This is a genomic window from Thalassospiraceae bacterium LMO-JJ14 (assembly GCA_021555105.2).
Classification (GTDB): Bacteria; Pseudomonadota; Alphaproteobacteria; order Rhodospirillales; family Casp-alpha2; genus UBA4479.
Map to the genome: position 1 here is coordinate 3,067,325 of CP134604.1, position 57,671 is coordinate 3,124,995.

The 57,671-nt window shown below is 55.0% G+C and carries 52 protein-coding genes (1 of these 52 cut by a window edge); 35 read left to right on the forward strand and 17 right to left on the reverse strand.

What is annotated here, in order from left to right:
- Nucleotides 1-35: 35 nt before the first annotated feature.
- The 4 genes from flgF to flgH all read left to right on the forward strand — a co-directional run bounded on the left by flgF (nt 36) and on the right by flgH (nt 3,467).
- Nucleotides 36-776, forward strand: coding sequence for a flagellar basal-body rod protein FlgF (flgF, locus tag L2D14_14530; GenBank protein ID WNJ99076.1), 741 nt, complete (start codon nt 36-38; stop codon nt 774-776).
- Nucleotides 777-840: 64 nt separating this feature from the next.
- Nucleotides 841-1,626: a flagellar basal-body rod protein FlgG gene (gene flgG / locus L2D14_14535; protein WNJ99077.1), complete on the forward strand. Its 786-nt coding sequence runs from the start codon at nt 841-843 to the stop codon at nt 1,624-1,626.
- Nucleotides 1,627-1,653: 27 nt separating this feature from the next.
- Nucleotides 1,654-2,658 (forward strand): flagellar basal body P-ring formation chaperone FlgA, encoded by a 1,005-nt coding sequence (gene flgA, locus L2D14_14540; GenBank protein WNJ99078.1) that lies wholly within the window; start codon nt 1,654-1,656, stop codon nt 2,656-2,658.
- A 44-nt stretch (nt 2,659-2,702) separates the two neighbouring features.
- Nucleotides 2,703-3,467: a flagellar basal body L-ring protein FlgH gene (gene flgH, locus L2D14_14545; protein WNJ99079.1), complete on the forward strand. Its 765-nt coding sequence runs from the start codon at nt 2,703-2,705 to the stop codon at nt 3,465-3,467.
- A 191-nt stretch (nt 3,468-3,658) separates the two neighbouring features.
- Here the strand turns inward: flgH and L2D14_14550 are convergent, their stop codons facing one another.
- From L2D14_14550 to L2D14_14560, 3 genes are all read right to left on the reverse strand, one after another.
- The gene (locus L2D14_14550) at nt 3,659-3,955 is read right to left on the reverse strand and encodes a hypothetical protein (protein WNJ99080.1); all 297 of its coding nucleotides are present in this window, start codon (nt 3,953-3,955) and stop codon (nt 3,659-3,661) included.
- A gap of 325 nt (nt 3,956-4,280) precedes the next feature.
- Nucleotides 4,281-4,697: an RNA polymerase-binding protein DksA gene (dksA, locus tag L2D14_14555; GenBank protein ID WNJ99081.1), complete on the reverse strand. Its 417-nt coding sequence runs from the start codon at nt 4,695-4,697 to the stop codon at nt 4,281-4,283.
- Nucleotides 4,698-4,861: 164 nt separating this feature from the next.
- Nucleotides 4,862-5,287, reverse strand: coding sequence for a flagellar assembly protein FliX (locus L2D14_14560; GenBank protein ID WNJ99082.1), 426 nt, complete (start codon nt 5,285-5,287; stop codon nt 4,862-4,864).
- A gap of 398 nt (nt 5,288-5,685) precedes the next feature.
- Between L2D14_14560 and L2D14_14565 the strand changes: the two genes are divergently transcribed.
- From L2D14_14565 to L2D14_14615, 11 genes are all read left to right on the forward strand, one after another.
- The gene (locus L2D14_14565; protein ID WNJ99083.1) at nt 5,686-6,753 is read left to right on the forward strand and encodes a Fe(3+) ABC transporter substrate-binding protein; all 1,068 of its coding nucleotides are present in this window, start codon (nt 5,686-5,688) and stop codon (nt 6,751-6,753) included.
- A gap of 133 nt (nt 6,754-6,886) precedes the next feature.
- A complete protein-coding gene (locus tag L2D14_14570) occupies nt 6,887-8,530 on the forward strand; it encodes an iron ABC transporter permease (protein ID WNJ99084.1) in 1,644 nt (547 codons plus the stop codon).
- 22 nt (nt 8,531-8,552) lie between these two features.
- A complete protein-coding gene (locus tag L2D14_14575) occupies nt 8,553-9,638 on the forward strand; it encodes an ABC transporter ATP-binding protein (protein ID WNJ99085.1) in 1,086 nt (361 codons plus the stop codon).
- A 201-nt stretch (nt 9,639-9,839) separates the two neighbouring features.
- On the forward strand, nt 9,840-11,411 hold the full coding sequence (locus L2D14_14580) for a flagellar hook-basal body complex protein (protein ID WNJ99086.1): 1,572 nt from the start codon (nt 9,840-9,842) through the stop codon (nt 11,409-11,411).
- Between the two features lie 373 nt (nt 11,412-11,784).
- Complete coding sequence (locus L2D14_14585; GenBank protein WNK01691.1) at nt 11,785-12,876, forward strand: flagellar basal body P-ring protein FlgI; 1,092 nt, start codon at nt 11,785-11,787, stop codon at nt 12,874-12,876.
- The gene (locus L2D14_14590; GenBank protein ID WNJ99087.1) at nt 12,876-13,202 is read left to right on the forward strand and encodes a rod-binding protein; all 327 of its coding nucleotides are present in this window, start codon (nt 12,876-12,878) and stop codon (nt 13,200-13,202) included. Before L2D14_14585 ends, L2D14_14590 begins: the two co-directional genes overlap by 1 nt.
- The gene (flgN, locus tag L2D14_14595) at nt 13,202-13,639 is read left to right on the forward strand and encodes a flagellar export chaperone FlgN (GenBank protein WNJ99088.1); all 438 of its coding nucleotides are present in this window, start codon (nt 13,202-13,204) and stop codon (nt 13,637-13,639) included. Before L2D14_14590 ends, flgN begins: the two co-directional genes overlap by 1 nt.
- Before the next feature lie 34 nt (nt 13,640-13,673).
- Nucleotides 13,674-15,875 (forward strand): flagellar hook-associated protein FlgK, encoded by a 2,202-nt coding sequence (gene flgK, locus L2D14_14600; GenBank protein ID WNJ99089.1) that lies wholly within the window; start codon nt 13,674-13,676, stop codon nt 15,873-15,875.
- A gap of 15 nt (nt 15,876-15,890) precedes the next feature.
- Nucleotides 15,891-18,026 carry a hypothetical protein gene (locus L2D14_14605; GenBank protein WNJ99090.1) on the forward strand — a complete coding sequence of 712 codons (2,136 nt, stop codon included), beginning with the start codon at nt 15,891-15,893 and terminating at the stop codon, nt 18,024-18,026.
- A 112-nt stretch (nt 18,027-18,138) separates the two neighbouring features.
- Entirely contained in the window at nt 18,139-18,603 is a 465-nt protein-coding gene (locus L2D14_14610; protein ID WNJ99091.1) for a flagellar biosynthesis regulator FlaF, read from the forward strand.
- A gap of 150 nt (nt 18,604-18,753) precedes the next feature.
- Entirely contained in the window at nt 18,754-20,712 is a 1,959-nt protein-coding gene (locus L2D14_14615) for a tetratricopeptide repeat protein (protein WNJ99092.1), read from the forward strand.
- Here L2D14_14615 and L2D14_14620 read toward each other — a convergent pair.
- Together L2D14_14620 and L2D14_14625 are read right to left on the reverse strand one after the other, a co-directional pair.
- Nucleotides 20,709-21,227, reverse strand: coding sequence for a flagellar biosynthesis repressor FlbT (locus L2D14_14620; protein ID WNJ99093.1), 519 nt, complete (start codon nt 21,225-21,227; stop codon nt 20,709-20,711). The two genes, L2D14_14615 and L2D14_14620, sit on opposite strands and share 4 nt — an antisense overlap.
- Nucleotides 21,228-21,252: 25 nt before the next feature.
- Complete coding sequence (locus L2D14_14625) at nt 21,253-22,956, reverse strand: tetratricopeptide repeat protein (protein WNJ99094.1); 1,704 nt, start codon at nt 22,954-22,956, stop codon at nt 21,253-21,255.
- Nucleotides 22,957-23,005: 49 nt separating this feature from the next.
- Here L2D14_14625 and L2D14_14630 point away from each other — a divergent pair, with 49 nt between their 5' ends.
- A complete protein-coding gene (locus tag L2D14_14630) occupies nt 23,006-24,181 on the forward strand; it encodes a glycosyltransferase family 4 protein (protein ID WNJ99095.1) in 1,176 nt (391 codons plus the stop codon).
- A gap of 29 nt (nt 24,182-24,210) precedes the next feature.
- On the opposite strand, the gene L2D14_14635 is transcribed toward L2D14_14630, so the two are convergent.
- Nucleotides 24,211-25,317, reverse strand: coding sequence for a glycosyltransferase family 9 protein (locus L2D14_14635; GenBank protein ID WNJ99096.1), 1,107 nt, complete (start codon nt 25,315-25,317; stop codon nt 24,211-24,213).
- 139 nt (nt 25,318-25,456) lie between these two features.
- A complete protein-coding gene (locus tag L2D14_14640; GenBank protein ID WNJ99097.1) occupies nt 25,457-26,281 on the reverse strand; it encodes a hypothetical protein in 825 nt (274 codons plus the stop codon).
- A 176-nt stretch (nt 26,282-26,457) separates the two neighbouring features.
- On the opposite strand from L2D14_14640, the gene L2D14_14645 reads away from it, so the two are divergent.
- The gene (locus L2D14_14645; GenBank protein ID WNJ99098.1) at nt 26,458-28,410 is read left to right on the forward strand and encodes a DUF115 domain-containing protein; all 1,953 of its coding nucleotides are present in this window, start codon (nt 26,458-26,460) and stop codon (nt 28,408-28,410) included.
- On the opposite strand, the gene L2D14_14650 is transcribed toward L2D14_14645, so the two are convergent.
- Entirely contained in the window at nt 28,407-29,792 is a 1,386-nt protein-coding gene (locus tag L2D14_14650; GenBank protein ID WNJ99099.1) for a tetratricopeptide repeat protein, read from the reverse strand. The two genes, L2D14_14645 and L2D14_14650, sit on opposite strands and share 4 nt — an antisense overlap.
- Nucleotides 29,793-29,916: 124 nt before the next feature.
- Nucleotides 29,917-31,062 carry a flagellin gene (locus L2D14_14655; GenBank protein ID WNJ99100.1) on the reverse strand — a complete coding sequence of 382 codons (1,146 nt, stop codon included), beginning with the start codon at nt 31,060-31,062 and terminating at the stop codon, nt 29,917-29,919.
- Between the two features lie 296 nt (nt 31,063-31,358).
- Between L2D14_14655 and L2D14_14660 the strand changes: the two genes are divergently transcribed.
- The 5 genes from L2D14_14660 (at nt 31,359) to L2D14_14680 (ending at nt 37,018) form a co-directional block, all read left to right on the forward strand.
- The gene (locus L2D14_14660) at nt 31,359-32,447 is read left to right on the forward strand and encodes a radical SAM protein (protein ID WNJ99101.1); all 1,089 of its coding nucleotides are present in this window, start codon (nt 31,359-31,361) and stop codon (nt 32,445-32,447) included.
- Complete coding sequence (locus tag L2D14_14665; protein ID WNJ99102.1) at nt 32,434-33,741, forward strand: hypothetical protein; 1,308 nt, start codon at nt 32,434-32,436, stop codon at nt 33,739-33,741. Before L2D14_14660 ends, L2D14_14665 begins: the two co-directional genes overlap by 14 nt.
- 33 nt (nt 33,742-33,774) lie before the next feature.
- Nucleotides 33,775-34,014, forward strand: coding sequence for an acyl carrier protein (locus tag L2D14_14670; protein ID WNJ99103.1), 240 nt, complete (start codon nt 33,775-33,777; stop codon nt 34,012-34,014).
- Nucleotides 34,015-34,228: 214 nt separating this feature from the next.
- Complete coding sequence (locus L2D14_14675; GenBank protein ID WNJ99104.1) at nt 34,229-35,908, forward strand: radical SAM protein; 1,680 nt, start codon at nt 34,229-34,231, stop codon at nt 35,906-35,908.
- A gap of 30 nt (nt 35,909-35,938) precedes the next feature.
- On the forward strand, nt 35,939-37,018 hold the full coding sequence (locus L2D14_14680; GenBank protein ID WNJ99105.1) for a hypothetical protein: 1,080 nt from the start codon (nt 35,939-35,941) through the stop codon (nt 37,016-37,018).
- Between the two features lie 13 nt (nt 37,019-37,031).
- Here the strand turns inward: L2D14_14680 and L2D14_14685 are convergent, their stop codons facing one another.
- From L2D14_14685 to L2D14_14720, 8 genes are read right to left on the reverse strand one after another with little or no spacing between them, the layout of a single operon-like run.
- The gene (locus L2D14_14685; protein ID WNJ99106.1) at nt 37,032-37,997 is read right to left on the reverse strand and encodes a transketolase C-terminal domain-containing protein; all 966 of its coding nucleotides are present in this window, start codon (nt 37,995-37,997) and stop codon (nt 37,032-37,034) included.
- Complete coding sequence (locus L2D14_14690) at nt 37,994-38,830, reverse strand: transketolase (GenBank protein WNJ99107.1); 837 nt, start codon at nt 38,828-38,830, stop codon at nt 37,994-37,996. The genes L2D14_14685 and L2D14_14690 overlap by 4 nt, the downstream gene beginning before the upstream one ends.
- Nucleotides 38,831-38,844: 14 nt before the next feature.
- Nucleotides 38,845-39,588 (reverse strand): SDR family NAD(P)-dependent oxidoreductase, encoded by a 744-nt coding sequence (locus L2D14_14695; GenBank protein ID WNJ99108.1) that lies wholly within the window; start codon nt 39,586-39,588, stop codon nt 38,845-38,847.
- Nucleotides 39,589-39,611: 23 nt separating this feature from the next.
- Complete coding sequence (locus tag L2D14_14700) at nt 39,612-40,103, reverse strand: 3-hydroxyacyl-ACP dehydratase FabZ family protein (GenBank protein WNJ99109.1); 492 nt, start codon at nt 40,101-40,103, stop codon at nt 39,612-39,614.
- A gap of 12 nt (nt 40,104-40,115) precedes the next feature.
- Nucleotides 40,116-41,315, reverse strand: a complete 1,200-nt coding sequence (locus tag L2D14_14705) for an acyl-CoA reductase (protein WNJ99110.1) — start codon at nt 41,313-41,315, stop codon at nt 40,116-40,118.
- Entirely contained in the window at nt 41,296-42,369 is a 1,074-nt protein-coding gene (locus tag L2D14_14710; GenBank protein ID WNJ99111.1) for a long-chain fatty acid--CoA ligase, read from the reverse strand. Before L2D14_14710 ends, L2D14_14705 begins: the two co-directional genes overlap by 20 nt.
- The gene (locus L2D14_14715) at nt 42,362-43,792 is read right to left on the reverse strand and encodes an AMP-binding protein (protein WNJ99112.1); all 1,431 of its coding nucleotides are present in this window, start codon (nt 43,790-43,792) and stop codon (nt 42,362-42,364) included. Before L2D14_14715 ends, L2D14_14710 begins: the two co-directional genes overlap by 8 nt.
- 36 nt (nt 43,793-43,828) lie before the next feature.
- Complete coding sequence (locus L2D14_14720) at nt 43,829-44,890, reverse strand: radical SAM protein (GenBank protein WNJ99113.1); 1,062 nt, start codon at nt 44,888-44,890, stop codon at nt 43,829-43,831.
- 255 nt (nt 44,891-45,145) lie between these two features.
- Between L2D14_14720 and L2D14_14725 the strand changes: the two genes are divergently transcribed.
- From L2D14_14725 to L2D14_14785, 13 genes are all read left to right on the forward strand, one after another.
- Nucleotides 45,146-46,261, forward strand: a complete 1,116-nt coding sequence (locus tag L2D14_14725; protein WNJ99114.1) for an N-acetylneuraminate synthase family protein — start codon at nt 45,146-45,148, stop codon at nt 46,259-46,261.
- A 10-nt stretch (nt 46,262-46,271) separates the two neighbouring features.
- Nucleotides 46,272-48,101, forward strand: a complete 1,830-nt coding sequence (gene asnB / locus L2D14_14730) for an asparagine synthase (glutamine-hydrolyzing) (GenBank protein ID WNJ99115.1) — start codon at nt 46,272-46,274, stop codon at nt 48,099-48,101.
- Nucleotides 48,098-48,817: an NTP transferase domain-containing protein gene (locus L2D14_14735; GenBank protein WNJ99116.1), complete on the forward strand. Its 720-nt coding sequence runs from the start codon at nt 48,098-48,100 to the stop codon at nt 48,815-48,817. Before asnB ends, L2D14_14735 begins: the two co-directional genes overlap by 4 nt.
- A gap of 60 nt (nt 48,818-48,877) precedes the next feature.
- Nucleotides 48,878-49,780 carry a hypothetical protein gene (locus tag L2D14_14740; protein WNJ99117.1) on the forward strand — a complete coding sequence of 301 codons (903 nt, stop codon included), beginning with the start codon at nt 48,878-48,880 and terminating at the stop codon, nt 49,778-49,780.
- 53 nt (nt 49,781-49,833) lie between these two features.
- Nucleotides 49,834-50,832 (forward strand): Gfo/Idh/MocA family oxidoreductase, encoded by a 999-nt coding sequence (locus tag L2D14_14745; GenBank protein WNJ99118.1) that lies wholly within the window; start codon nt 49,834-49,836, stop codon nt 50,830-50,832.
- Nucleotides 50,829-51,986, forward strand: coding sequence for a DegT/DnrJ/EryC1/StrS family aminotransferase (locus L2D14_14750; protein ID WNJ99119.1), 1,158 nt, complete (start codon nt 50,829-50,831; stop codon nt 51,984-51,986). The genes L2D14_14745 and L2D14_14750 overlap by 4 nt, the downstream gene beginning before the upstream one ends.
- 150 nt (nt 51,987-52,136) lie before the next feature.
- Nucleotides 52,137-53,219 (forward strand): NAD(P)-dependent oxidoreductase, encoded by a 1,083-nt coding sequence (locus L2D14_14755; GenBank protein ID WNJ99120.1) that lies wholly within the window; start codon nt 52,137-52,139, stop codon nt 53,217-53,219.
- Between the two features lie 82 nt (nt 53,220-53,301).
- Complete coding sequence (gene hisH / locus L2D14_14760; protein ID WNJ99121.1) at nt 53,302-53,913, forward strand: imidazole glycerol phosphate synthase subunit HisH; 612 nt, start codon at nt 53,302-53,304, stop codon at nt 53,911-53,913.
- Nucleotides 53,913-54,656 (forward strand): imidazole glycerol phosphate synthase cyclase subunit, encoded by a 744-nt coding sequence (locus L2D14_14765; protein ID WNK01692.1) that lies wholly within the window; start codon nt 53,913-53,915, stop codon nt 54,654-54,656. The genes hisH and L2D14_14765 overlap by 1 nt, the downstream gene beginning before the upstream one ends.
- A 33-nt stretch (nt 54,657-54,689) precedes the next feature.
- Nucleotides 54,690-55,799, forward strand: a complete 1,110-nt coding sequence (locus tag L2D14_14770) for an N-acetyl sugar amidotransferase (GenBank protein ID WNJ99122.1) — start codon at nt 54,690-54,692, stop codon at nt 55,797-55,799.
- 50 nt (nt 55,800-55,849) lie between these two features.
- The gene (locus tag L2D14_14775; protein ID WNJ99123.1) at nt 55,850-56,638 is read left to right on the forward strand and encodes a GNAT family N-acetyltransferase; all 789 of its coding nucleotides are present in this window, start codon (nt 55,850-55,852) and stop codon (nt 56,636-56,638) included.
- Complete coding sequence (locus tag L2D14_14780; protein ID WNJ99124.1) at nt 56,635-57,525, forward strand: class I SAM-dependent methyltransferase; 891 nt, start codon at nt 56,635-56,637, stop codon at nt 57,523-57,525. The genes L2D14_14775 and L2D14_14780 overlap by 4 nt, the downstream gene beginning before the upstream one ends.
- A 16-nt stretch (nt 57,526-57,541) precedes the next feature.
- Nucleotides 57,542-57,671: the 5' end (the start) of an NTP transferase domain-containing protein gene (locus L2D14_14785; GenBank protein WNJ99125.1), read on the forward strand. 569 nt of this gene lie beyond the right edge of the window; only the first 130 of its 699 coding nucleotides appear in the window; it begins with the start codon at nt 57,542-57,544; its stop codon lies beyond the right edge, outside the window.

Sequence of the window (57,671 nt, forward strand, 5' to 3'; positions counted from 1 at the left end):
CAGATGCCTAAGAACGGGAATAAGGATTGTGGACAATGGAAAATACCATGTACGTGGCGCTGTCCAGGCAGACGACTCTCCGTCGTCAACTGGATGTAGTCGCCAACAACCTCGCGAATATGAGCACACATGGCTACAAAAGCGGCCAGATGATGTTCGTCGAGCACCTGACCAAATCAAAGGGTGGCGACAGCCTGGTTACGCCGAACCTGGCTTATGTACGTGACATCGCGACAATGACCGACACCAAGCCCGGCGCGATAGAACACACGGGCAACCCCCTTGATGTCGCCATTCAAGGCGAAGGCTATTTCGTCATACAGACACCCGAAGGCGAACGCTATACCCGCAACGGGCGTTTGCAACTCGATAACACGGGCCAATTGGTCAACCAGCTTGGCCAGGCCGTGCTGGCTGATGGCGGCGCCCCGATGGTCTTTGCCCCTGAAGATACGGAAATCGTGATTTCCAAGGACGGCACCGTTTCCACGAACAATGGTGAACTGGGCAAGCTCCGGATCGTCAACTTCGACAATGACCAGATACTCGAGCGCTCTTCGGGGGCGCAGTTCTCAACGACGGAAGACAATCCGGCCAAGGACGTAACGGATGCGGCCGTGCTGCAAGGCGCCGTCGAAGGCTCGAACGTCGAGCCGATTTTGGAAATGGCCAACATGATCGAAGTTCACCGCGCCTATGACTCGGTGAAATCCTTCATCGACCGGGAAGACGAACGCCAACGCGCCATGATCAGAGATCTCGGCGCCGCTGCTTAAACCAGACAATAAAACGCCCGGCTCAAAAGCCTGGGCACCAATGAATACGGGAAAGGACGAAACAATGAGATCACTGGATATCGCATCGACGGGCATGCTGGCGCAACAGCGCAATGTCGAGGTCATTTCGAACAACCTGGCGAACATGAACACCACTGCGTACATGCGCCGACGGACGGAATTCCACGATCTGATCTACCAAGACCTCAGACGTGTCGGGTCGACTTCATCGGATGCCGGCAACGTTGTCCCGACGGGCGTTCAGCTCGGTCTCGGCGTCAAACTGGCCGCCGTCTACCGTATTCATGAACAAGGCAACCTGACGGCGACCGACAATACCTTCGATATCGCCGTACAGGGAAAAGGCTTTTTTCAGGTTTTGTTGCCGACCGGTGAAACCGCATATACCCGCGACGGCACTTTCCAGCTCAATCAGAACGGACAGGTCGTAACCCATGACGGCTATCAAATGCAGCCCAGCATCACGGTGCCGCAAACAGCCATCGATGTGACGATCAACGCGTCCGGCGAAGTACTTGCCAAAATCGAAGGCCAGGTCGCACTGCAATCCGTCGGGCAGATTCAGATCGCGACATTCCAGAACGAACCCGGCCTGCAGGCCATCGGTGACAACCTTCTGCTGGAAACCCCGGCATCGGGTTCCGCCGTGACAGGCAATCCGGCAGCCGTCGGTTTCGGCTCGTTGCTGCAGGGCTTCCTGGAAACCTCGAACGTCAATGCTGTCGAGGAAATCTCACACCTGATCTCTGCACAGCGCGCATATGAAATGAATTCGAAGGTCATTCAGACCTCCGATGAAATGATGGGCACATTGACGGCGCTCAGATAACACAGGCCAAGGATAAGGAGTGAACCCATGCGTAAACTACTTGTTCCCCTGATTGCGGTGATCGCCGCCGGCGCCATGCCGGCAGCCGCCGGCAGCAATTCGGACAACCGCAACGCGCCTGAGATGGCCATGCTGAAACAAGCCGGCTCGGCCCTGGTCGATCATGTCGTCGTCGATGCCAAGGTCATCCGGCTCGGCGATCTGTTCACCAACGCCGGCAAGAATGCAGAAGTGTCCGTGGCCTATGCACCGGATCCCGGCAAGCGCGCAGTCTTCGATGCACGCTGGCTATACCGGGTTGCACATGCCTACAAGATCAACTGGCAACCGCTCAGTGCCAGAGCCGAAGCCGTTGTCGAACGCGCCTCGATCAGCATTCCGATAGATGACATCAAATCTCAGATCCTCTACGCACTTGCCGATCAGGGCGTGACCGAGGAAATGGACATTGAGTTCGCCACCCGCTTCCAGGAATTGTTCCTGCCTGCCAGTGCCGATCCAATAGTGCGGATCGAGAACATGAACTACCAGGCCAGAACCGGCCGCTTTTCGACAATCGTAGTCGCCGGCCAGGGGGCCGCCATGGAGCGCGTGCGCATGACCGGACGGGCTTTCAGAACCGTCGAAGTCCCGGTTCTTCGCTCCCGCGTTCTGCGCGGCGATATCATCACCGAAGCAAATCTGGAATGGGTGAAGATGAAGGCTGAACGGGTGCAAAACGATGTCATCGTCGATGCATCTGACTTGATCGGGAAAACACCGAAACGCGGCATGCGCGCCGGCCAACCTCTGCGCAGCATTGATGTTACCCGCCCGGTCCTGGTCGAAAAGAACAGCCTGGTAACGATCTTTCACAAGGTCCCGAACATGATACTGACGGCGCAGGGCAAGGCACTGCAGAACGGTGCTGACGGCGATGTTGTGCAGATCAAGAACGGCCGCTCCAACCAAGTGATCGAAGCCGAGGTTGTCGGCCCGGGCAGGGTTGCCGTCCGCAGCCTGTCACAGCAAATTTCGATGAGCCTTAACTAGGTCTTCAACAGGGCCCCGGGAAAGGCCCAGCAAGGAATGAAGAGATGAAAACCGTACATACACACAAACGCAGTCTTTCGATCATCGTGGCATTGGTTGCCGTGACGGGGCTGAGTGGCTGCAATCTGGCAACCCGGATCTCAGAAGTCGGCAACGGCCCGCGACTGACGAATATCGAAAACCCGACGGCGAAGCCGGATTACCGGCCGATCAGCCTGCCGATGCCGGCGCCGCAGGTTGCAGAAGACAACCCGAGCTCGCTGTGGCGGAATGGTGCACGGGCTTTTTTCAAGGATCACAGGGCCAAGGAAATCGGTGACATCGTTACCGTCAAACTGGACCTGTCCGACAGCGCGACATTGGCCAACAAAACCGAACGGGACCGCAACGACAAGGAAGATACCAACGTCACAAGTCTACTCGGCCTTGAAAGCGAGTTCTCAAAGGTGTTGCCGCAAGGGGTCAACCCGCTGTCGGTGATGAGCTTCGATAACATTCATTCAACCTCGGGGGACGGGGATATCGAACGCTCGGAAGACATCAATGTGACGTTCGCAGCCGTGGTAACGCAAATCCTGCCGAACGGGTCGCTGGTTGTCATGGGACGTCAGGAAATCATGGTCAACGCCGAACTCCGCGAATTGCTGGTGACCGGCGTCGTCCGCCCCGAAGATATTGAAAGCGACAACACCATCAGCCACGAAAAAATCGCCGAAATGCGCGTTGCCTATGGCGGCCGCGGCACACTGAGTGGATTGCAGCAGCCGCGCTGGGGTACGCAAGTCTGGGATATCATCTTCCCGTTCTAGGTTCATCTAGGAACCTGGTAACTTACAGCCGGCGCAGAAAGCGCCGGCTTTTTTCTGTTCATCTGGACGGTGCTGGACAAGCCCCCCAGCCAGATCCGCACGAAAGTCGGATAATCAGGAAATCAGCAGGAATTCAGGCATAAAAAAAGACGCACAAAGGCGCCGGGCGGAGAATATCGTCCGTTGGAAATTCAGACAGAAACGTTCACTTTGGAGCCAATCGTGTCGCTTTTCGAAGCCTCTGGCGCTGCCTTCGCACTGCTTTCACTATTATTGGTTTCCAAGGTCTTGTCGATGTCATGAATGTCGACAACATCCTCGGTACGCTCGGCTTTGCGTTTCGTTTCTTTTACAGCTTCGGATTGCTTTTCGCTGACGCGCTCAAGGGTTTCCTCAAACTGCTTTTGCTGCACGACGGCAACCTGAAAAGCAGCAGTGGCCGCACTTGCGGCGACTATCGGCTGACCTTGTGTACTCTCGGTTCGCATTCTGCTAACATTCCTTTCGGAGCAATATTTGTTCTAAATTACTCCTCTACGTCATCATCATACACAGAACAACGCAAGTCACGCAACAAAAAAATCACGCAAAAATCGAAATATTTTTTAAGCCCATAAGCCACTGATAATATTCGAATATTTTTAGAATGCCGCAGGAAGAGCGCCGGCTTGGCGGAGAAATGATTTTCCCAACACCCACCCGGATTCAAAAAGTGCGATTCTATGCGTAGGTTTCGCGTCAAATGCCTGCTTCGACAGGCGCTATCCGCAAATCAGGAAAAAGGATCGGTGCTGTACCGAACTGAAAAGACGATCAGTCGTCGCGATGCGTCCGTTCCATCCGCTCGTGGCGCTCCTGCGCTTCGAGAGAGAGTGTGGCAATCGGCCTCGCCTCGAGACGTGCGAGAGTAATCGGTTCATCGGTTTCTTCGCAGTAACCGTAGGACCCGTCCTCAATCCGTTCCAGTGCCTGGTCGATCTTGCTGATCAGCTTGCGGGCCCTGTCACGGGTCCGAAGCTCAAGCGAACGGTCGGTTTCAATGGCCGCCCGGTCGGCAATATCAGGCTCGACGATCCCGCCTTCCTGCAGTGTCTGCAGGGTTTCATTGGATTCCTTAACCAACTCCGCACGCCATCCCAGCAGTTTTTGCCGGAAATATTCCCGCATCCGAGGGTTCATAAACGGTTCTTTGGCGGTCGGCTTGTAATCGGGAGATAACGTAACGCTCATTTGGCGAATAGCTCCTGGATCTGAGGTGGCTAAGCGCGCGGAATATAATTGCGTCAGGCACAGGCTGCAAGCACGTATTTTTCACACGCCTGAACGCCTAACTTCTTGATTTAAATGAGTGTTCAAATAGTGAATATAAATGGCAAACGAAGGCTCACCGCCAATTAGCGTGTCAGCTTGGCAATTTCCACTTCCACCCTGAGTTCAACCTCGCCAATAAGGTCGTTCAGCCTTGGGTCATCGCTGGTCGTCTTTCTCTCGCGGAGTCGCCGCGCCAGGTCCTGCAATCGATCCTTTGAGACCGAACCCGACAGAACTGAAATACGGATCTGCTCGAGCCTGTCCAAGAGATCATTCCCGTAATTCATCATCAGACCACGAGACTTATGATCCGTGGCATCTGCTGTCTGCTGCGCCGCAAGGATCGATGCGACAGGCCCGACCCCGCCGGTTGCCTGTGCCTGGCCACTCTCTTCCGCACCCGAAACATCGCGCAGTGCATCGGCGAAACCACCATCATTGCCGGTGGTTTTCTTAGCCTTACGGGTCGAAGAGACCCCTTTTGCCCCGTCGGTTTTGGTGACTTTCATCGTCTACGGTATCCCCGCGCCAAGTCCCGGCCATGTTTTCAGGCGGTTCTTGGCCCTTCAGCGGCCAATAACGGCATCAAGCCGATTCCGCTAAATGTCTAACATATTCAAAGGGTCCTTCGCGAGGAATTTCAAGGCAGCAGAAAAACCCCTATAGCCATAAAATAAATATGGCTATAGGGGGCGGGCCGGTATAGTCTTTTATTATGCAAATGAGAATGACTTGCATAAAGAGCTTGAAAAAGATAAAACAATGCCGTTAATGATAATCATTCTTAACAAGTTGCTTGGTCGAATTATCCGTTCATCTTCGACAAGCGGCATGCATTAAGAGGGACCCAATAAATCCTGCGCTCGTTCCGAGGAACCGATGCGAGGATTAAGGAGAGATCAACAAGATGACGCGTTTTTTTAAAACCATCGCCCTGAAATCCGTTGCGGCGGCAGCCATTGTGCTTTCTTCCAACGTGGCGATCCAGCCTGCATCGGCTGCAGAAGAAATCAACCTGTATTCCTATCGCCAGCCGTTTCTGATTGAACCTCTGATCAAAAGCTTCAGCGAGGAAACAGGGATTAAGGTAAACATCGTTTTCGCAAACAAGGGCATGCTTGAAAAAATCAAAGCTGCCGGCGCGAATAATCCTGCAGATGCGGTATTGACCGTCGACATCGGTCGACTTTACGCCCTCAAGCAGGCTGGTGTTCTCGATCCGGTCAAATCCGAAGAACTTAACGCCAATATACCGGCACATCTGCGTGACCCGGAAGGACTTTGGTTCGGACTGACACAGCGAGCCCGCATTGCACTTGTATCCAAGGAACGGGTCAAGGAAGGCGAACTCAAAACTTATGAAGATCTCGCCGATCCAAAATTCCGTGGCCGTATCTGCCTGCGCTCCGGCAAACATGCCTACAATATCGCCCTGATCGCCTCGATGATCGCCCATCATGGCAATGAAAAGACCAAAGTATGGCTTGAAGGTCTCAAAGCCAACCAGGCCCGCAAACCGCAAGGCAACGACCGCGCGCAAGCCAAAGCCGTTTATGAAGGACAGTGCGATATTGCCATCTCCAACACCTATTACATAGGCAAGATGCAGACCAACGATGAAAAACCGGAACAGAAAAAATGGGCGGAAGCCGTCCGCGTAACCTTCCTCAACCAGGGAGCCAGCGACCGCGGCGCGCACATGAACGTTTCGGGTGCCGGTGTACTCAAAGGCGCCAAGCATCGCGAGGCGGCCGTCAAATTCATTGAATGGCTGTCCAGGGAAAAAGCCCAGAAAATCTATGCCGAAGTGAACTTCGAATATCCGGCAAACCCTAAAGTCGAAGCATCGGCTCTTGTCAAATCTTGGGGTGAGTTCAAAACCGACAAGCTGAGCATGGAGGATATTGCGAAAAATCGCGAAAATGCCACCAAGCTTGTCGATGAAACAAACTTCGACGAAGGGCCGACGAGCTGACGCTCTTCAGATCCTTTATCGACAAAAGCAGCGGGCGCCTCCATAACAGAGGCGTCCGTTCGTCGTTTCAAGAGCCAATTAAATGATTTCCCACGCCGCACGCCCTTCCCTGCTCGGTCAGTTGCTTCCGAAAATGAGATTCAGCATCTGGACGACCGGTGCAATCATCGTCGCAGTCCTTGTCGCGGCACCGATCATTACCGTACTTGGCATTGCCCTCACGGACTCATCCGACATCTGGCATCATTTATATACCACCGTTCTCGGCCTGTATCTGGAACGCACGCTCCTTTTGATGGCCGGCGTCGGCATCGGTACACTTATCATCGGCACGGGGACCGCCTGGCTCGTGACCATGTGCCGCTTCCGTGGATCGACTTATTTTGAATGGGCGCTGCTCTTGCCACTGGCGGTCCCCGCTTATGTTCTTGCTTTCGTCGTGACCGATCAGTTGGAATACGCCGGGGCCGTGCAAACTCTGCTCAGGGAAACTTTCGGCTGGAGCCGCCCGCAGGATTACTGGTTCCCGGAAATACGCTCCATCGGCGGCGCGATTATTGTCATGACGCTGGTGCTCTATCCCTATGTCTACCTGCTGGCGCGTGCCGCATTTCTGGAACAGTCCGTCTGCGTGCTGGAAGTATCGCGAACCCTCGGCAAGACGGCGCTCGGCAGTTTCCTCCATGTCGCCATACCACTGGCCAGACCGTCCATTGTTGTCGGCGTCACCCTGGTCTTGATGGAAGTACTGAATGATTTCGGCACTGTCGACTATTTCGCCGTCAGGACTTTCACCGCCGGTATCTTCGATGTTTGGCTGAACATGAATTCCATCGGCGGCGCGGCCCAGCTTTCTTCCGTCCTGCTTATGGTCGTCCTGGTGCTGATTGTAACCGAACGGCTGGCCCGCCGTGACCGCAAATTTCACCACACATCCAGCAAGTATTCCGAACTACCGAGTTATAAACTGGGCGGCATTCGAGCCATGCTGGCCTTTGCCGCATGCGCACTGCCGGTGCTGCTCGGGTTTGTACTGCCGGCGGCGGTTCTGGCCAGCTATGCTTTCGATTTTTATGAGGAAACCCTGTCCGCCGATTATTTAAGCTTCGTCGCCAACAGCCTTATCTTGTCCTCATCAGCCGCTGTACTGGCACTCATCATCGGTCTTTTTCTGGCTTATGCTGTGCGCTTGTCGAACGGCCCGTGGGTCAAGCTGGCGGCGCGAACGGCCAGTGTCGGCTATGCCGTGCCCGGTGCCATCCTGGCCGTCGGCGTATTATGGCCAACGGGTGCTCTTGATCAGTCCCTGAGCTGGCTCGGCGGTCATTTGGGAATAAGCATCGGCGCAGTGCTGATCGGCACCATTGCGCCGGTTGTCTATGGTTATCTGGTCCGCTTTCTGGCGCTCTCCTACGGCACGGCGGAAGCCAGCCTCGGCAAAATTACGCCAAGCATGGACGGTGCTGCCAGGACCCTTGGCGCCAGTCCCGCCGGCGCCCTGCAACGGGTACACTTTCCGCTGATGCGGGGCAGTCTGCTGACGGCGTCGATCCTCGTTTTCGTCGACTGCATGAAGGAATTACCGCTGACGCTTATCCTGCGTCCGTTCAATTTCGATACGCTGGCAACCTTTGTTTACCAATACGCTTCGGATGAATTGTTGGAGGAATCTGCTCTCGGTGCGTTGACCATTGTCGGCGCGGGCATTATCCCGGTGATCCTTTTAAGTGTCACGATTGCCCGTTCACGGCCTGGATCAGGAACAGGAACAAGATAAGGTGCACCCGAACGAAGCCAAAATGAGCAGCCTGCACCTCAGAGCCATATCCCATGCCTTCGGGAACAATCAGGTGCTGTCGGGAGTCTCCGTATTCGTGGCGCCGGGTGAGCTGGTATGCCTGCTGGGTCCGAGCGGTTGCGGCAAGACCACGTTGCTTCGCCTTGCTGCCGGTCTTGAATCCTTGCAGACGGGACAGGTCGAAATCAACGACAAGATCGTCGCCGATGGTGCAGATCACCGGCAAATGCCCCCCGAACAGCGTGGCGTAGGGTTGATGTTTCAGGACTATGCCCTGTTCCCGCACCTGAATGTCCGTGAAAATATTGCCTTCGGGATCGATGCTGCGAAGGGCACGCGACGTTCAGGGTGGATCGACGAAGCGCTGGCGACGATGGGTCTTACCGACTATGCAGATGCGTATCCGCATACCCTTTCCGGCGGCCAGCAACAACGCGTTGCCCTTGTTCGCGCTCTGGCGCCGGGACCGCAAATCCTTTTGCTGGATGAACCGTTTTCCGGCCTCGATGTCACACGGCGGGCACAGATCAGGGCAGACACCCTCGAGCTAATCAAGAAATCCGGCGTCGCCACGCTGATGGTCACGCATGACCCCGAAGAAGCCATGTTCATGGCCGACCGCATTCTGGTTATGAACAATGGGCGGGTCGTGCAGGACGGATCTCCGGTCGATCTGTATTTCCAGCCCGAAGACCCTTTCGTTGCCGAATTCTTCGGCCCGGTGAACCGCTTCCGAGGCGAGGTTAAAAACGCTGCGGCGGAAACACCTGTCGGGACTTTCGATGCCAAGACATTCGCGGACGGTACAGCCATCGACATCATGATCCGGCCTGAAGGGTTTCGTCTTTCCGCCGAAAACGATACGCCGCAAGCCATGCCCGGCGATCCGGACGAATTGACCGTTGCGCCGGGTACGCTCGAAGTCGTGACCGCCCGGCCGCTTGGCCGTTCCTCTTTCGTCGTTCTCAGGCTCGCAGACGGCCAAACCGTCGAAACGCGGATCCCGGGCGTTTTTCTTCCCGCTGCCGGCACTCGCGTCCGGGTGGCCGTCAATGCCCGCCAAGTCCACATTTTCAAGGCACATTGAGGCGGCAAAGACCGGTAAAGATTGCCGGGCAGAGACATAAATTCCCCGACGACGGCTCTCGCCCCCCATGCCGCCAACAAAATATCCAGCAAAATCAATATTCTACCTAGAATCGATAGTTGGCATCCCGCTTGCTTATGATATCGCAAGGATAAGTGCGCCCGTATTGGGTGTGCCAGCAAATATAGAGAGAGCGGTTCCATGAGCGGATACGGTCTATTCCAGACGGCGACCTTGGGCATGAGATCCCAGACACACCGGCTGAACACAATCGGCTATAACATCGCCAACGTTAACACCGGCGGATTCAAGCGCACCGATACCGAATTCGAGACGATTTTAAGTGGTCCGACCTACCAACAAAGCGACCTTGGCGGTGTAAAGCCATATGCCCGGCCGACCAACGATGTTCAGGGGCTGATCACACCGACCAACCGCAATCTGGATCTTGCGATCGCCGGCGACGGATTCTATGCCGTTCAGCCGCAATTGTCGGGAACCACGGAAATCTTTTTCACACGCGACGGCTCTTTTGGCATCAACACCGTCGAAGGCCAAACCAGTACAGTCACTGCCGACGACAATTCGACAATTACCGTGTCGAACGGTTATCTGGTCGACAAGAACGGTTATTTTGTACTCGGCTCTCCGGCCAACGCGGACGGTACCTATTCATCTTCGGCAGCAGCGCCCATGCGCGTCGACCAATATGCATTCACCGGCCAGGGGCAGCCAACGACACAAGCCGCGCTCGAATTCAACCTGCCGTCGACCGCCAATTTCGGCGACACGTCCGAGACGTTCTCACTGACGACCTATGATTCGAATGCAACGGCACGAAACATATCCTTCGATTTTGTGCCGATGCTGACGGACAACCAGTGGCGTATCAATATTCGCGCCGACAATCTGACGACATCGACACTGGGGCCGGGCGCAACGGCGACGCGCTCCTCGGGGCTTGCCGCGGCGACGGGGCTGGCGTTCGATTCAGAATTCATTTTCAATGCCGCGGACAAAACGGTTCAGGTCAGCAACACTGGCACGGGAATTCCTGTCAGCGATGCCTTTTCGGACTACGTGGTCGGCGATCAGATCACATTTGCCGGTTCCGCTTCCAACAACTCAACATTCACGATCTCCAATATCACCAACAACGGTTCCACGCTGGTCCTGCAGGAAGCGGTAACGGCGGAATCCACCGGCGCCACCACCGTGACCGCCACATCGGCTTCGTCCCTGACCAGCCCCATGGTCTTCAGTAGCCTGGGGCAGTTGACTTCAACAGGTGAACTGACATTTTCCGCAACATGGGATGATGCCGCAACGTCGTCATTTACCCTAGATATCAGCTCCATGAGCCAGTTCAACGGTGATTTTACGCCTTACCGTTCATCCCAGAACGGGCTTGGCCTTGCCGATCTTACCGACCTGTCTTTCGATAACGCCGGCCATGTGGTTGGCACCTTCAGCGATGGCACGCAGCGGGCGATCTATAAAATTCCGCTGTATGATTTTGCCAACCCGAACGGGCTCGATACTGGCAACGGGATGATCTTCAAGGAAACCACGGAATCTGGTTCGGCAACCGCATTCTTTGCGGATCAATCATCGAAAGCGGAGTTCCTGGCCGGCGCAATAGAAATTTCCAATGTCGATATCGCTGCTGAATTCTCGCGCATGATCCAGACGCAGAACGCCTACAACATGAACGCGACAACCTTCAAGACCATCGACGAAATGACCACCGTCGCACGCGATCTGAAGGCTTAACCCCGCTTAAAAAACCCGGTTTCTAAACTGGTTGAGCGGCTCAGTCGGTCTTCATACGGCGTGGGCTATTGTGCGCAAACGCACAGAAACCGGGGCTTTTCAGCAGTATTCTAACATTTGAAGGACCGCGACCGGCAAAACTTACCCAGCCATTGCCGGAACGGCAGAAAGAGCCGCACAAATACGATGGCGAAATCCTATAACCAATTGAATTAATTGATTTTTATATATCCAAAATCTGGCACGCTATTCGCATAACCATATGCAAACGAGACAGCCGTAAAGACGGCAGGCGACGAAAACGGGAAAAACGATGATGAGAAATCCGCAACACAGCTTCCGCAAAGGCCTGGCCAGCGCCGCTCTACGCTGCATGGTCGCGATAGCGCTGCTCGCGCAGGCTGCCGTCCCGGCGATGGCCTCCTCCAGAATCAAGGACATCATCGATTTCGAAGGCGTGCGAGACAACCAACTCGTCGGCTATGGCCTTGTTGTCGGCCTGAACGGCACCGGTGACACACTCGCCGACGGCCACTTCACCAAACAGAGCCTGCAAGCCATGCTGAACCGCATGGGCGTCAAGCCGACCGATGCCGGCCTCGACTCCGACAACGTCGCCGCCGTCATGATTACTGCCAATCTGCCGCCGTTTGCCCGCCAGGGATCACGCATCGACATCACCGTCAGCGCGCTTGGCGATTCATCGAGTCTGCTGGGCGGCACACTCCTGGTAACACCGCTGCTGGGCGCCGATGGGGAAGTTTATGCCGTTGCCCAGGGTCAGGTCGCCGTCGGCGGCTTCCAGACGCAGGGTGATGCCGAAACGGTCACCAAGGGCGTGCCAACCTCCGGCCGCATCGCCAACGGGGCCATCGTCGAACGTGAGGTCGCGTTCAACCTGACCGGCATGAGCAAGGTCAAGTTGACCCTCAGAAACCCGGATTTCACGACGGCTCGCCGTGTTGCCCAGGCCGTCAACGCCTTCCTCGGCACCTCGGCCGCCGTACCCAGCGATCCGACCACCATCCATGTAACGGTGCCGGACAGCTATCGTGACAACGTCGTCAATCTTCTGACCGATATCGAGCAATTACGGATCGAACCCGATCAACTGGCGCGCGTCGTTATCGATGAACAGACCGGCACCATTGTCATGGGTGAGAATGTCAGAATTTCCAGTGTCGCAATCGCTCAGGGATCGCTCACCATCCGCGTTACGGAAACGCAGCAGGTCTCACAACCCGGCCCGTTCGCCGAAGTCGGCACCACGACCACCGTCGACCGCACGAATATCGAAGTCGATCAAGGCGAAGACAAACGCCTGACGGTCTTGCAACCGGGTGTCACCCTGCAGGAACTGGTCAACGGCCTCAACTCACTCGGCATCGGGCCGCGCGACATGATCACCATTCTTCAGGCGATCAAGACGGCCGGCGCGCTGCAGGCTGAAATCGAGGTGATGTAATGAGCGGTTATTCGACCCCCGATATCGGCATGCAGATCAGCGCCGCGCGCTTCGCACAAGGTGCTGCACCGGCTAGCCCCAACGCTCATAACATGCAGCGGATGCGTGAAACCGCCGAAGATTTCGAATCCGTGTTTCTCGCTGAAATGCTGCGTCCGATGTTCAGCAACATCGAAGCCGCCTCCCCGTTCGGCGGCGGCGCCGGCGAGAAAATCTACAGAGACATGCAGGTCGACGAATACGGCAAGGCACTCGCCAAGGCCGGCGGCATCGGACTGGCGGATTCGATTATGCGAGAAATGATCAAAATGCAGGAGGGCAAGTGATGGATGTTGCCAAGAGAATGACCGATCTGGTCAACGTCACAACAAGGCTGATTGACGTACTTGAACGCGAGAACGCGATCCTGCGTGATCGGCGTCACAGCGAGTTGACCCTGATCCTTGATGAAAAGGAAACCATCGCACGGGTATATCAGGCGCGGATCATGGGGCTTGAGGAAAATCCCGATGTCCTGGATGACGCCACCGATGAAGACCGTGCCCACCTTATGGAACTGGCGCGCAAGGTCGATAACCTTATGTCGCAAAACGCTCGCCTGCTCGAAGTTGCAATGACGGTCAGCAAACGCATCGTCGATCTGGTTGCCGAAGCGGTTAAGGAGGCCGTGCCGAAAAGCGGCGCTTACTCCGCTAAAGGCAATACAGTCGGCGCACCCGAAAAAGGCGGCAACATGTCGCTGTCATTAAACGAAACGCTGTAGAACGCAGTTGAACCGCCACGAAAGGCGATAACGCATGGGTACGATAACGCTCGCTCTCCGAACCGCACAAAGCGGCTTGCTGGCCAACCAGCAGGCGCTGGATGTGACATCGAGAAACATCTCGAACGTGAATACCGTGGGGTATTCGAGAAAATCCGTAACGTTCGAGAATTCCGCGATCGTCGGCGCCGGCTCGGGCGTCAACATTTCCGAAATCATGCGCTCCGTCGATGAAGGGCTATTGAAAAGCTTTCGCCTTGAAAGCTCGGATCTGAACGAGCTTGCCTCACAGAATACGTTCTGGGACCGCTTGCAGGACCTGTTCGGCACACCGGATGCCAATACCACGCTGAGTCATACCGTCAGCGACCTGACCGATGCAATTGAATCGCTGGTCGTATCCCCGAACAACGCGCTTGAACACACCGAAGTTGTTCGCCGCGCCCAGGATCTGACGGCACAACTTCAACAGATGTCGGTCTCCATTCAGGACCTCCGCCTGCAGGCGGATCAGAAGCTTTCCGACATTGCGACCGAGATCAATTCGCTGGTCAACGAGATCGACACACTGAACGACGACATCATTGCCTCGGGTTCGGTCAGCCGCGAGACCTCGGACCTCAAAGATCAGCGCGACATCAAGGTCAGCCGGTTGGCGGAACTGATCGATATTCGCTATTTCTCCCGCTCGGACGGTGACCTTGTGGTCTTCACATCAAACGGGCGTACACTGGTCGATACCGTGCCGCCTTCCATCACGCACACGCCGGCGTCTGCGGTCACACCGACAACGACACATGCAGAAGGCGATTTCGGCGGTTTCTTCATCGGGGCCAGTTCAAACCCGGCCAACGACGCAACCACCGACATCCGTTCCGGCCAGGCCAAGGGTCTGATCGAGATGCGCGATACGACGCTGCCGAACCTGCAGAGCCAGATCGATGAGTTGGCAGCGCGGCTACGCGATGTCATGAATCAGGTTCATAACCGCGGCGTGTCGTTCCCCGGCGCGCAGGAATATAACGGCACGCGGAACTTCACCGAACCGACAACACAGTCGATCAAGCTCGACCCCACCAATTCCGTCGATGATGTAACCATCGCGCTATTCAATTCGACCGGCGACCAAAGCAAAACGACCACGCTCAATACCATCATGACAGGAGCCGGGTTTTCAGCGCGCGGCAGTGGTAATGACTGGCACATCAACGATGTTGCCGCGACCATGCAAAGCTGGCTCCGCAACAATGGCGCCAGCAGTGCGACCGTTTCTGCGACGTCAGGGCAGTTTGATATTTCCCTGAACACGACGACGTTGAATCTGGCATTCCGAGACGAGACCGCGACGGCGAACGGCTCTACTGCCGGGGATGCCGAAATCGCCTATGATTCCAACGGTGACGGCGTGACAGACGAGACGATATCGGGGTTCTCCAATTTCTTCGGCCTGAATGACTTTTTCACCGATAGTCTGGTCGACAACGTATGGGAATCCGGTGTTTTGGCCAGCACCTATACCGCAACGGCCTCGACACTGACTTTCCGCGATTCCACCGGCTCCATCGGCACGCTGAATATTACAGCAGGCACCACACTGAGCGATCTTGTGACGCAGATTTCAAACGATACGACATTAAGTCAAAAGATCGTTGCTGCGGTCATCCCCGACGGTTCCGGCGTGCGCATCAGGTTCTCGCACAAGAACGGTTCAAGCATGCAAATTACGCAGGCTGCCGGAAATACATTCCTGACCGATGCCGCCGTCAATATAGCCGACGTACGCGTGGCTTCGACGCTACAGGTCCGATCCGATATCCTGACGACACCGTCAAAAATGTCAGTCGGCACCATGCAATGGGATTCCACCCGCGGCATTGCCGGCGAATATCTGATGAGCGTCGCCGACGAAACCGTCGCTGAGGCCATGGCTCAGGCGATGAATTCGACAACCTCGTTCGGGATATCCGGCGGTCTGCCGAATGTCAGCGTTTCCTTTGCCGAACGTGCAGCATCTATCGTCTCAACCAATGCTTCGCTGGCAAGCACCCATGAGCGCAATGCCGATGCCCAGCTTTCGTTGACGGAATCCATCGAATTGCAGTTCGAGTCCGAACGCGGCGTGAACCTTGACGAGGAGATGGCCAATCTGATCGTATTCGAGCAGGCGTTCGGCGCATCGGCGCGGATTATCACGACCATTCAGCGTATGTTTGATGCGCTCGAGCGGGTAATCTAGGCAGGAGGTGAAATCATGTCCCGTATTTCCAGCTACGCTTCCAATGCCACCCTGATCAACCAGATGCTGCGTACGCAGAACAGGCTTTATGAGCTTGAAGCGCAAGTCAGCACCGAGAAACGCTCACAAGACTATCTTGGCATTGCGGTCAATTCGCAACGCCTGGTCAACATGGAAAACACGAAAGCCCAGTTAGAACGCTTCATCGACAACAACAACCAGGAAGAGGTCCGCCTCAATATCCAAAGTACGGTTGTCGATGGCATACGCGACACTGTGCGGGAATTTCAGTTGTCACTGAACAACTATGCGATTTCCAACGTCAAGAACGAAGAAAAAGTCCAAGAAATTCAGGCCGCTGCATATCGTGGACTGGTGAGCTTGCAGAACCTTTTGAATACGGACGTTGCCGGCCGATTCATTTTTGCCGGAAGTCGTGTCGCAAACGAACCTGTTGAACTTGGCATCTCTTCAATATCAGGTTTTCAGTCGAAGTTTGACGGATATAACGTGAAAGTCCCGACGACACGCGATGCGGTCCTCGAAAATTTCACCTTCAGTGAGGACGAAAACAACGCCACGACCCAATTCGTCAATCCGGCGAATTTCCTGACATTTGCGCAGGATGCCGATGGGGTGACGACAACCGGCGGCAACAGCTCGATCACGGCGACATCAGCGCTTTTTTCCAACCTGACGGCAGGTTCGACAATCGAAGTCACCGATACGGCATCCAACAACGGCACCTATACGGTTTCCAGCGTCACGAACAGCGGCCGTACCGTCGAAATCGTCACTACGATGTTGACCGATGAAGCAGCCGTCGCCAATACCACAGTCAGCTATAGAAATCCGTCAAATGATTCGCAGGAAATCACCCTGACGGCGGCCGCAAATATCGGCAACCTCAGCTTTACCCGCGCGACCAACACACTGACCGCGTCGACAGCGGGCGGTCTGACCGGCATCCCCGTCGGCGCACGCATCACCGTGGCCGGCACGACCCTGAACGACGGCAGCTATACCGTCGCCAGCAACGACGGTACGAATATCACGGTGCAATCGAACAAACTGACCGATGAAGGTCTCGGCGCCGGTAATACTTTCTTTGATTTCCACACCGGCTCGCAGGTTGTGTTCACCGCCAATGGCGGCACCAACGACGATACGATCGCCATCCAGCAGAACGGCGGCGGCGGCGCCGTTCCCGATGTCTTCAACGGGCTTGCCGTTGGTGACACGGTAACCATCGCCAATACGGGCTCAAACAACACAACTTATACCGTAAATGCAATTTCCGCAGACGGTTCGACGATCACTGTCGATGAAACGGTAACCAACGAAACCGATTTCAACGCGACGTTCTCGGGATCCAACAGCTTTGCCTATACCGTCGGCACGCAGATCGATTTCAACGCTGCGACGGAAACCATCGAAATTCAGGATTCGGGCGGCACAGCCGTCCCCGGGGCATTCTCGCAACTCAAGGTCGGCCAATCGATCACGGTCAGCGGCGTGACGACCAACAACGGCACCTTCACGGTAGCCTCGATTGCCGCCGACGGATCCTCCATCACGGTTAACCAGGACATCACCGTTAACGAGACAGACAATAATGGTGCGCGTATACAATCTTTCGCCGCCGCCGGCACAATCAAGGCCACGCCATACTATTCAGGTGACAGCGTGGCCTCGACGCACCGCACGAGCGACCTCAGAAGCTACGAAAACGATCTTACCGCGATCGATCCGGCCTTTGAAAAAGCGATCCGCGGCATGATGCTTATTCTACAGGGCGCTTACGGCACATCCGGTGGACTGGACGAAAATACAGACCGCATCGGCCAGGCCAAGTACCTGATCGAGGCCTCCCTCGAATTTACGGTCAGCGGCAGCCCGCCATTCGGCACAGAAGTCGAAGGCAGCATCGAACAGGTACAGCAAGTTATCGGTTTTAATCAGGTTCTGTTGAACACACAGAATACACTTCACACCGACTTTATCGGATTTCTCGACGGTTCTATCGCGGACATAGAAAACGTCAATCCTCTGGAAGCGATTACCCGGCTTCTTGACGATTCCAGGGCGCTGGAAGCCTCATATCAGACGTTTGCCCGTATCCGTCAGCTCAGTCTGACTAACTTCCTATAATTAAATACTAAAGTAGGTTCAATCACGATCCGACAATGAACGAGTTTCCCCTGTTCCCAACAACTAAAGATGTTATGATAGCGAAGGGTCCGCAATAATGGATGGTTATGCAATGAGTTCTCAGCAAAACAAAATTAAGAGCTATGAACGCGTTCCTGCAGGCGGACAACCCGCGCAGACGGAAGCGTGGGCGCTTCTGGAAGCAGCCAATCGCATGGCAGGCGCTATCGTCAGCGGCAATCCCGCTGAAAAAGAAACCCAGGAAAAAATGAAGACGTCGCTCAGGCTGAACTGGCGTCTTTGGACGATTTTTCAGGCCGAGCTGTTGGATGAGAGCTGCACCGTTCCAGACGAAATCCGCGTCAACATGCTGACCCTTTGTCAGTTCGTCGACAAACAGACGGTAAAAGTGCTGGCCGGTCCGACCCCGGATAACATGGTGCCGCTTATCGATATCAATCGGAATATCGCCGCCGGCCTTATGAACCTGCCGGAACGCGACCCCGAAGCCAGCGCCCCTGCGCCAGAGACACCAGAAGAAGACCAGCCCAAGATTTCAATCGATACCGAAGCCTGATCCCCCAGAAATAAGTGGAGCAGCACAAGCGGAGGTTTCCCTGCCCGCTTTGTGGTATTTCGCTTATCAGAAATTTGTGCGTCGGTTATACATCATACATACTTGGTGAAACCTCAACCATCGCAACACTGGACAGGTCACAGATTAACGATGAATGACGCATCAGCCAAAGATCAATACCTTGATGATATCTATGCGATTATTGACCTAGTCAGGGCACGTGAGACCGACGATGCGCTGGGGCTGATACAAACGTGCCTGCCAAAATATCCGGATTCGCCGGAACTCCTGCTTTTGGCCAGCGTTTGCAGTTTTCACCAGGATGATATCGGCCGCGCCATCGAATTATGTGAAACCGCGCACAAGCTTGCACCTGACGGCCAGGAAATCGTTGATAGTCTGGCAGTTCTTCATGTCCTGACGGGTCAGCATAATGAAGGTCTATATTATGCCAAACTGGCAACGACGCTGGCACCGCATCCGGATATTCCCGACTTGTTGCCTTTGGAATTTTCCGACTTTTTCCGGGCCTTGAATTCATCACGGCCGTCGCCTCACTATTTGAACGGCTTGTTTGAGTTCAACTCGCAGAACTTTGAAAAAGCGTCCGACGAGTTCCAGCGCGAGTTGCGTATCAACCCCGACAACCAGGGTGCTTTGAAAAAGCTAGGTCACGTACTGATCCGGCTCGGCCGCCCCTCTGAGGCCATAAAAATACTCGAGGCCTATGCGCTAGATAACCAGGGCGACGCTGAATCTACTGCCCTTATGGCACTCGCGAATTGCTACTTGGCGAACTTCGAAGTAGCTGCGGTATTATGCCGGAAAGCACTCGACGAAGATCCGGATTCTACGGAAATCGCCATGCAGATCCTGGAATCTTCAAGATTCTTCGTTGGCGATCTTGAATCCACGCACCAGGAATTTCTCGAAAGTCTTTATGCTCGTGTCTCCAAGACGCTGAATGATGATGATGATGACATTGAAAGCGAAGGAACATACGCCGCAAACAAAGACAGGATCGATGTTGCCATCGTCTGCAACAGTCTTTTCGAGAGCAACACCGCAACGTTCTTATTGCCGCTTCTGGAAAATCACAACCAGACCCGGTTCAATATTACGACGTATCAGCAATCGCCCACCGGCGGCTCCGTCTTTAACGAGTTAAAGAGCAAATCACCGAATTGGCGGCGAATCGTAGATATCGACGACGATGTCGTTGAAATGATTATCCGCCGCACCGGCGCTGATATCGTTATCGATCTTTGCGGTTTTTCGGAAAACGGCCGCCCGTCGCTGTTCGCGCGCCTGAGCGACCTGGTCGTTATCAATATGTATCGTTATCCATATGGCCTCGACGCGCCGGGAACCAACACGGTGCTGTCCGATGCCGTCACGGCAGATGCCGATGCGGCATTGATCAACCCCGACCAGACGAGCATTCACTGCGAGGGCGGTTTATTCGCTATTAATGAACCCCGCCTGATGGGCGACGTAAAGGCGCTTCCCGCCACAAGCAACGGGTATGTCACATTCGGCGGGACGGCCGTACTGGCTCATCTGTCGCCAAGCACTGTTCAGATGTGGGCGGATATTCTGCACGCCGTACCCGGTTCCAAGCTTCACCTTGGATATGTCGAACTCGCTTCTGCGGATGTTAAGGAGCGAGCGGCAGGACTCTTTGCAGATGCAGGCCTGCAAGACCGGGTTTCGGTCTGGAACACAGATTACGATCAGCGAAAAAATCCGTCGTACTTTAACGCCGTTGATATATTCCTTGATACGTACCCTGCCTGCCGGCCGTTGGATCTGTGCCATTCACTTTGGATGGGAGTCCCGGCAATCACGAGGCAAGGCGATAAACGCAACGCGATGATGGGGGCCAGCGTCGTGAACTCGGCCGGAAAACCGGAATGGATTGCCGCATCCCATGACGAATTCGTGGCTACCGCGGCAGAGCTTGCCGCCGATATCGATGCACTTGCTCAAATTCGAGCGGGGCTGCGCGATGACGTGAAGGCGTCAAAATTTCTGGATACGGCAGGTTATGTCAGAAGCCTTGAAGAAGCCTTCGAAAAGAGCCTCTCCAATCGCCAAGCTGCCGGTTAGCTCTCTTCAGTTTTGTCAACCAAGTCGCTCTCATCGGCTTCTACATCGTTTGCCTTCTCCAGGCTGTCGTGGAAGCTCTTGAAGACCTGCGTTTCATGGCCGATGAGTTTTTGCGTCAGCTTGAGAGCATTGTAATATTTCTTATTTTCGACGTGCTCAAGAATCTTGTCACCGATTTCCTTCGCGCTCGGCGCCGCCTTCATATAATCATCCAGGAACTGCCGGAAAATCGAGACATAGTGGTCTTTCTTATCCGGGAACATATAGGCGCACTGCAAAGCGAAGTAGACACGCGCCGCAGGTGTCGCCGTTTCGGCTTCCGACAGTATTTCCTTTTCGCGCAAAATCGCAGCTTCGTTATGGATCAGCAAACTCGCATTGTTGCCGATGTTTTCAACAACAGCGCCGTTGATGATCATTTTGTCGCCGGACTTAAAATCGAGTTTTAACGGCATGGATTTCTTCCTTGTTAAGTTTCGATCGTGCAGACCGTCTGCACTGCTTTCTGCTATCACGAATATGGCTGATTGCGGCCGTCATTCAATGTTTGTAGGTAGATATCCGTTCTCGCAGTTCATGTTTAACCGTTTTGATGACCCCCGCCCAATCGCCTCGCCTGGTTTGACGAAACACCCGCATCGAGCTGTACCAGGGCGTTGTCGTTCCGGTGCGCCCCCAACGCCAGTCGGCTGCCGTGGGCAGCAAGAGCCATAACGGCTTGCCGAGTGCACCCGTAACATGCGCAACCGATGTATCGACGCAGATCACAAGATCAAGATTAGCAATTATTCCCGCTGTTATGGAAAAGTCACTAAGTTCTTGTGACAAATCCTGCACACGATCCGCAAATCCCGTTTCTAAAATTTTTGCCGCTCCCTCGCCTACCTGAAGGCTATAAAAAGAAACGTCGGCCAAATCAAATAATGCTGAAATTTCGTGAAACGGGATACTTCGGATCATATCGCGTTCATGTGCTGGATTGCCATGCCAGACAATGCCGACCGAGAATGTATCCGGCCTTGAAAACATACTGTCCGGTGCTTTCAGATACCCCGCCGCAGCGGGGATTGAATGCAATTCCGTTTTAAACAGACGCGGCAATTCCATCATCGAAATCTGGAAATCAACGTCCGGCAGTCGCTCTCCAATGGCAAAGACGCCATTCGCGCCTTCAACCGTTTGCAGTAGTTTGTGCAATGGCTTGGGGCTCTGGCAGTACACGCATGCGCCCATATTTTGCAGGGGACGCGCATAGCGGACAAACTGGATGGTGTCCCCCATCCCCTGCTCCGGGAACATCAGGATGGATTTACCGGCAAGCGGCTCACCTTGCCAAATCGGTGCCGAAGTCGGTGGTTTGGTATGTAAAAACGCCTGCGTTTTCAGGCGCCATGAATATTCATCCCACCCCCGCGGCAGGTCTCCGTCCGAAAGCCGTGCAAGGCCTAAATTAAAATGGGCTTCGGCATGTTGTGGATTAATTTCCACAGCCCTTTCAAACATTGTGGCAGCCTCGTCGAAAAGGGTCAGGCCATCGAGCGCCACTCCTTTATAGACCAGCGCCGGAACATAATCCGGGGTCTTATTGAGGATGATGTTCAGTTGCTCCAGCGCTTCTTCATGTGCCCCCATGGAATTCAGGGCATCTGCAAGGCTGCTGCGTGTAATCACATCTTCGGGATCCAGATCAAGTGAATGCTGGAACATCGTAACGGCTTCACTTTTACGTTTCAGAGCACTAAGGCATATGGCGATGTTCCTGGTCGTCCCCGCTTCGCCCGGGAACAATTCATCAATCTTCTTGTATGTCTCATAGGCGTTTTCGATCTGCTTTAATTCCATGTACGCCTTGGCCATCGTACGCAACGCACCGTGTGCACCTTGATCCAGATCCAAGGCCTTGCAGGCAGCGCTCAAGGCTTCTTTATATTGTTTCTCCGCCAGGAACATTTTTGCCAGACTATCGAAGGCGGGCACAAAATCGGGATGAGCCTCAACGGCGCGTCTGAAATGCATGATCGCTTCGCGATTCCGCCCGCTCTGGTGCGAGATGATACCCAGAAAGTGCAAAGCTTCCGGTTTGTCGGGAAATATCCTCAGAACTTCCCGGTAACAACGCTTCGCCTCGGCGATTTTACCGTCCCGGTGCAGCACCACACCATCGGCCATCAGTTCCGACACGCGGTCAATTTCCTTTTGTGACTGTCCTGGGTTATCTATCATTTGCGGTGATGCGGCCTTCATTGAAACTCACGTCGTCGGTCGACGGCTATTAGACTACAGAGCAGCCTTAATGTTAACAAAGCGAATTGGAATATCCTGGCAGCTCACCGACTTGCACGGTTGGGGCGTGTTTGGCCTGAACCTCGCCAATCAACTCATTCTGAATGGCCCGGTGCCGCCATTGCTGCTGTCCGAGCCCTATATTAAATCCATCAGTCCGGAGTTGAACCAGCGTCTTGAGCCCTTTTTTAAGGAACAGGCCACTTTGCTTGCTCAGATCGACGCGGCCAACCGACAAGCGACGTTGAATGAAGTACTTGTGCTTCACAGCCTCGGGAACTCGTTTATCCATTCCCCCATCAGCGACAAGGTCCTGGGACACAATAACATCGGATTCGTCTTCTTTGAGAGCATCCAGATGGATCCTCTCGCCATGGACCGCGCCCGGCGGTATGACAAGATCATCGCCGGATCGAGCTGGAACCGTGACGCTATACGCGACATGGGTTTCGCGAATGCGGATTTCGTATCTCAGGGCGTCGACCTTGAGCGCTTCCAGCCGCGCGAAAAGCTCGGCACCCTCGGCGATGTGTTCACGGTCTTTTCCGGCGGCAAGCTTGAGCTCCGCAAAGGGCAGGATATCGTCCTCGCGGCTTTCAAGGAATTTCATGCGCGGCATCCGGATTCCATTTTGCTGACGAACTGGCATAACCCGTGGGCAGAAACAGCCAAGAACATGCGCTTTTCACCGCATGATGTCAGCGAGCCGGATATCGACGCGAATGGCATCATCGATTTCAAGACATGGGTCGCAAAAGCCGGTTTGCCGCCCGAAGCGCACATGGATGTCGGCATCGTGCCGAATTCCCACATCCCGACGATCATGACCGAAGCCGATGTGGCGCTATTCCCCAATCGCTGCGAGGGAGGGACCAATCTCGTCGCCATGGAGACAATGGCAAGCGGCATCCCGTGTATTCTATCGGCGAACACCGGTCATCTGGACATCATAAACGCAGACAACTGTTATGCTCTGCGAAGCCAGCAGCCGTCACCTGCCGGCATTGATCCGACCGGGATCTGGGGTGAGTCCGATATAGATGAAATCCTCGAATGCCTGGAAAAGGCCTATACCGACCGCGAGGACGCCAAAGCGCGCGCAAAGGCCGGCGTAGAAACGATGCAGAAGCTGTCGTGGAAGAATCAGACGGCACTGCTTGTCGACGCCATTCAGGAATATATGTGATCCCCCACCAAGGGTCGCCGCGCCTCACCCTAGGGCAATTGTGCATCCGGACCTTGGTCTAATATGCCCTGAAGCCGCGCCTGCATATCGGCAATCGGCAGTTCATAGCTGTCCCTATGGCGCGCCCTGAACAGCCGTGTTCTCGGATACCAGGGGCTGAAATCCACATTCATCATCCAGCGCCAATCCGGCACTTTCGGCAATAACACCCAGGCCGGTGTACCGATGGCGCCGGCCAAGTGCACAACCGCCGTATCGACGCTGATGACAAGGTCCAGACAAGTGATCAGTGCGGCGCTTTCCAGCATTTTGCCATGCGCCAAATCCAACTGTGCCGTAATCTCATCGTAGCTTTTAATACTCCCCGCAAATGCCGGATCATTCGCCGCTTCGCTGCCCTGGCCGACCTGAAGGCTGATCGCATTGATACCCGACGCCAACATCGGCTGGAACGCGCTTAACGGGACGGAACGTTCCGCATCGCGGGCGTGTGCCGGGTTCCCCTGCCAGACGAAGCCGACATTGAGTTGCCCGCCACTCAGCCGCGCGCGCCATTTCTCAACCAAGGCTTCGTCGACGGTAAGCCACGAAGCCTGCGGTATGGTTTCCGTGCCGGTCCTGAAAATCGCCGGCAAACTGAACGCATCGGCATAGATGTCAAAGGGCGGCGGCACTTGTTCGTATTCCATAATGCTGACACCGTCATGCGCCTCCAGACACCGGAACAGCTCCCTGAAGCCGACGAAAACAACCAGAACCACAGCCTTAAAACGCGGTGCCACCAGTGGGATGTATCGCGCGCACATCAAAGCATCGCCGATCCCCTGATCGCAGGTCACGAGGAGTGTCTTTTCCCCTGCATCCTCCAACTCCAGTGAGGTACAATAAGGCTGCTTGAATTTGGCCGGCGCTTTTTCCTGATACACGAAATCCTGCAAACGCTGCATGAAATGCGGCCAGGCTTCCGCATACCTACCCTGACGCAGCAGAAACTGGGCATACATGTAATGTGCCATGTCGATGGCAGGTCGCCGACCGGCAAGCTGTCGATAGAGTTGCTCCGCTTCGAAAAATTCACCGGCATTTTCAAATCCGACGGCGCGCTGTAAAGCGGCGGCAAGTTGCCTTGTGTTCATTCCGATCTCGCCCCACCGTAACCCAATGAACGCTCAAGGCCTAGCAACAGCCCGAAGCGGATGCACCTTTGTAGCAAACAAAGCATATCGGGTGGAATTATCTCGGAAAATTTAAAGCCGTGGTGACGGCAAATCCGGATTACGTAAAAAGATTGAGGACCGAGCCCGCCGGGGGGGTCGCGGTACGCAGCCGTTCGGTAATGGCTGTCGCGAACTCACTGTTAATTTCAAACGATAGGGAAATCGCTCGCAGCGTGTTGCCGAGATCGACCTGGAGATCGGAAATCTGTTGCTGGCGGTTTTGCTGATCAACAACGGTCAACTCAAGCAGATCGCTATCTGCGATGGCGAATTCAGATTGCAGTTTGTTTTCCAGAAACAACACCGAAGATACGGTGTTCGATGTTGTGGAAATCCCGTTGGCGACCTTGTTATCAAGCTCGGTCAGGAAATCGGTAATGCCACTGTTATCACCGTCCAGCGTCCCGACAACAGGTGTCAGAGCCTCCAATTCGGCCTGCGACTGCTTGAGCTTCTGAATAACCTCGCCATCGTTGAAGTCGGGATGTACGAAGATATAGATGTTTCTCAACCGCTCCGCGACTTGATCGCGTTTCGCTTCAAAAGCCGCGACTTCATCGGCCGTCACGTCGTTGTCGTTACTTATCGTCGCACGTAGATCCGTGAGTTCTTCCTGAAGCGCTTCCAGTTGGCCGCCATTGTTACGGTTCCCTTCCCGGTATTCCTCCAGGATCGGTAACGCGGCGACAAGTTTGCGGGATGTTTTTTGCAGCGCTTCAATGCGGTGCGAATTCGTCGACTTCGCACCCTCAATATCTTCCACCTTATCGTTGTAGCGGCCGATAAGGGTGTTTTGCAAATTATTGAATTGAATTTCGAAGCTAGAACGAACACCAGCTTGCGCCACCTGCGCAAGATTCAAGCCAAAATTGGTATCAGCCATTATTCTAACTCCTCATGGGCATTCTACCCTCTTGATTTATAGCAAATTCTCGTCAGAAAAGCTAATATTTCTTCATCGGGCGGGTATTTGCCATCAACATGATGTTAATCATAAAGCGCTAAGTATCCCCTTATGTTTACTCCGTTTTTCGCTACGCTCAGGGACCTTTGATTACCATGCTGGACACCACCCCTCCGTCCGATCAGGAACGCGCAGAACTGAAGAGCAAAAATCTCGATGCCTTCAAGAAATACAACAGCCGTATCAGGTCATTGCTGGATAACCACAGACCTGGGACAAAGCTCGTCTTTGATGAGGCAGGGCAGCCCGATATTATTTTCGAGGGGCAGAGATTTTACGATGGCCGATATTTTGAAATCATTGACGAGCAATCCAAAGCTTTTGAAAACAACCGGACACGTTTCAATCTCTCAATTCCACAACCGAACGAAATCGACTCATACGGCGCGACATTCCTGCACGATGTAATCAGCCGCGCGACGGTCGACAACGGAATTGAGTTCATAAGATACAGAACCAAACCGGACGCCTTCTTCGCCGTTGTTTTCGGGATCGGATTGGGCGGACACCTGAAAGCTGCCGCCGAAATCTCTAAATGCAAGCACTTGATGTTGATCGATCCCAACATTGAGACACTCTATCACTCGCTGGAGGTTTTCGATTGGGAAGAGCTTTTTGACATGCTTCACGAGAGAAGAGGCACTGTCGAATTCATTATTGCCAACGATCCGTATGTTGTATTTGAAACCTTGAAATTTCAACTACGTATCCTGAATGCGCCTGGCATTGATGGCACGCAACTTTTCGACCACTACAATAACACTGTTTTTGTCGGGGTGAAAAAAAGCATCGCCGAGAAAAATCGCCTGATGCTTGCCGGTCTCGGCTTCTTCCTCGACGAAAAAATAATGATCAAGAATACCCATGCCAACCTGTCCAAGGGCGGGGCGCATATTTATCATCAAAACGAAGGCGATAACATTCAGGTTCCATGTTTTATTGTCGGCTGCGGTCCGTCACTGGACCACGATCTTCCCTACATCAAGAAAAACGCCGCCAACGCAATCGTCATTTCCAGCGGTTCAGCATTGGGGCCGCTGCTGAATGCCGGCATCACGCCCGATTTCCAGATCGAAGTCGAAAACGACGGAATACTGCCGATCATGGAACATGTCGCGCAGGATCATGCGCTATCCGACATTTGCCTCGTCACTTCGAGCACGGTTGAAGCAGGCATCGTTAAATATTTCGACCGCATTATCTATCACTTCCGCCCTGCCCTCAGCCCCTACGGTATCTTTTCGGACGATCCCAAGAACACAATCCCCTTCCACGATCCGTCCGTCGTGAACTCCAGCTTCGGGTTTGCTCAAGATATTGGTTTTAAAGAATTTTATCTATTCGGGTGCGATATGGGAACACGTGATGCCAACATGCATCACGCCAAAAACTCATACCACTTCACCGAGGGTGCGCATCTACCGGATAACGATTTCTGTATTCCGCTGCCGGCGAATTTCGGCGGCCAGACAATGACCAGCCAGGGTCTGTTTTGGGTTAAGGAGTGCCTGGAAAACGCGATTACTAGCAAGCCTGTCGGACGCACTTATTATAACTGTACCGATGGCGCATTCATCCAGGGTACAATTTCAAAACTGGCCAAGAGAGTTTCTCTCAAAGAAATCACCGACCCGAACTTCAAACGCGACTTTGTGAAAAAAACTCTGGACAGAAACCCGGTCATGACCCGCGAGCGCTTCAATGAGCTTTGGAATACCGAAAAAGTCCTGACCACTATTGACGATTGCATGGAACGCATCAAAACGGTCATCGAGAATGCGAACTTTGTCACTGACAATTCCTATCAGATAGACATGAATCATATACTGTTTCATTCTCCCACAGCCTTGCAACGCGGTGTCTCAACATTGTTCCGGGGAACATTGCAAATGGCGCTGATGTCGACAGAATTTTATGCCAACCGGCTGAAAGACGACGAGGATGCAGAAAATTTCGAGACCATCCTGCGTGAGGAACTCTTCACGATGTGCGATACGCTTCAGGACGAAGCCGTCGACCTTGTCAAAAGCCTTGATGACGAAAGCTAATTTTGTTGTTCGCCAGAAAGTTGATCGAGAGCATCGTTGATATCGTCAACGACACTCTGCCAGTCACCAACGGCAGGTTGGCGAAATAGCCTCATGCTGCGATACCATGGCGTATCGGCACGATGCAGCATCCAGCGCCAATCGGGGAAGTGTGAGATCATCGTCCAGACTGGCTTCGAAAGTGCGCCTGCCAGATGTGCCAGAGCTGTATCGACGGTTATCAATAAATCAAGGTTCTGAATGACCGCTGCAACATCCGTCAGGGGGCGGGCCTCCTCGAAGAGCGTATGCGGACGGATTTTTGGATCGAGGCTTGTAATCTGCGCCGCAGCCTCACCAATTTGCAGGCTGATGAAACAAATATCCCGTCGCCGCAGGATGATTTCCATTTCCGACAATCGAACTGAACGCTTGTAATCAGTCTTGTTGTCGGGATTCCCGGACCAAACCAATCCAACTTTAGGACCAACACCAATACCGGCAATGACTTCGCCCCATGATTTTATGGTTGCGTCCGGGATCGCAATGTAAGGCGTCATTTCCGGGATGCTGTCAGCGGTTGTTTCAAACAGATGCGGCAAACTCAGCATCGATACTTTGAAGTCGACATCGTCAACGGTGTTTTCCGTCGATACACATCGCGAAATCCCTTCTATGGTGCCGAGCAGATCCACCAAAACCTGTCCGCATTGAAGCGTTACCCTGGCACCAAGTCCTGCAACCTGATTTGCATACCGGGCAAACTGAATGGCGTCGCCCAGTCCCTGCTCGGCGTAAAGCAGAATACTACAATCCTTCAGGTCCTCACCATGCCATTCAGGCGCAGAACACCTTTGCGCCCACTGCGGCGCGCCCCGGTTAACAACTTCGTTGCGCAGCTCGAAGCCTTGCCAGCCTTCTTTGAATTCCCCTTTGAGGAGTTTCAAAATGCCAAAATTATAGCGTGCTTGAAGATGTTCGGGCTCACGGCGGAGGCAACTGCTGAACATGGATTGCGCTTCATCGAATTTTCCCTGTTCGTTAAGGACGGCGGCCAGATTGACGACCGTTTGCGCGCCCCGGTCACCAAATCGAAGTGCTTTTCGCAATGCTTGTTCAGCGGCATCGATACTGCCTGTGTAGGCATAGGAAACACCGAGCATCTCCAGTAAACCGGCGTTTTGCGGCGAATTAGCAACGCCGCGTTCCAATATCGGGACCGCGTCATGGAATTGCCCAAGTGTCACATACGCGAAACCGAGCCCCGCAAGCGCCTGTACGTTTTCGGGATCCAGATCCAGTACTTCTTGGAAACGATCAACCGCGTGCGGCATGTCCTCTTGCGCAAGCAAGGCTTGCCCCGCGCTCAGGTGTTCTTGTGGTGTAATATCTTTGGCGTTCATGCAGTTAACATCTCACGTCGCAAATTGATCGCCAAAAAGAAATCGACCGCCGCGTTTCCGCGACGGCCGTTTCTTTGTAGACGTCCAGTCCAGCTTATAAAAACCGGACTTGTGGGTCTTATTCTTAACGGAAGAGACCCAGGATGCCCTGTTCTGCCTGACCAGCGAAGGCCAGAGCGGAAATACCGAGCTGCTGTCTGGTCTGCAGAGCGAGCAGGTTTGCACCTTCCTCGTTCAAATCGGCCAGTGTCAGCTTGCCGGAACCAATCTCAAGGGTGTTCACGTAGTCTTCCGTGAAGTCGAGACGGGTCTGAAGCAGAGCCACGTTTGAACCCAGCGTTTGCGAGCGTGCACGAAGGGTCGTCAGCGCCGAATCCAACTCCGTGATGATCGGATCGATCGTGGAGGTAACGCTCTCCGTTATATAGTTGGTGTTGTTGGCAGATACGTCGATTTTCGCGGTCGTACCGTGTGCCGTCGTGACGAAGCCAGCCGTAGCACCGGTGACGTTGGCGGTCAGAACGCTAATCGTCAGAACCTGACCCTGCGTAATGGCCTGGGTGTCGATGGCCGACGTTGAATTGTTGGCGGCTACGATATTGAAGGAAGCCGTACCGTACTGAACGGAAAGCGAACTACCGGTATCAGACACCGTCACGCCGGTACCCTGATAGGTAACCGTGATCGGGCCGCCACCGGAACCAACCTGCAAGCCGGTCAGGGCAGAAAAGTTGAAGGTCGTGTCCGTTGCAACAGCAACGTCGGCAAGGCCGAGACCGGTTTGGGTCGACTGCGCCGCGCTGATCGTCAGCAAGCTGGAAGTCTGATCGGAGAAGCTGACGGAAAGTGATTCCGTCGCGTTATCGATCAGGTTGGTCCCCTGATAGCTGGCGTCAGCGGCCAACTCACCAATCTGCGATTTCAGTGTGCCGAACTGCGTGATCAAATCGGTAAACTGCGTACCGGTCGCCGACTTCAGAGATGATGCAACACCTTTGAGCTGACGAACGATGGCTTCAATGCTTTCAAGACCACCGAGAGCCGCGGTAACCGTGCTGATCCCCTGGTCAATACCATCTTTCTTTTCGTTGAAGTCGAAAGCACGGTCATTCAGCGACTTCGCCTGGAAGAACGCGACCGGATCGTCAATGGCGCTTGCAACTTCAAGACCCGTGGACAGACGGCCCTGCGTCCGTTCAACGAGAGAGGTGGTGCTTTGCAGTGAGAGAAGGCTGCCACGTACGGCGGCTGAGAGGGTAATATCGCCCATTAATTTAACTCCTTTCTAGAGTTTCTAGAGCATACTATGGGGTGAAATATTTTACTTCACCTTTTCGACTGGGAGCCTCACAAGAAACTTCCAGCTACACTGACAACCTTTAACCTGAACCTTGCGCCGGAGTCAAAAAGAATTTTCAAAAAAATTTTCACTCCAATTTGACAGATTTAACAAACAAGATCATAAACTGGCAGATGCTGTATGATGTTACGAGAGTGTGGTTTGACAAATACTCTTATATATCAAGCATTTGCTCCTAGAATCGGAGCTTATTGAGGATCAGAATGATGGGCGAACGCGACAAAGTCGAGCACGTTGAATCCGTTAAGTATACAGATGTTGAAGCTGTTCTCGCCGATGAATTCGGCGAGCGTTTTCGTGCGTACAGGCAAGATTACAAGAAGAGCCTGAACTACGACACCAACGGATTTATCCCCGATTTTCCCCTTACCGTTTCCCTGGAATTCGTCAACCGCTGCAATCTGAATTGCAAGATGTGCTACACGATCAATCACAGCGCCCCCAAGGCGACGCTTGATCTCGCACACATCGATGCAATCATGGACGAATGCGCAGCACACAACCTGCCTGCCGCCGTCGTCGGCATGGGCTCTGAAGCCCTGATCTATAAAGGCGCACGCGATGCAATTGCCAGTGTGCGCCGCGCCGATGTGATGGATGTTTTTCTCGGCACCAACGGCGTCTTACTGAACAAGTCTTTATGCGAGTTTCTGGTTGCCGAGCGGATTGCGCGGATTGAGGTCTCTCTCGACGCCGCAACCCCGGAAACCTATGAGAAAATCCGCGGCAAGAACGAACTGGCGCGAATCGAGGCCAATCTCGAGACGCTGATAGAGACCCGCAAACGCGCTAACTCGAAACTTCCCGTCATCCGTCTATGTTTTTGCGTCCAGGAAGACAACCTTCATGAACAGCAGGCGTTTCTCGATAAATGGCGTGATCGTGTCGACTACATCGATTTTCAGGAAATGGTTGATTTCGGGCAGGTCGACGAGTTGATTGAATTGGGCGACGAGGCCCATGTCTCCAAAGACCTGCCGCAGCCGCAAAGCACCTATTGCGCCTATCCGTTCAATAGCCTTCATGTCTGGTCGAACGGGGATGTCACGCCGTGCTGTACGTTCTTCGGCAAAGCCCTGAAGATCGGCGATGCGACGAAAGACACCCTCAAGGATATCTGGGAAGGCAAAGAACTCGCGGAAATCCGCAATCAGCTCCTGAGTGGAAAACTCAATAAAGTGTGCCATGCATGTTTGACGTGCCGCGATAAAGAAAATTTCGCCGCTGCCGGCGACACCGCCAGCAGAGAAACGCACAAAGAGCCCCTCAAAGAGGCCCTCCATGCCGAAGGGTAGCGTCAACTTTGTCCTCTGCGTGGATACCGAAGGGCCGTTGAACGAGACGGCCTTGGCCTGCGTCACACGGCTCAATCATCTCTTTGATCTGTCGCTGCCGCTGGAGGCTGAAACGCTCGATAAGCTCCGCCAGGGCGGGTTCGACCTGCCCGACGATGTGCGCCGGCAAATTAACAAGGTCATCGCCCCCGACGTCCGGGACTGGCTCGGCACCTGGGACCAGGTTGAGCGGAACATAGATGATTGCTCAACCCCGGAATACCGCGCACAGGCTATTGATGACGATGGCAACGGCATCGTGTTCAACTGGTTTGTGTGTGACTGGAGTGGCGATTTCCGCGTCAATCCGCGGCATAAACCGATCGGCATCAATGGCGTATTCGAACGATACTGGGAACGCTTCCATAACAAGCCCGATACGGATCCCATCTATTTCCACCACCACAGCGTTCCCTTGACCAAAGCCACGCACCACCCGTGCCGGAACTGGACGAACGACACCAGTCACATCACATCGCTGGTGTCGCAAATGCTCGAATTTCAGCATTTCGCGCCATGTGTGCGGACACCGATCATGGCTGCGGACATCAGCTTTTTCTGCGATCAGTATTTCCCTTTCGATCTTTCCAATATCGCATTGCCGCCCTCGAGCAGCGACCAGCCCGACGTCGCCAGCCGCCGCTGGGTTGACTGGGAAGGCGCACCTTCGGACTGGTCGATCTACAGGCCGGATCCCTACGATTACCGCATTTCCGGGGCCGGCAAACGCTGGATAGGCAGGTCCATTCAGCTCGGCAGCCGCTACGGGAACCTCGATGAAGCAGAAATGACCAAAGCCTTCAAACGCGCCAACGCCGGTGAAGACGTGCTGATGTCCTGCCATATTCACGATCATTCCCCGATGCGTAAGTACGGTGCCTTTTGGGCCATGCTGGACAAGATGCGCGCCGCTTACCCGGGTGTTCATTTCCGCAATTCGACCGCTGTTGATGCCTTCCGCCGGGTTGCCGGCATCCATGACCGTCCTGCGCCGAAACTAACGATGACGGTCAAAGGCGACGAAGTCTGGATTGACGCCGACGCGCCGATTTTCGGTGTCCAGCCGTGGTTCGGGTACAAGACGAAACTCGGCGAATACGGTTGGGATAATCTGGACGTGATCGAACCGACGCGCTGGCGCTATACGTTCGATGCATTGACCGTACCGATTGACTTTATCAGCGCCGTTGGCGTTGCCTGCTGCGATGCCAGCGGCAATTCAGCGGTTGTTACAAAAGAACTCTCAACCGCATAATTCGCGGATTGGATTATTCAGGAGACGACGTAAATGGATGTTCAGAAAGAATATGACCGGGTATTCGTTGAAATATTCGAGATCGATGAGGAAAAGCTGAAGGAAAACCTCGAATTCAATTCCATTGAAACATGGGACTCGATCGGCCATTTGAGCCTGATCTCCGAACTCGAAGAATGCTTTGATATCAGCCTGGAAACCGACGACATCGTTGACTTCAGTTCGTACGAAAAAGGCAAAGAGATCTTAAAGAAATACGGGGTCGCGTTTTAAAAGAAGACCAATACTCAGAACAGCTCGAAATATTGCTGGGTATGTTGTTGAGCGGTTATTGGACATTCTTTTTAGAGACAAGAACTTGCTGAAATGCTAGGCTCCAACGTTGTTTGTTTTAAATGATTAAAAGTCGCGATACTGCGCCGGGGCCGAAAAGTAATTCTGCCCATTGGAAACAACATCGAATGCTTATCTATACGGAGAAACCGTCATGGCCAGCTTTCCTTCTACGACAGAACCGCAAGAGAACACTTGGGTTAGCGTAAAGCGTCAACAGACCCGCGAGCTAGATTCTCTGCCGATCATCGACCGTTCGCTGATCGATTACAGCAGGTATCATCAATTTATCGGCCATGCGGGCGTGAAGTACTCGATGGCGGTGCAGGCCACACGCGGTTGCCCGTACCGGTGCTTTTACTGTGACATCTATAAAACCACAGAATTCCATTTCCGCCGCTCCGATGAAAACCTGATCGATGAAATCAAGGTTCTCGCCGATCTCGGCGTCAAACGCGTTGAGTTCATCGACGACATATTCAACGTCAATTCCAAACAGTTCATCCGCTTCTTTGAATTCGTGATCAAGAACAACCTGGACATGAAGTTCTTCTTCCCGACCGGCCTCAAGGGCGATCTGCTGACCAAGGACATGATCGACTTGATGGTGGAAGGCGGCTCAGTCGGTGTAAATCTGTCGCTCGAACACGCTGCGCCACGCATGCAGGAAGTCATGCGCAAAAACCTGAATGTCGATGTGCTGCACGAGAACCTGACGTACATCGCCAAGAACTATCCTCAAGTCATCATTACCCTGAATGCGATGCACGGGTTCCCGACGGAAACCGAAGATGAAGCCAACATGACGCTGGACTTCATCAAGAGTATCAACTGGATCGACTTCCCGTATCTGCACAATGTCCGGATTTTCCCGGGCACCGAATTGGAGCATTTCGCCCTCGAGGTCGGTGTGCCGCGTGAGATTATCGAGGCGTCACAGGATATGTCGTATCACGAGATCGCCCCCACGCTGCCGTTCTCACGTGAATTCACATCGGGCATCCGCACCAAGTTCGTCCGCGACTATGTGCTGAACAAGGACCGCCTCAAAAGCGTTATCCCTCGCCAGCTCGAGCAGTTCAGCGTCGAGGAGCTGGACCAGAAGTACAACAGCTACTTCCCGACCAAGCGGATCACATCGCTTGCCGACGTGCTGAAGCTTGCCGGCCTTAAGTGGGAAGACGTCAAACCCGCCAAACAGTTTGATGAGGCAGATGTTGCAATCCCCAACATCTACTCGGATTGCAAAGAGAAATTCTCCGCACCGAAAAACCACAAGCCGGAAATCGATCTCCTGCTGATCGACATGTCGTCCTATTTCAGCGATGACTTCGATAATCGCGAATACAATGTACTGGAACCGCCGCTCGGCCTGATGGCTCTGCAATCGTATGTGGATCGGGCTCTCGAAGGACGTGTCAGCGCCAAGTTGACCAAATCCCGCATTGATTTCGACAGCTTTGAAGAGCTGGTTGCCATGATCCGCGAACGCAACCCCGATCTTATCGGCTTCCGCGCCATGACGTTCTACAAAGGCTTCTTCCACGATGCCATCAAAGCCATTCGCGATGCCGGGATCGACACCCCGATCATTGCCGGCGGCCCGTATCCGACAGCATCCTACGAAGAAGTTCTGGCGAACGACGGCGTCACCATGGTTGCCATCGGCGAAGGTGAACAGACGCTTGTCGATGTCCTGCAGATCATGCTCGAAAACGGCAACGAGCTGCCGGATCAGGAGCAACTCAAGACGTTGCCGGGAATAGCCTTCAAGATGGATATGATCCCGGGAACGGCGGCACGCGGCCAAGAGCAAATGCACGCGCTTACGTAAACCCTTTGAATTACGGTTTGCGACTACACCATGCTCAAACCCTTATCGCTCAAGACACTGCCTGACGTCGCCGAGTTGGCTGCAAAGGTCTTCAAGCCCGGCTACATCTCGCTGCGTCCCGACTTCTTTGAGTGGCAGTTCGAAAAAGCTGCTGAATTATTCGGTGACGGCAGCGATGGCGGCACGTGGATCAGCACGGACGACAATGATCGCGTCACCGGCATCTGGCTCTCGTCTATTCAGCCGATGTGGCTCGAAGGCAAGCCGTTCATGGGCTCGTGGGGGCATGACTGGTATGCCGACCCCGATATGATGGGCGGCGCGCTCCCGCTAATCATCGACCAGATTACCGCGCGTGGTGTATTCGGCGGTATGGGCGCCGGGATCGATTCCGTCGCCATCAAATCGCGTATCTTCAAATATCAATGGGTCGAGATGCGGCGCCTGTTTGGCGTGATCGATCCCGTGCAGACGCTGACGATGGTCAAAGGCGCACGGCCGAGTGCAAAGCTCTATCTGCGGATGATCTCCAAGTACCGGGATTCCTCATCCGTCGAAGCCAGCAAAATCGACACTTTCGATGCCGCTTATGACGATGTCTGGGCGGCGATGCGCGACACCATCAGCTTCGGCACCAACCGGACCCAGGAATATATGAACTGGCGTTATCGCGACAATCCGTTCATCGATTATCTACGCTATCGCTTCGACACACCGGACGGCCCGGCTTATTTCGTTTGGCGCTATGAAAAGTATGGCGATGCACCGCGTGTCGCCCGGATCGTCGAGGCCATCGGCTTACCTTCGGCCATCGCCGCGGCATATCCGGCGCTTGCGTCGATCCTTGCCGGCGATGACGTCGCGTTCTGCGATTATTACGGCACCCACGGCGAAACGATTTCAGGGCTGCTGTACGGCGGCATGCGGCAAATCGTGACGCTTGAGGAGTTTGATCTGCCCCGGTTGTTTTCGCCACTTGCCGATGATTTTCGCAAAACCATCAATCTTTCCGTTATCGTCACGCCGGAATATGACAAACCCTGGCTGTATGACATGAACAAGTGGCTGGTAACAAAGGGCGACGGCAACCAGGACCGCATCAATCCCTGAGAAGACTAGCGCCCTACCCCAGCGCAGACTTGATGTCCCTGGCAATGAGCGCCGGTGTCAGGCCGTTAAATTCCAGAATATCGACATAAGCACCAGACTTGGCATAGGAATCGTCCAGGCCCAAAATCAGTTGCGCCGGGGCTTTGTCGATGGCCGATTTAACCTCGGCAACGGCACTTCCCAGACCGCCGATCTTAGTATGCTCCTCGACGGTGACGATCAGTTTATGCGTGCCGCAAAGTGCTGTGATCTCGTCCCGGTCAATCGGCTTGATGGTATGCATGTTCACAACCGCTGCGGAAATCCCGTCTTCGGCAAGGTGTTCCGCCGCTTCAAGCGAAGCATTGACCATGGTGCCGGTGGCGATAATGGCAACATCGTCGCCGTCGCGCAGGCGGATGCTTTTCCCGATCTCGAAGTCATAATCGTCTTCGTAGACCATCGGGTTGGGCGTGCCGCCCGTCAGGCGGATATAGACGGGGCCCGGTGCATCCAGCGCGGCAGCCAGCGCCTTCAATGTTTCTCCGCAATCCGCCGGCGATAAAACCGTCAGATTGGGGATCGCCCGCATCACCGCCAGATCTTCGATACAGCAGTGCGAGTAGCCGAGTTGACCAAGCACAACGCCGCTGGCCAGACCGACAAATGTCACCTTGTGCTGCATATACCCCAAATTGACTTTGATCTGTTCACAACAGCGCATGGTCTGAAACGGCGCGAATGTCGCACAGACGGTATTCATCCCTTCGCTGGCGAGACCCGCCGATATGGCCATGACGTTCTGCTCGGCGATGCCGACTTCCAGGTATTTTTCCGGGAAGGTCTTGCGGTAGCGGTCGAGGCCGGCCGACGTCGATGTATCGGCAGCCACGACGATCAGGTTGTCGCGGTCTTCCGCCATTTGCAGCAGGCCTAACCCGAAAGCCGCCCTGGACCCGATCCGCGACCATGCCTTCGCATTGCGCTTGTCGATCTTCATGACGCATCCTCCCGGACGACGCCCAGTTCCTCGAGGCCTGCCTCGTATTGAATTTTCGTCAGAACCTTGTGATGCCAGTCGTTGTCACCCTCGGAGAACGAGAAGCCCTTGCCCTTGACCGTATGCGCGACAATGCACGTCGGCTGTTCGCCTCTGGGTGAAGTCAGCGCTTCCAGCAAGGCGCCGACATCATGACCGTCGATCTCCAGCGTACGCCAGCCGAAGGTGCTGAATTTCGCTGCGATATCACCGATCGGCATGATCTCTTCATTGCTGCCGGTCTGCTGAAATGTGTTCCGGTCGACAATGGCGACCAGGTTGGACAACTTGAAATTCGGCGCTGCCATGATCGCTTCCCAGTTCGACCCCTCGTTCAGTTCGCCATCGCCCAGGATCACATAAACGCTATAATCTCTGTTCCGCCGTTGTCCGGCGACCGCAACACCAATACCGAGCGAGAGCCCCATGCCGAGGCTCCCCGTTGAAAATTCGATACCTTTCTTGCGGTTCATCACCGGGTGGCCGAGCAAAATACTGCCGGTGGTCTCGAAACTCTGAATTTCCACTTGGCTGAGCAGGCCGATCTCGGCAAGTGCCGCGTAATACCCCAAACAACCGTGCCCCTTGGAGAGGATAAAGCGGTCGCGCGCATCCCATTCCGGGTTCTTCGGGTCATAGCGCATTACGGCGCCGAACAGCGACGCCATGATATCGACGATCGAGAGGCCGCCACCGAAGTGCGAACTGCTTGCGCCTGCGGCCAGCGACATATCCAGGATCGTGCGGCGCATATTCCTGGCCATGTTCTCGACATGGGCTTTCTGCTCATTCATGGCATTCATTCCGGTTACATTCCTCCATCCACGCTGAGCACCTGACCGGTCATATAGGATGACAGGTCCGAAGCCAGAAACAGCGCCGCGCCGGCAATTTCCAAGGGTTCGCCGAGCCGCCCCAGCGCCGTGCCCGCCAGCGTCGCGTCAATTGCAGCGTCTTCCGTGCTGCCCCGCATCATATCCGTTTCCGTCAGGCCCGGCGCGATGGCATTGACGCGGATGTTTACCCCGCCCAGCTCTCGCGCCATGACTTTCGTCGCGGCAATAAGCGCCGCCTTGCTGGCGGCATATGCGGCACGTCCCTCGTTACCAAACACGGCCGCGCTTGAGGAAATGTTGATGACGCTGCCCGATTTGTTGCGGAGCATCGCGCGCATCAGCGGTTGCGAGAAACCCATCTGCGAGATGAAATTGATATCCATCATGTTCCTGAACGTTTTGGCGGGTGTCATCAGAAAACTCGCGGTTTCAATCGCACCGGCATTGTTGACGATGACATCGATGGGAATCTTGTCGGCCAGAATTGCTTTCGTCGCCGCTTTCACGGCAGCTTCGTCGACGAGATCGAAATACACCGGCTCGACCCTGACCTTGTGCTGAGTGGCCAGGTCACCAACGAAGCGCTCGAATTCATCCGTTTGCGTGCGTGCGCAAGCCCAGACATTCGCTCCCTCGGCGGCAAACAGCGAAACAATGGCCTGCCCGATACCACGGTTTGCGCCGGTAACGATTGTATTCTTGTCTTTCAGAAGCATGTGCGTTTCCATTCTTCGGCCAGTCACCCGCTCACTCTGAACTCTTCAATGATTTCCGGCAGGATCAGCGAGAATTCCGCACGGCACGCCAGTTCCCCGGCGACGGTGCCGGTACCTTCGAGCTTAGCAAGTCCGCGCTTGAATGAAATGACCCGTGTATCGATATCGAAACGATCCCCGGCAAGCACCTTGCGCTTGAAGACCAGCTTGTCGGCTTTCGTCAGATAGCAGACTTTCCCCTTGTTGCCCGGCAGCGTCACCAGCGCAAGGGCCGACATCTGTACCAACGCTTCGATCTGCAGCATACCGGGCATGTTCGGGTCGCCCGGAAAATGGCATTCGAAGAACCAGTCCGTCGACGCCAGATTCTTGTATCCGCGCGCACTCACCCCGGGCACTACTTCCTCGGCAATATCGATCATAAGATAGGGAAAGCGGTTCTTCTGGTAGGCAAGAATATCATCCAGTTCCAGTCTGAGAGCGCTCCCCGCTCGTCCGGCATCATCTGTTTCCAATGGCCAGCCTCCTTATAAAATACTGATCACACGTGAAAGCTGGCGAACGATATCATTGCCGTCCCAGACCAGATCCATCTCCAGCGCCCGGCCGACAGGCACCAGACGATCGAAACCGACAAGCCGCTGGCCGACAACGAACGATGACAGTTCGTCCTTGGAGAAACCAAAATACGTCAAGGTCTGGAACTTCGGGCGAATGGCATCGACGATATCGTCGAGCGCCGCAACCGTGTACTCGAAAAACATTCCGTACCGCCCGCGCGCCGTCTCAAGCTCAGCCGGCAACGCATTCAAATTCAGCCGCACCACATCTATACCGTCGCTGACGATATGCGTTACTTCGTTGACGTTGATGACAGAGGACATCGTCGCCACCAGCTTGTCGACCGCCTGTCCCGCCTCAAGTTCATAAGTCCTACCTACATACTGTCTCACCGCCGGCCAGAACCGTTCACCGGCGGCATCCGGATTATCGCCCGTCCAGATAACGATCTGTGGAGATGAACAGGCATTCTGATCCAGTACATAGGTGTCATTGAAAAAATTGCGGGCCAGACGGTTCATATCCTCATCAGGCAAGCTCAGAACGCTTTCGGCATTCAGCACACACAATGAATAGCGGTCGCCAAAGCACAGATCCATGCACCGGCTGGCGGCGGGGATAGCGCGGATTTCATTCACCGTCGCATCGCCGCCCCAAATGACGCGGGCATCGGCAAGCGCGGAAAAGCCGGCCGTGATTGCGCTGCCGCGCGGATAGCTGACAATTGCCGTTTCCTGCGCAAGTTCGGCAAAACGGTCTTCGCTCAGCACATCGCGAATGGCGTCGATCAGGGCAATTGCCTGTGGCGCAAGTGCCGACGGCACCCGGACAACGTTGGCATTCCCGGCCAACAGCCCCATGACGAGTGAGAATGCGAAATTCACCGGCACATTCGAGGGTGCGATGTGAAACGCAAGCCCCCGGCCAAGGCGAACCTGTCCGTCATCGTATGCCTGTTTCAGACGCGTGAGGTTTGCCTCGCGGCACCAAAACGCAAATGTCGCCAGATCGGGATAGGCCTTGGTCGCGGCGCGCCCGCGTAGCAGCTTCGAAAGCGCGCCTATGAATTCACACGCCAGCGCATCGAACGGCGGACGCGGCCGCGCCGACAGAGACGGGCCGCCTACAAGGTAATCGACGCCTTCATCAGGAAGTGAACGTATCACTGCACCCCCTTACTTCTGCTTGGCGCACACGGCCATGAATAGCAAATGTCTTGCCGAGCCTGCCGCATGGGCAGTCGTCAACACCGAGCCATTCGCCGATGTCTTCCGTAATCAGGACATGGCCTGGATAACTGGACGGCAGCAGCGAGACCAATTCGACGAGCCCTTTTTCGCCCTGTCCGCATTCCGAGAAATCGTTCCCCCGGATCACGATATCGGAAAAGATCGAGCTGTGCAGACGCCCGGCTTCGCATTCCATGAAAATCGAGCCCGTCTGTTCGACCATGCCGTAGTAATTATGCACCCGCTCGATCCCGGTAACGTCGGCCAGGCGCGCCTTGAAAGCGTCATTGTCCACGGCGATGTCGGCCAACTTCTTCCAGCCGCCGCCATGTATCAGAATGCCTTGTTCGAAGGGCAGCTTCAGTCCCTTCTCCGCCAGCGCTTCGATCAGGTGCAGAAAGACGATCGACGTAAAGCCGAAAAGCAGTACCGGTCCGCCTTTGTGCTTCTCAGAAAACGCTTCGATCGCGGCCATATCCAGCGCCATGTTTTCATCTAGGGCATAGGTCACATCGCGCCCGAACATGGAAAACCCGATGATCCCCGCCCCCCGTGCTGAAAAATGCCGGCGGTCCTTGACCACCGAAGCGGAATCGATCACCAGCATCGGCAAGCGTTGCGGACCGATGAAATCACCGACGATCTTCGACAGAACCTTGGTCTGCATGACTGCCGCCGTTTGATCGAGAAATATTTTCGAGACTGCTTGTCCGGATGTGCCGGACGACGTCAGGGTTTTGACGATATCGGCAGGCGGCACGCTCATCAGCTCGAAATCCTTGAACAGGCGAACCGGAAGATATGGATATTCGCGCGTCGTATGCATAACCGACGGATCGAACCCGAGTGCATCGAGGATACGCCGATATTGCCCGCACCCTGCGTAATGATGGCGCGTCAGATCGCCAAGCGCCTCGCCGAACAGGCTGTCCTTGTCCGGTTGGGCCATTGAAAATGGCGGCAGATCAATGACGGCGGCAAGATCAAACATATCGTGCGCCATCTCCGCCGGCCGGTAATTTCGGATACGCTATTTTCCCGGCGCTGTTGCGCGGCAGCACATCGATTTCAGACACACTGTAACCACGCGGGTGCAGGGTCGTGATTTCACCGATCAGGTCACCGACTTTCGTGACCGCGCCGCCATCTGCGACATAGACCTGCATATGCCCATCTTCGCCGACACACGCGCAATCGAACCCGGCGGCACAAAGCTGGCGCTCGATCTCGTCCAGGTTGACGCGATGGCCGTATATTTTCAGAAACCTCTTCTTGCGCCCGACGATACTCATGTAGCCGTCTTCATCACGAACGGCGATATCCCCCGTTGCGATGACACCCCGATTGTCATCCCCCCGGCCAAGATCGGCGCGGCTAACCGCATAGCCCATGCTGACGTTGGCCCCTTCGTACATCAGCTCGCCTGCCGTGCCTGGCGCAGATATCTCATCGCCGGATTCGTCTGCAAGCCACATCCGGCCACCCGGAATGGCGATGCCGATACTCCCCGCCTTGTCGCGGGCACGCGCCGCCGGGACATAGGAAATCCGGGCCGTCGCTTCGGTCTGGCCATACATCGCCACGAATAGCACCCCCTTTTCCGCGCACGTATCGATCATGTCATGCATAAGATCGATTGGCATCCGTCCCCCGGCCTGCGTGATATAACGCAAGCCCGATATGTCCATCTTTGCGAACCTGAGCTTTTTCAATAGCTCATAAATGAATGGAACGCCGCCAAAACTTGTAATGGCGCTGGCATGAAACGTATCCCAGAAGGAGCGCGCCATGATCCCGTCTTCTGTCAGCACCACCGACGCACCGGCGGACAGATGCGTATTCAGGATCGAAAGACCGTACGAATAGCTCATCGGCATGGTCGTGATCGTGCGCTCTGCGGGCGTGATCCCCAGATACTCGTTGATCTGTTGCGTATTCGCATGGATGTTGTCAAAGGACAGGCGGACGAAATTATGACTGCCGGTGGTCCCCGATGTCGAAAGCAGCACGGCCAGATCATCGTGCGGCGCCCCGCCCCCCTTGGTGGCACCGGCAACGAGCTGATAGCCGCCAAAATGTGCGATCACCGCAGCATCGGCAAAGCTTTTGGCCGCATCATCCGGCAAGAAGAGATACTCCGGCCTGAAGGCGTCAATAATCCCCAGAAGCTGGTTCGCCTTGATCGTATGATGCACCAGCATCTGCGCGCGCCCGGCCCGCATCAGACCGGTGTAGGCCGCAACGCAATCCGTTTCATTTCGGCACAGAACGAGCGTCAGGGTTTCGGGCGCGACATGGCGCGCAATTTCATCGCCCCTTGCTTTGAGCGTACGATATGAGGACTGAACACCACGATCAATTAAGGCGATTGCGTCTGGCCAGCGCTCGAAAGCATCAAAAATCGATTTCCGCATAGGCTTTTCTGCCCGTTCTGTGCCCTGAAAGTTTTTCTACTCGGCCGGCACTTGAAGAAAATCTTCCTCCGCGAAAATGTCTTCGGCAAGAGATGGCTTGAAAATCGTCGTTTTCTCTTTGCGCAGGAAATTGTTCACAAAATCCTGATCCTCACCGGCCAGGCATTTGCTCGAATGTTCCCTGAAATACTTGATACGGAATCCGAAATCGGAAATTTCCTTCAGTGTATTTTCGAACACATTGCCGATCTTGATATGCACGTACGGACACGCCAGCACATCGCCGATGGGGGTGACGTAAAGGCGGTTGACGGTATTGCATCCGAGGACGGCTTCGTAGTTGCGGTCAAACGGATCCCACAGATTGCGCAGCACGTTCTTATACTTTTTACGCATTTCGATCAGGTGCGCCTTGTCTTCATCGTCGACCATGATTTCAGACATCTGGTGCCACATGCCAGCAGGCGTCGCGACATTGACCAGCGTCGTGTAGCGCTTGTCCTTGGAATACTCCATCAGCAGCTTTACGTCTTCAGAAAGCGCGTTGTAGTGGCCGACCGTGATGTTCATGTACGGCGCCATACCCGCATTCTTGACGTGCTCGAGGGCTTCCATGGCACGGCGCCAGGAATCCTTGCGACCGCGGAACCGGTCGTGCTCTTCCGGATCCATGCTGTCGATACTGACGGAGACGCGATTGACGCCGGCCTTGGCCAGACGTTCGGCCATCGGCGCATCCAGGAAATATCCGTTCGTCGTCAGATACAGATAAAACCGGCTCGGCCGGATGGCTTCGATGACCTCGAACAAAAGATCGGGTTGCAGCAGCAGCTCACCGCCCTGCAGATCCCATTCAAAGATGCCCAGTTCATCGGCCTGATCGGCAATCTCGTAAATCTTTTCAGGTGACAGCACCTCTTTGACGTGGTCGCCCTTGGGCGAGTTCGTGAAACAGTGCTCGCAACGTAAATTGCACGCATTGTTTACGTTGACGTCGATGCCTCGTTGTTTGGTGCCGATTTTGCCATCGTTCTTGCGAACGGCGTCATGAAAGGATTTGAATTTTTCAAGCACGCGCGGCTTGTCTAGTAGTCGCATAGGAGTTCTCTCCTGTGTTCCATTCTCACTGGCAAAACAAAAATGCCAGCTTGGGACGTGTACCATATAGGAAAATGAAGAATAATTATAGGTATTTATTCGGTATTTCCGGGCATCTGGGAAAACGCCACATTCAAAATAATGCCTTCAAAATCTATACATCTAGGCGAGTAAAGGCCATGTGAAGATTGTTGCAGCGGCTTCGGAATAATTCGGGATTTTCATATATTTACCCAATTTTCAGAAACCGCATGCATGATCATCAAAGATCGGCGGTTAAATTCACAAGGTTTTTCGTGGCAATCGCTTTATGCTAAGGACGAGCGAGAGCAGAACGGCTTTTTGCAAGGGTTTCAGGTGCACACTCCATCTTCATTTTATGGCGACGGCGTCTTCATTATCGCCGAAGTCGGCAACAATCACGAAGGCGACTTCGCCCTTGCCCAGGAAATGGTCGGACTCGCCGCCGAAACCGGTGTCGATGCGGTCAAATTCCAGACCATCGTCCCCGAGCGCTTCGTCAAACGCAGCGACGAGCCGCGCTTTTCCACACTCAAGAAGTTCGAATTCAGCTACGACCAGTTCAGTCAGCTTTCAAAACAGGCCCATGCGGCCGGTCTCAAATTCATGTCGACACCTTTCGACCTGGAAAGCGCGGCCTTCCTCGGCAGCATCTGCGATGCAATCAAGATCGCATCCAGCGACAACACCTTCTATGCCTTGATCGAAGAAGCGGCGAAAACGACACTGCCGCTGGTGATCTCGACCGGACTTGCGAACGAGGCGGAAATCCGCATCGCCGTTAGGACCGTCGATGATATCTGGGACGGCAAGCGGCTGCCGATTGATCTCGGGCTTTTGCATTGCGTAAGCAATTACCCTACCGACCCCGTGAACGCCAATATCGCCGCCATATCCACAATCGCGAAAAATTTCCCCAGGCGCACACCCGGTTATTCCGATCACACCATTGGTATTGATGCGGCGAAGCTTGCCGTAGGCGCTGGTGCCAGGATCATCGAAAAGCATTTCACCATCGCCAACGATCATTCCGACTTCCGCGACCATCAGTTATCCGCCGACCCCCGGACCATGAAACGGCTGGTCGAGGAAATCCGTGCCGCAGAAGCCATGCTCGGGGACGGGCAGATCGAAATGGCGGATTGCGAAAAGGACATTGCGCCACAGATCCGGCGTTCCATCGTCGCTGCGCGCAGGCTCGAGGGCGGTCATACAGTCGGCCGCGACGACCTGAACTGGACCCGTCCCGGCACCGGCATGCCCCCCGGCCGGGAGCAGGATATCATCGGCCGGAAGCTCAAGTCGCCGATGGCCGAGGGCGATCCTTTCACACCCAGCAACCTGATCTGAGGCCGCTGGGATGTGTGGCATCGCCGGTGCGTTCGGCCCCCAGCCCACCGACGCCCAGCGCATCCACGGCGCGCTCGCCAGCATGCGTCATCGGGGCCCGGATGCCGAAGCGGCGGCAAATTATACGCTCGGCGAAAACCATATCAGCCTGCTGCATACCCGCCTCGCCATCATTGATCTTGATCCCCGCGCCAACCAGCCGTTTGAACGCGACGGCATCGCACTGACCTACAACGGCGAAATCTATAACTACGTCGAACTTCGCGATGAGCTGACCTCGCTCGGACATAGTTTCAGCACAGCATCAGATACCGAGGTACTTATCGAAGCCTATAGGGAATGGGGGCCTGCGTTTCTCGACCGGCTCGACGGTATGTGGGCGTTCGCGCTTTTCGATCGTACTACCTCGGAGCTGATCTTGAGCCGTGACCGTTTCGGCGAAAAACCGCTCTATACGTGGTTTGTCGGCGACACGCTCTATTTCGCCTCGGAAATCAAAACGCTGACGGCACTGGTGGGACGCAAACCACCGGTCAATACGGAACAACTGCGCCGCTATCTCGTCAACGGATACAAGTGCCTGGGCAAAAGCGGGCAGACATATTTCGAAGGCGTGAGTGCATTGCCCAGCGGCAGTTGCGCAATCATGCAAACCCCGGCACGACCGGCCCCGGCGCCTTATTGGCGGCTTGCCATGGACACCCGCGAGACCTCATTCGAAGATGCCGTCGCTCATGCCAAAAGCCTGCTTATCCGCGCTGTCGAAACCCGGATGCGTGCCGATGTACCGCTTGCCTTCTGCCTTTCCGGCGGTGTCGATTCTGCAACGCTCGCCGCCATTGCGGCCAAGAACATGGGCCACGACATTCATTGTTTCTCGATCATCGACAGTGATGAACGTTATGACGAAAGCGCCAACATAGACATCATGGTCCGGCATCTCGACTGCCGGCATCACCGGGTCCAAACATCGACGGAAGGATTTTTCGAGCGGCTCAGAGCGCAGGTTGCGGCTCATGACGCGCCCGTCGTCACCATCAGCTATTACATGCATGCGTTCCTGTCCGAAGCGATTGCCGAGAACGGTTACAAAATCGCCATTTCCGGCACGGCTGCGGATGAAATCTTCACTGGCTATTACGATCATTATTCGATGTGGCTGGCGGCGATGCATGACACCCCCGGCGTGGACTTCGAGGCCCTGGTCGGTGCTTGGAAATCGGGTATGGGCGCCTTTGTTCAGAACCCGGGGCTTCAGGACCCGTTATGCTTCGTCAAGAACCCCGACCAGCGCGATCACATTACGCTCGACCGCGCGCTTTTTTCCTCGTTTCTGACTGAACCGTTTTCCGAATCCTGGTCGGAAGACAACTATACCGATGCACTGCTCAGAAACCGCATGGCGAACGAATTGTTCACCGAAGCCGTTCCTGTGATTTTGAACGAGGACGATCTGAACTCGATGATGTTCTCGATCGAGAACCGCTCGCCATTCCTAGACCGGGCGCTGGTCGAATATCTGTACTCGGTGCCGGCACGCCATCTCATGGGAGGTGGCTATGCAAAACGCATCCTGCGCGAAATCGGCGCCGGGATCGTTCCCGATCAGGTCCGTCTTGATACCCGAAAGCGCGGCTTCAATGCCTCGATCAACTCGCTTGTCGACCGGAATGACCCGGAAACCCGGGAAATTCTGCTCAGCGAGAGCCCGATCTTCGACATCGTCAAACGTAGCGCCATCGAAGAATTCCTGAACGGCGACATGGCATCCAACAGCTTCTCGAAATTCCTTTTCAGCTTTATCTCGTCAAAGCTGTTCCTGGAAACCCAGGCACAATGAGCACTGTTTGCATCATACAGGCGCGCCATACCTCAACCCGTTTGCCGGGCAAGATGATCCTGCCGCTCTGTGGCGTGCCGGTCATTGAACACATCATCAACCGTGCACGCAGCGTTACAGAAATCGACCGCATCTGCGTGACGATCCCCGAAGGAGACGCCCAAGCGCCGTTGGCCGACTTCCTTGCTCGGTTCAAAGATGTCCACATCTCACGCGGACCCGAGGAACACCTGCTGACCCGCTTTGCCATCGCCGCAGATGAAACCGGCGCCGATATCGTCGTCAGGCTTTGGGGCGATTGTCCGGCCATCGATCCTGCCGTCATCCGCCGACTGCTCGGGACTTTCTCGCATGAAGGCGCGGACTGGGCATATCTGAGCGGTAAAAGCGGCTATCCGCTCGGATACGAATGCCAGGCGATCCGTGCCGCCGCGCTGCAATCGGCGAACCGGGAAGCCGTTGATCCCGCCGACCTTGAATACCTGCATTCCTATTTCGACAAGTTTCCCGAACGATTTTCAAAATCCGATATACGCAGACCCGGCTTTACCGGCGATACGGCAAGTGCGTTGCAGATGCTTCTGGACACGCATGAAGATTATCGGAATTTACAAGCCATCTTTGCTACACTTTACCCGGGCAATCCGATGTTCGGATTGTCCGAAGTCGAGGCTCTGGCGGCGAGGGAACCGTCACTTTTTGCCGCGCCATCTTAATCATCGCTCAACTTTCATGGCCTAAGACAACGATAACCACTTTCAGATTTCAGGAGCAGAATGTTGAAAACCATTAACTTCCATGTCGGAAGCGGACGTTGCGGATCGACGCTTATACAAGCGCTTTTCAACGACAAGATGTTCCATGAAATCTTCGCCCAGCATTCGATCAAATACGACCCGCACATTTACCGCGACACCGGCATGATAGCCCATGACGAGACATTCATCCGCGAGCACTGGCAGCCCGTAAAGGATCAGTATTTCACCCCTATGGAGTCGTTGGCGGAACAGAGTTTTTTCGTCACCCAGGAAAACCTTTTGGGGATGCGTTCGGAAAAGGGCCAAAAGAACATCTGCGATGTATCGTGCGAGAAAATCGCATTCCTTGCGGAAGGCTACCATCCAAAGATCATCATCCTTGTCCGGCGCCAGGACACCTATATCGAATCGCTCTATAACCAGTGCATCAAACGCTATGAAACACGGGACTTTCAGACGTTTTGTGACGACTTCCCGCGTGAAAACTGGCACTGGGCCGACAATATCGAGACCTACGCTAAATTCTTTGGCCGAGAAAACGTCACCGTCATTCCGTTCGAGCAGAAGGTATATGCGGAATCCGAACATTCCGGCTTTCTCGCCGCAGTCATCATGGCAATCGGCGTTGAAACGCGGCTTGCGTTCAGGGACCTCCCCGTCATCAATCCCAGCCTTGCACCGCGCGCCGTGGAAGTCATGCGCGTCGCCAACAAGCATCTGAGCAAGCGTGAAGCGCATAATCTTGCAGACTGGTTCGAAGCGCATGTGCAAAAGGATCCGAACGACCGCTACAGGCTTATGAACGATGAACTGCGAAGCGAGATCGTTGCATACTTCAAGGAATCCAATGCACGTTTGTGCGATGAATACTTCACCGGGTTTCCCGCGGCGAAAGCATACTATACCGGCGCGGACCTCTGAATGAGCGCCTGAACGGTCAAGCTATGGCGAACGCTAACAGCGGAAATGATAAAATGGGCGTTGCCGTGCTTGGCCTCGGCGTCGGCGAGCAGCATGCGGTTGCCTTCAATGCAGACCCGCGCACGGAAATCCGCTGGCTGATCGATCTCGATAAGGCGCGGGCGAGTGACGTGCAATCCCGTATCGGTGCCGGTCAGACCACAAGCGCGCTGAATACAGCGCTTGACGATCCCGCCGTCGATATCGTCTCCATCGCCAGCTTCGATCACATGCATACCGGACAAGTCTTACAGTGCCTTGAAGCGGGCAAGCATGTCTTTGTCGAAAAGCCGCTGTGCCGCACGGCGGATGAGCTTTCATCGATCATCAAGGCATGGCAGGCGGCCGGGCAACCGAATCTGGCGTCCAACCTCGTGCTGCGCGACGCCGATTTGTACCGATGGCTGGCCAGCGAGATTGCCGCCGGCAATCTGGGCCGTATCTATGCCATCGACGGCGATTACCTGTACGGGCGCCTTGAAAAGATTACCGAAGGCTGGCGCAAGGATGTGCCGGATTATTCGGTGATCGAAGGTGGTGGAATTCACCTGATCGATCTGATGCTGATGCTCTCGGGCGAACGTCCGACGAGTGTGAATTGTATCGGTAACCGCATCGCCAGCGACGGCACCGGCTTCAACTACGATGACTTCATGGCCGCGACCTATACCTTCCCTTCCGGGTTGATCGGGCGCATCACGGCGAATTTCGGCTGCGTGCACAGGCACCATCATGTGCTGCGCGTATTCGGCACCGAGGCGACCTTCATATACGACGATGCCGGACCGCGGTTACACAAGACCTGCGAAGAGAACAGACGCGCCGAGCCCGTTGTGCAAAACCCGCTGCCCGCGTCCAAGGGCGCCTTGATCCCGGCCTTTATCGACGCCATCGAAAGCGGGGCAGATCCGGCACCGCAGGCCTACCGGGAGTTCGATCTGATCCGCGCCGTCGCCGCCACCGACACCGCACACGCCAATCATGCAACCCAGAACATCGAGTACGATACATGAACAATCCTGCTGCAAAATACAACATTCCCTTCGGCCGGCCGTGGATCGAGGATGAGGACCGCGACGCCGTCATGCGGGTGCTGCAAGGCCACATTCTGACGCACGGTCCGGAATGCAAGGGGTTCGAGGATGAATGGGTTGCCATGATGGGCGGCGGTTATGCTGCGTCCACGTCGTCGTGCATGGCATCGCTGCACCTGGCGTGGCTCGATCTCGGTGTCGGTCCGGGCGATGAGGTAATCGTTCCCGCCATGACGCACGCGGCAACCGTGCACGCAGTGGCGTTGTGCGGCGCCACGCCGGTCTTCGTCGACTGTGAGGCCGGATCGGGCAACATGACGGCGGAGGCGATCGAAGCTGCTATTACGGAAAAGACCAAAGGCATAGGCATCGTGCATTATATCGGCATCCCCTGCGACATGCCGAAAATCATGGCCGTGGCGGACGCCGCCGGTTTGCCGGTAGTCGAGGATTGCGCCATCGCGGTCGGCTCAAGGATCGACGGCGTGCACGTCGGCCTGTTCGGTCACGTCGGCTGCTTTTCGTTTTATCCGGTCAAGCACATCACCACCTGCGAAGGCGGCATGATCGTTTCCAAGGATGAAGAAACCGTGGCGCGCATCGCCAAGTTCCGCGCCTTCAGCGTCGACCGCACCCATTCAGAGCGCAAGGTCCCCGGCATCTACGATGTCGCCGACATCGGCATGAATTACCGGATGAGCGAAATGCAGGGCGCACTCGGACGTGTGCAGATCAGAAAAATCCCGGAGATCCTCAAACGCCGCAAAGCTAACTTCGAGGCGTTGAAGGCCGGACTGGAAAAACTTGGTTCTATCCGCGTTATCGATGATATGGATCCCCGTTTCACCAACACCCATTATTGCCTGATTGCGGTCCTGGAAGGCAGCCTTGCCGCACGCCGCGACGACACCATACTGGCACTGCAAAGCATGGGTGTCGGCACCAGCGTTTATTATCCGCACCCTGTGTCGCGGCTCACAGCTTATAATAAACGCTACGGTTATACTCCGGGGCGTTATGCAAACGCGGAGTTGATTAGCGACACGTCCATCGCGTTACCGGTCGGGCCGCACCTGAAGACGGATGATATGAAAGATATTGCCGAGGCTCTCGGCATAGTCATCAACGGCTAAAGGCACGAAGAAATTTAGATGATTAAATTCCTGAGTGTTTTTTTCACATGTATCTGGTATGGTGGCTCGTTTCGACGTGGTTAACAGCTTCACATCAACGGCGTCACTTCCCAGAAAGTGGAAGGCTTTACTCAGAATGAGAGGTCTATCATGGTCCAAAAATTAACTCCCGATCTCGTTAAAAAACGGATGGCAGGCGAGCGTGTGTCGCTGGTTGGCGGTGCCGGTTTCATCGGCCACAATCTGGCAATTGCGCTTCGCGCTGTCGGCGTTGAAGTCCAGATCGTCGACAACCTGATGCAGAATAATATGCTGGCCAACGTCAGCGACAGGGAGATTGACGATTTCCGACGCCAGCTCAATCACAACTTCCTGGTTCAGCGTTTCGAAATGATGCGCAATGCCGGAGTCATTATGGACAACGCCGATGCGCGATCCATGACCGACCTTGCTGAAACCCTGAAACGCTTCCAACCGACCAAAATCGTACATCTGTCGGCAATATCGAGTGCCGTTGATGCCAAGAAGACACCGGGACATTGCTTCGATTTACAGTTGGTAACCCTCCGCAACGTGCTGGAATTCACGCGCCTGTTCCCGAACGAGGTGAACGAGGTGGTGTTCATGAGCTCATCGACCGTTTACGGCGACTTTGAAACCGAAACCGTCGATGAAAGTGTGCGCCCGCGGCCGTATGGCATATATGCCAACGCCAAGTTCATGGGCGAGCGGCTGATCCGCACCTATCACGACCAGTACGGGCTCGGCGTCACCATTATCCGTCCGAGCGCGCTTTACGGCGAACGTTGCATCAGCCGCCGGGTCAGCCAGGTATTCATCGAGAATGCCCTGATGGGCAAACCGCTCCTGCTCGAAGGCGGTGGCGATGGCCGTCTCGACTTCACGTATATCGAGGATCTGGTGGACGGTATCATCCGCTCCATGGCATCGACCGGGGGTACAGGCACGTCGAACACTTTCAATATTACCTTCGGAAACGCCCGGACTATTCTTGAACTCGCCAACGTGGTGAAGTCCGTGGTGCCGAATGCGATCCTTGAAGAGCGTCCGCGCGACGTGATCAAACCGATCCGTGGGACGCTGTCGACGGACCGCGCCAGAGAACACCTGAATTTTGTCCCGCAGTGGACGCTCGAAGTCGGCTACAAGCGCTATTGCGAATGGTACGTGGATCAATGGGAACGCACGCGCCATCGCATGGAATATAACTGAGCCTGCTGCTTTTGTTTTCTGCTGTCACGTTTTGTGCCGGCAATCCTGAAAACAATAGCGAGGTTCAGCTTTCAGGCTGCACATGATCGGCATTATCGATTACGGACTAGGCAATCTGCGCTCTGTTCTGGGCGCGGTGGAAAAGCTTGGCCACAAAGGCGCGATCAGCGCCAATGCATCGACGCTCATGCTTGCGGACAAACTGATCCTGCCGGGTGTCGGCGCATTTGGCGACGGCATGCGTAATCTTGACGAACGCGGATTGATCGAGCCGTTGAATGAACTGGTGCAGGACCGGAAAGTTCCGATCCTCGGCATTTGCCTCGGGTTTCAACTTCTGGGCCAAGGCAGCGAAGAATTCGGCGAGCATGCCGGGCTCGGCTGGATCCCCGGCACCGTCAAACGCATCCGCCCGGAAGACGAAACGCTCCGCGTGCCGCATGTCGGGTGGAACGACTTCGAGCAAACCGCTGATTGCATCCTGTTCGACGAAGTCCCGGACCCGGCCCTGTTTTACTTCGTGCACAGCTATCACCTTGAAGCCGACCCAGGCATCACAGTCGGCACCTGCACATATGGCACACCACTGGTTGCCGCCGTGCAGTCGGGCAACGTTTTCGGCACACAGTTCCACCCGGAAAAAAGCCAGCAGCACGGGCTCAAGGTGATGCAGAATTTTCTGGAGCGCGCGTGATGCTGAGAAAACGGATCATCACGGTTCTGACGCTGAATGACGGAACGCTTTTCCGGACCAAACTGTTCACGCCCGATTACCGTTACACACTGAATTTCGTCGATGCCTGGTCGGTGGACGAAATTGCCATTCTGGACGTGACGCGCGGCGATACCCCGGACCGGGAAAAGTTCTTCTCCGCCGTTGCCGATTTCGCGCAGACCTGTTTCGTGCCGATCTCGGTCGGTGGCGGCATCCGCAAGCCCGAAGACGTCAACCGGTATATGGCTGCCGGCGCTGACAAGGTCATCGTCAATACAGGCGCCTTGGAAAACCCGAAACTAATTAGTGACATTGCCAATGCCTATGGATCGCAATGTGTTGTTCTATCCATCGATGCGGCAAAGCGCGAAAACGGCTACGAGGTGATGTCGCATTTCGGCACGACACCAACCGGCCACGACCCGGCAACATGGGCAAAGTATGCACAATCCCTCGGCGCCGGCGAGATCCTTATTACCGCGATCGAACGGGATGGCGCACTGCAAGGCTATGATCTGGATTTGTGCGCAGAGGTCGCCGATGCAGTTTCCATTCCAGTGCAGGTCCTGGGCGGATGCGGCAACTGGCAGCACATGACGGCGGCGTTCGCCCTCAACGGTGTCTCTGCGGCCTGCACACAGAACATCTATCACTTCACCGAACAGAGTATCGCCAGTGCGAAAAAATATCTCGACGCCAAAGGCGTCCCGGTCCGGGTATAATCTACTGATTCGCAAGGCCTACAGGGAAAAAACGTGATCAAATTTTGCAATACCTGCTTGATGCCGAACACCCGGCCCCGCGTCGAGTTCGATGCGGACGGCATCTGCAATGCTTGCCATACGGCGGAGCGAAAAAACACCATCGACTGGGACGCTCGACGTACCGAATTCCTGGAATTGATCGAGCCGTATCGGGGCCATGATGGCCCCTATGACTGCATCGTGCCGTGGTCCGGCGGCAAGGATTCCTCCGCCATAGCCTATCGCATCAAGTTCGAGTTCGGCCTCAACCCCCTGCTGGTCACCTTTTCGCCGCTGATGCCCGATCAGGTGGCGCAGCACAATCGCGAGGAAATGATCAAACTCGGCTTTGACCAGCTGATGATCCGGCCCAACCAGAAAGTCTCGCGTCGGCTATCGAAGCGGTTCTTCACAGAACGCGGCGATCCGAAGATCCACTGGAACGCCGGTGTCAATGCCGCACCGGTGCAGGTCGCGGTGAACTACAATATCCCGCTGATTTTCTATGCCGAACACGGCGAAAGCGAATACGGCGGTCGCGTATTGTCCGACGATCACATGAAGATGCGTGATTTTACCGAAGTCCTCGAACACCAGATCGGCGACGACCCGTTCAACTGGATGGATGACGAGATCGCCGAGCATGATCTGGCACCGTACCTTTATCCCGATTTGGGACGCGTCGAAGAGGTCGGTGTGAAAGCGCTGTATTTCGGTTATTTCTTCCGCTGGTCGATGCTCGATAACTGGAACTTCATCAAAGACAAGATTGACTTCCATACTGCCGCAAACGGCCGCACTGACGGCACCTTTACCGACTTCGACAGTCTCGATGACAAGATCGACAACCTTTATTACTACATGCAATTCATCAAGTTCGGCTTCGGGCGATGCGTCCGCGATGCCTGCCGCATGATCCAGAATGGCCAGATGAGCCGCGACGAAGGCCTCGACCTGGTACGGAAGTTCGACGCCGAATTCCCGACGACGTATCACGCCGATCATCTGGATTATCTGGATCTCAGCGAAGCGGAGTTTACCGGGATCGTCGACAAGCACCGCGATCCTGAAATCTGGGCCGAGCAAGGAAACGCGTGGGTACTGAAACACCCGCCGGAGTAAACTTGGACGTAATCGCATAGGTTTTCTTAACGCCGAAGAGACATGATGGCATGAGCATGAGTACGGCACGTTTTGAAACGACAGAAACCACCACTGTTCCGGACGATTTCCTGAGCGGCGTATTCGGCTATCCGTGCCGGTTTCTGGCACATCCATTTGATTGGAATGTGTTGAGTGCGGAACTCTCGGCCATGTCCGCAGGTCCGGCCTTTGTATGGACGAAGGTAACGGGTCGGGACGATCCGTCATTCGCCCCGCTGATCGATTTGGGTTTCACCATTGCCACGGAAGAGATCACCTACGAACGCCCGGCAGCGTCTAAGATGCATGAGCCGTTGATCCCTGCCCCACCCCCTGAGGATTTCACAGTGCGCAAGATCATGCAGGCAGAAGCCGCTGGCGAGGCTGCAATTGCTGAACAGGTCGGCGCGCTGGCGGCCCGGAACCTGACGACGTCGCGATTTCATCAGGACCCGGAAATCCCTGACAATATTGCCGCCGAGATCAAGAAGCGCTGGGCGGTGAATTTTTTCAAGGGGCTGCGCGGTCAGGAGATGATCGTCGCCATGACACCGGGCGGGCGCATTGTCGGCTTCAATCAGTTGCTGAGCGGCCCCGACGGCAAGGTCATCGATCTGATCTGCACGGCGGGCGACTATCGCCGCCATGGTGTCGCACGCGCGCTCGTCGAAGCGATGATCGAACCCGGCAAGCAGATCCGTGTCGGCTCGCAAGCCAATAATGACGCCGCCAACAAGTTCTATATTTCCATGGGCTTCCAGCCCGTGCGTTCGTCGATCTGCCTGCACTGGCATGCCGGCAACAGGAGCCGCGCATGAGCGATCAGACCTTCACCCTGTACCCGTGCGATCTTTGTAGCAGCACCGATCTCGCCGAAATACCGGCGGCCCCGCATTATATGGATGGCCGTCCGCTGCATGTCTGCAAAAACTGTGGCTTCATTCAGGCCGCCTATCGGCGCACCCCCGAAGCGCTGCAGAAAATGTGGGCCGAGGAAATCTACCGCGCCGACGATGCCCGCGTCAGCGACAAAACCTATACCGCGCGCATCCCCGCCGTGATCGCCCGCCAGACCTTTGCCGTCGAGTTTCTCGCCGAAAATGTTGACATCAAAGGCAAGAGCCTTGTCGACATTGGCGCCGGTGAAGGCCAGTTTCTGGAGATGCTGACAGCTCCCCGCTTTGCCATGGACGTGCTCGGCATTGAGCCCTCGGCGGATAACTGCGCTCTTCTTGATGAACTCGGCTTCGCCAATTTTCACGGCACCATGGAAGATTTCGCCGCCGCCAAGACCGGCCGGACATTCGACATCGCCAGCCTGGTATGGACGCTGGAAAATTGTCAGTCGGCATCAGGCGTCCTGGCCGCTGCCCATGACGTGGTAAAGCCCGGCGGGTATCTTCTGATGGCCACCGGGTCGCGTATCCCGATGCCATTCAAGAAACCGCTGCAGTATTATCTGGGCCCCAACGTCGATGCACACCCGTTCCATTTCAGCGCCAATGCCCTGACCAGCCTGATGCACAAGGCGGGGTTTCAGGTAGTTGCCCACAACCGTTTCATCGACAGCGACTATCTGGTGCTGATCGGCAAACATGTCGAGAGCAACGATGGCCTGGCAATGCCGACTGACGATTGGCGCAATATCGTCGATTTTTTCGACCGCTGGCACAGAGAAACGCAAACCCATTACGCCGACTGGTGAGGCCTTAGGAAACGCAATGCACATCCCGGCCCTGATCTTTGCCCGTATGGATTCCAGCCGCCTGCCCGGCAAGGCCCTGAAGCCGTTGGCGGGTGCGCCGGTTCTGGCCTGGGTGCTGCACCGTCTATCAAGGTCCAGGGAACTGG

What these genes read in the sequence shown, in the direction of transcription:
- flgF (WNJ99076.1), top strand. Translation starts at nt 36, where the DNA reads ATGGAAAATACCATGTACGTGGCGCTGTCCAGGCAGACGACTCTCCGT.
- flgG (WNJ99077.1), top strand. Translation starts at nt 841, where the DNA reads ATGAGATCACTGGATATCGCATCGACGGGCATGCTGGCGCAACAGCGC.
- flgA (WNJ99078.1), top strand. Translation starts at nt 1,654, where the DNA reads ATGCGTAAACTACTTGTTCCCCTGATTGCGGTGATCGCCGCCGGCGCC.
- flgH (WNJ99079.1), top strand. Translation starts at nt 2,703, where the DNA reads ATGAAAACCGTACATACACACAAACGCAGTCTTTCGATCATCGTGGCA.
- L2D14_14550 (WNJ99080.1), bottom strand. Translation starts at nt 3,955, where the DNA reads ATGCGAACCGAGAGTACACAAGGTCAGCCGATAGTCGCCGCAAGTGCG.
- dksA (WNJ99081.1), bottom strand. Translation starts at nt 4,697, where the DNA reads ATGAGCGTTACGTTATCTCCCGATTACAAGCCGACCGCCAAAGAACCG.
- L2D14_14560 (WNJ99082.1), bottom strand. Translation starts at nt 5,287, where the DNA reads ATGAAAGTCACCAAAACCGACGGGGCAAAAGGGGTCTCTTCGACCCGT.
- L2D14_14565 (WNJ99083.1), top strand. Translation starts at nt 5,686, where the DNA reads ATGACGCGTTTTTTTAAAACCATCGCCCTGAAATCCGTTGCGGCGGCA.
- L2D14_14570 (WNJ99084.1), top strand. Translation starts at nt 6,887, where the DNA reads ATGAGATTCAGCATCTGGACGACCGGTGCAATCATCGTCGCAGTCCTT.
- L2D14_14575 (WNJ99085.1), top strand. Translation starts at nt 8,553, where the DNA reads ATGAGCAGCCTGCACCTCAGAGCCATATCCCATGCCTTCGGGAACAAT.
- L2D14_14580 (WNJ99086.1), top strand. Translation starts at nt 9,840, where the DNA reads ATGAGCGGATACGGTCTATTCCAGACGGCGACCTTGGGCATGAGATCC.
- L2D14_14585 (WNK01691.1), top strand. Translation starts at nt 11,785, where the DNA reads ATGGTCGCGATAGCGCTGCTCGCGCAGGCTGCCGTCCCGGCGATGGCC.
- L2D14_14590 (WNJ99087.1), top strand. Translation starts at nt 12,876, where the DNA reads ATGAGCGGTTATTCGACCCCCGATATCGGCATGCAGATCAGCGCCGCG.
- flgN (WNJ99088.1), top strand. Translation starts at nt 13,202, where the DNA reads ATGGATGTTGCCAAGAGAATGACCGATCTGGTCAACGTCACAACAAGG.
- flgK (WNJ99089.1), top strand. Translation starts at nt 13,674, where the DNA reads ATGGGTACGATAACGCTCGCTCTCCGAACCGCACAAAGCGGCTTGCTG.
- L2D14_14605 (WNJ99090.1), top strand. Translation starts at nt 15,891, where the DNA reads ATGTCCCGTATTTCCAGCTACGCTTCCAATGCCACCCTGATCAACCAG.
- L2D14_14610 (WNJ99091.1), top strand. Translation starts at nt 18,139, where the DNA reads ATGAGTTCTCAGCAAAACAAAATTAAGAGCTATGAACGCGTTCCTGCA.
- L2D14_14615 (WNJ99092.1), top strand. Translation starts at nt 18,754, where the DNA reads ATGAATGACGCATCAGCCAAAGATCAATACCTTGATGATATCTATGCG.
- L2D14_14625 (WNJ99094.1), bottom strand. Translation starts at nt 22,956, where the DNA reads ATGAAGGCCGCATCACCGCAAATGATAGATAACCCAGGACAGTCACAA.
- L2D14_14630 (WNJ99095.1), top strand. Translation starts at nt 23,006, where the DNA reads ATGTTAACAAAGCGAATTGGAATATCCTGGCAGCTCACCGACTTGCAC.
- L2D14_14635 (WNJ99096.1), bottom strand. Translation starts at nt 25,317, where the DNA reads ATGAACACAAGGCAACTTGCCGCCGCTTTACAGCGCGCCGTCGGATTT.
- L2D14_14640 (WNJ99097.1), bottom strand. Translation starts at nt 26,281, where the DNA reads ATGGCTGATACCAATTTTGGCTTGAATCTTGCGCAGGTGGCGCAAGCT.
- L2D14_14645 (WNJ99098.1), top strand. Translation starts at nt 26,458, where the DNA reads ATGCTGGACACCACCCCTCCGTCCGATCAGGAACGCGCAGAACTGAAG.
- L2D14_14650 (WNJ99099.1), bottom strand. Translation starts at nt 29,792, where the DNA reads ATGAACGCCAAAGATATTACACCACAAGAACACCTGAGCGCGGGGCAA.
- L2D14_14655 (WNJ99100.1), bottom strand. Translation starts at nt 31,062, where the DNA reads ATGGGCGATATTACCCTCTCAGCCGCCGTACGTGGCAGCCTTCTCTCA.
- L2D14_14660 (WNJ99101.1), top strand. Translation starts at nt 31,359, where the DNA reads ATGGGCGAACGCGACAAAGTCGAGCACGTTGAATCCGTTAAGTATACA.
- L2D14_14665 (WNJ99102.1), top strand. Translation starts at nt 32,434, where the DNA reads ATGCCGAAGGGTAGCGTCAACTTTGTCCTCTGCGTGGATACCGAAGGG.
- L2D14_14670 (WNJ99103.1), top strand. Translation starts at nt 33,775, where the DNA reads ATGGATGTTCAGAAAGAATATGACCGGGTATTCGTTGAAATATTCGAG.
- L2D14_14675 (WNJ99104.1), top strand. Translation starts at nt 34,229, where the DNA reads ATGGCCAGCTTTCCTTCTACGACAGAACCGCAAGAGAACACTTGGGTT.
- L2D14_14680 (WNJ99105.1), top strand. Translation starts at nt 35,939, where the DNA reads ATGCTCAAACCCTTATCGCTCAAGACACTGCCTGACGTCGCCGAGTTG.
- L2D14_14685 (WNJ99106.1), bottom strand. Translation starts at nt 37,997, where the DNA reads ATGAAGATCGACAAGCGCAATGCGAAGGCATGGTCGCGGATCGGGTCC.
- L2D14_14690 (WNJ99107.1), bottom strand. Translation starts at nt 38,830, where the DNA reads ATGAATGAGCAGAAAGCCCATGTCGAGAACATGGCCAGGAATATGCGC.
- L2D14_14695 (WNJ99108.1), bottom strand. Translation starts at nt 39,588, where the DNA reads ATGCTTCTGAAAGACAAGAATACAATCGTTACCGGCGCAAACCGTGGT.
- L2D14_14710 (WNJ99111.1), bottom strand. Translation starts at nt 42,369, where the DNA reads ATGTTTGATCTTGCCGCCGTCATTGATCTGCCGCCATTTTCAATGGCC.
- L2D14_14715 (WNJ99112.1), bottom strand. Translation starts at nt 43,792, where the DNA reads ATGCGGAAATCGATTTTTGATGCTTTCGAGCGCTGGCCAGACGCAATC.
- L2D14_14720 (WNJ99113.1), bottom strand. Translation starts at nt 44,890, where the DNA reads ATGCGACTACTAGACAAGCCGCGCGTGCTTGAAAAATTCAAATCCTTT.
- L2D14_14725 (WNJ99114.1), top strand. Translation starts at nt 45,146, where the DNA reads ATGATCATCAAAGATCGGCGGTTAAATTCACAAGGTTTTTCGTGGCAA.
- asnB (WNJ99115.1), top strand. Translation starts at nt 46,272, where the DNA reads ATGTGTGGCATCGCCGGTGCGTTCGGCCCCCAGCCCACCGACGCCCAG.
- L2D14_14735 (WNJ99116.1), top strand. Translation starts at nt 48,098, where the DNA reads ATGAGCACTGTTTGCATCATACAGGCGCGCCATACCTCAACCCGTTTG.
- L2D14_14740 (WNJ99117.1), top strand. Translation starts at nt 48,878, where the DNA reads ATGTTGAAAACCATTAACTTCCATGTCGGAAGCGGACGTTGCGGATCG.
- L2D14_14745 (WNJ99118.1), top strand. Translation starts at nt 49,834, where the DNA reads ATGGGCGTTGCCGTGCTTGGCCTCGGCGTCGGCGAGCAGCATGCGGTT.
- L2D14_14750 (WNJ99119.1), top strand. Translation starts at nt 50,829, where the DNA reads ATGAACAATCCTGCTGCAAAATACAACATTCCCTTCGGCCGGCCGTGG.
- L2D14_14755 (WNJ99120.1), top strand. Translation starts at nt 52,137, where the DNA reads ATGGTCCAAAAATTAACTCCCGATCTCGTTAAAAAACGGATGGCAGGC.
- hisH (WNJ99121.1), top strand. Translation starts at nt 53,302, where the DNA reads ATGATCGGCATTATCGATTACGGACTAGGCAATCTGCGCTCTGTTCTG.
- L2D14_14765 (WNK01692.1), top strand. Translation starts at nt 53,913, where the DNA reads ATGCTGAGAAAACGGATCATCACGGTTCTGACGCTGAATGACGGAACG.
- L2D14_14775 (WNJ99123.1), top strand. Translation starts at nt 55,850, where the DNA reads ATGAGCATGAGTACGGCACGTTTTGAAACGACAGAAACCACCACTGTT.
- L2D14_14780 (WNJ99124.1), top strand. Translation starts at nt 56,635, where the DNA reads ATGAGCGATCAGACCTTCACCCTGTACCCGTGCGATCTTTGTAGCAGC.